This window comes from Kitasatospora sp. NPDC091207 (genome assembly GCF_044768625.1).
GTDB lineage: Bacteria > Actinomycetota > Actinomycetes > Streptomycetales > Streptomycetaceae > Kitasatospora.
On the sequence record NZ_JBIVVS010000025.1, the window covers coordinates 1 to 40,974 of the forward strand.

The following is a 40,974-nucleotide window of genomic DNA, read 5'->3' on the forward strand; positions in this document are numbered from 1 at the left end:
CGACATCTCGAAGCGTGGAGAACGGCCGCCTCCGCCGTCCCGGGAAGAACCGCAGATCAGCAGGTCGGGTGACGTGCGAGGTTAAACGAAAAGCTGAGAACGGGAGCAGAATGCGAACATGACAGAGAGTCCGATTCCCGAGGCCGGCCGGCCCGCCCCGCACGACGACGCCACCGCCCCGGGTGGCCCCACCGTGCACGAGGGCCCCACCGCGCACGACGGCCCCACCGCGCACGCCTGGGCCGCCCTGGGCGGGCCCGCCGAGCTGCTGGAGCGGGTCTCCTTCCACGGGCCCGACGGCGTCCTGCCCGCCCGGCTGCCGGTCCGGCAGCTGGCCCGCGCCACCGTCGCCGCCTGTTCGCTGGCTGCCGGGGAGCTGTCCGCGCTGCGGGCCGGGGGCCCGGTGCCGGAGGTCCGGGTCGACCAGGGCGCGGTGGCCACCGCCTTCGTCAGCGAGCGCCACCTCCGGATCGACGGCCGCACCCCCGTCAGCTTCGCCCCGCTCTCCGGTTTCTGGCCGAGCGCCGACGGGTGGGTCCGCACCCACGCCAACTACCCGCACCACCGGGCCCGGCTGCTCGCCGCCCTCGGACTGCCCGCCGACACCGGCCCCGAGCGGCTGGCCGGGACGCTGCGCGAGCACCCGGGCGAGTGGATCCAGGAGCGCGCCTACGAGGCGGGGGCGCTCGCGGTGGCGGTCGCGCCGGTGACCGGCACCACCCACCCCCTGGTCGAGACCCGGGTGGTCGGCGCGGCCGCCGCCCGTCCGCTCGGCTCCGGTGCCCTGCCCGCCGAGGGCGTCCGCGTCCTCGACCTCACCCGGGTGATCGCCGGGCCCGTCGCGACCCGCTCCCTCGCCCTGCTCGGCGCCGACGTCCTGCGGGTCGACCCGACCCGGCTGCCCGAGGCCGAGGACGCCCACGCCGACACCGGCTTCGGCAAGCGCTCCACCCGGCTGGACCTCGCCGCCCCCGGCGACCGCGCGGTCTTCGAGGAGCTGCTGGCCACCGCCGACGTCGTCGTCACCGGCTACCGCCCCGGGGTCCTGGACGCCTTCGGCCTGGCGCCCGCCGACCTGCTCGAACGCCGTCCCGCCCTGGTGGTCGCCCAGCTCTGCGCCTGGGGCTGGACCGGTCCCTGGTCCGGGCGCCGGGGCTTCGACAGCCTGGTCCAGGCCGGTGTCGGCATCGCCGCCACCGAGGCCGGTGCCGACGGGCGCCCCGGCGTGCTGCCCGCCCAGGCACTCGACCACGGGACGGGCTACCTGATCGCCGCCGGCGTCCTGCGCGCCCTCACCGATCAGCGCACCGACCGCCCCGGCGGCCGCCACCTGCGCTTCTCGCTGGCCGGCACCGCCTCCTGGCTGCAGCACGGCATCGCGCCCGCCGCCCCCGGCCCGGCGCTCGCGGAGCCGTACGACCCGCAGCGGTGGGTGGTCGGGACGGACTCCCCGTACGGCCGGCTGCGGTACGCGCTGCCGCCGCTCGCCTACGAGGGCGGCCCCACGGACTGGTCGCGCCCGCCGGGCCGCTGGGGCACGGACGCGCCGGTCTGGAGCTGACCCGCCGCCGGCACCGGGCGCGGGGAGCCGCCGGACCCGGGTGTGGGCGCGGCGGGGAGTTGTCGCAGGCGGGTGGCAGGATCTCCGGCATGACCGCACACGCGAGCGACTACGCCTGGCTCGAAACCGAGGAGTTCGCCCCGATCCTGGAGGCGTACTGCCTGACCATGGTCGAAGCGACGTCCGGGGGTGAGCTGCTCCGCCGGTTCGGGGCCGCCCCCGGCCGGCCGGTCACCGGTGTCGAGCAGGTCCTGGCCGCCTGGGAGCGGTACGAGGACGGCGACGACGGGGACGGCGACGATGAGGACGGGGACGGCGACGACGGGGACGAGGCGCTCCGCGGGCGCGAGGACGAGGAGCTGATGGTCGTCGCGGTCGCCGAACTCGACGGCTGGGCGGTGGCGCTGGAGGTCAACGGCTACCTCGGGAGCATGTGGGGGCTGCTGCCCGGCCTCGCCGAGGGCACCCGGCTGGTCTCGCACTTCCGCAACGTCAACGCGGTGGACCACTTCCACTGGCAGGAGGGCGAGCGGAACCGGCTGCACTTCGAGCCGCTCTTCCCGGCGGAGCGGGACGGCAGTGACGCGGACGCGGTGGCGGAGCTGCTGGCGGGGGTCGGCTTCGACCTCGGCACGGCCGAGGACCGGGCGATCGACCGGACCACCACCGCGGCCTTCGCCCTCGGCGAGGAGCTCACCGGCCTCCGGCTGACCCCCGAGTGGTTGCGGACGGCGGAGTTCGTGATCGGCTACGCCCCCCAGCCGTAGCCCCAGCCGTAGTCGCAGCGGAAGCGGAAGCCGCGGTTCAGACGCCGGACGGGATCTGCTTGGCCCGGCCGCGGACCTGGAAGGCCGTCACGATCTCGATCAGGCCGAGGATCAGCAGCCAGCACCCGGCGAGGACGGTCAGGGCGGTGATCGAACCGACCGGCCAGACCATCAGCAGCACACCGGCCACGGTGTTGGCCACACCGGCGAAGGCCTGCCAGCCGCGGGCGGGCATGTCGTCGTCCGAGATCGCGGCGACGAGCTGGGTGATGCCCCGGAACAGCCAGCCGATGCCGATCCAGATCGCCAGCAGCAGGAGCGACTGCACCGCGCTGCGGAAGCAGAGCAGGCCGAGCAGGACGCAGATCGCTCCGCTGATGAAGGCCAGCACCCGCATCGCGGTGGTGGCGTGGGTGCCGAAGGCGGCGACCAGCTGCACGATGCCGATGACCAGCAGGTAGAGGCCGAACAGCACGCCCACCACCATCAGGGTCTGCTTCGGCCAGGCGAAGACGATGACGCCGAGGGCGAGCGAGACCAGCCCGGCGACCAGCAGCACCTGCCAGGCGGCCTTGGCGAGCAGCCCGAGCGGGCCTTGGACCGGGGAACCGTTGGGGGTGATGATCGGGGAGACCACGGCGGCGTACTCCTGGCGGCTTGTGACGGGCAGAGGACACTCCTGACGATCGTCCCGGGAGTCGCCCGCCGCCTGTCGGGTTCGCCCGTTCGGGGGATGGAACTGATGGCCCCTCGGACACCGGAACGACATCCCCCGATCACTCGCCGTCGATATGATCCGGCGATATGACTTCTGAAGGGTGGGGGACCCCTCCGGTCGAGCCGATCAGCCAGCACTACATCGTGTGCGGCGGCAACGCGCTCGCCCACCGGCTGGCCGTCGAGCTCGTCGAACACTATGAAGTGCCCGTGGTGGTGCTGGTCCCGGACCGGACCCGCGACCACGCGCCGCAGATCGAGCAGCTGCCCGGGGTGGCCGCCGTGGTCGAGTACAGCAGTGTCACCGAGGAGGCGCTGCGGGCCGTCCGGGTCGAGACCGCGCGCGGGATCGCCCTGGTCGACGGCAGCGACCAGGAGAACATCCACACCGCGCTCAGCGCCCAGGACCACAACCCCGGTATCCGGATCGTGCTGCGGATGTTCAACCAGCGGCTCGGCGACAACATCGAACGGCTGCTGAGGAACGGCACCGCGCTCTCCGGCTCGGCCACGGCCGCGCCCGCCTTCGCCGCGGCCGCACTGTCCCGGCCCAACTCCGTCCAGGTCGGCGACCGCTTCCTGCACATCGCCTACGACGAGGACATCGACTCCAGCCGGATCTGCGTCGTCGCCGACCGGATCGACCGGCAGGACCTCAGCCGGATCCGGCTGCTGCCCGAGCAGGAGGGGGACTCGGCGCCCTTCGTCCGGCTGGCCAGCGCGTTCGGTGACGACGGTCCGGTACGCCGGATCCGCGCCGGCGCGCCGGTCGCCGGCCCCGACACCGGCAGCGACGCCGGCGACCCCGGCACCACCGGCGCCGGCGACCCCGAGGGCGCCGGGCGCGAGCCGGGCAGGTCGGCCGCGTCGGTGCAGGAACCGCCCGCGCGGCCGGAGCGGCAGCCGGAGCCGGCCCCGGCCCGCGCCACGGAGCAGGAGCACGAGCAGGAGCAGCGGCCGGCGCAGGAGCCCGGCGGGGTGGCCGCCCTGCAGGCGCTGCCGAGCGAGCCGCCGATCCGGATCGGCTGGTCGCGCCGGCTGCGCTGGCGGCTGCTCGACACCCTGCGCTACTTCACCAGCGCCCGGCTCCGGCTGGTGCTGATCACCGCGCTGGCGGCGGTGCTGATGGCCTTCGGCCTGCTCTGGTACCTCAACCGGGACTTCGGCTGGTCGCTCTACGTCTCCCTGCTCGACCTGGCCGGCGCGGCCCAGCCCGACCAGCACGCCGACGCGGCCGCCGGGACGGGCACCGGCGGGACGTGGCAGCGGGTCGCCCAGGTGGTGATCACCTTCTGCGGGATCACCTTCGCCCCGGTCGCCACCGCGATCATGGTCGAGGTGCTCGCTTCCGGACGCCGGGGCCAGCCCCGCAACCCCGGCGTCGGCACCCGGGACCACGTCATCGTGGCCGGGCTGGGCAACCTCGGCACCCGGGTCGTCGCCCAACTGCACGGCCTGGGCGTGCCGGTGGTCGGCCTGGAGCGCGATCCGCAGGCCCGTGGCATCTCCGCCGTCCGGGCCCTGGGCGTGCCGGTGGTGGTCGACGACGGCCCGCTGGAGGAGCAGTTGCGCCGGGCCCGGCTGAAGCACAGCCGCGCCGTGGTCGCGGTCAGCGGGGACGACGCCACCAATCTGGAGGCGGCCCTGGAGGCGCGGGCGGGCAAGCCGGACGTCCGGGTGGTGGTCCGGCTGTTCGACGACAACTTTGCCCGGCACGTGTACGCGACGCTGGACAACGCGGCGTCCCGCTCGGTCTCCTACCTGTCCGCGCCGGCCTTCGCCGCCGCCCTGATGGGGCGTGAGGTGCTGGGCACCCTCTCGGTGTTCCGGCACGTGCTGCTGATCGCGGAGCTGCGGGCGGAGGAGGGCGGTGCGCTGGTCGGCATGAACCGGCACGACCTGGAGGACCCGGGCGGCGTCCGGGTGCTCGCCGTCCGACTCGCCGAGCGGCCGCACCTGTACACCTGGAACTACGCCGACCGCACCCGCCGCCTCGGGGCGGGTGACCGGATCGTGGTGGCCGCCAGCCGCAGTGGGTTCGCCAGGCTCAACACCACGGCGGTGGCGGAGGACTGACGACCGGCCGGGAGGCCCGGAACCGACGGGCGGGGGCGCGGCCGGCGGGCCGCGCCCCCGCCCGGGCCGGGTCAGCGGTGGGTGAACTCCGGCGGGCGCTTCTCGGCGAAGGCCGCCATGCCCTCCTTCTGGTCGGCGGTGGCGAAGGCGGCGTGGAACAGCCGGCGCTCGAAGCGGACGCCCTCGGCCAGGGTGGTCTCGAACGCCCGGTTGACGCTCTCCTTGAGCATGACCGCGGCGGGGGTGGACATCTGGGCGACCTTCTCGGCGGTGGCCAGCGCCTCGGCGAGCAGCTCGTCGGCGGGGACGATCCGGGAGACCAGGCCGGCCCGTTCGGCCTCCTCGGCGCCCATCATGCGGCCGGTCAGACAGAGCTCCATCGCCTTGGCCTTGCCGACGGCGCGGGTCAGCCGCTGCGAGCCGCCGATCCCGGGGATGACGCCGAGCTTGATCTCCGGCTGCCCGAACTTCGCGGTGTCGGCGGCCAGCAGGATGTCGCAGAGCATCGCCAACTCGCAGCCCCCGCCGAGGGCGAAGCCGGCCACCGCCGCGATCACCGGCTTGCGCAGCTCACCGAGCCGGTCCCACGGGCCCAGCCAGTCGTCCAGGTAGACGTCGGGGAACCGGTTGCCCTGCATCTCCTTGATGTCGGCGCCGGCCGCGAAGGCCTTCTCCGAGCCGGTGATCACCAGGGCGCCGATCTCCGGGTCGCGGTCGAAGGCGGTGGCGGCCGCGACGACCTCGTTCATCAGTCGCGTGTTGAGCGCGTTCAGCGCCTTCGGCCGGTTGAGCGTGATCAGCCCGACCCGGCCCTTGCGCTCGACCAGGATCGTCTCGTAGGTCTCGGTCATCGCCGTTGACTCCCATTCCGCTGCTCGGCACCACACCGGGTGCGCCCTGACGACCCCACGATCTCCGACGTGCCCCGTCCCGCGCCAGTCTTGCCATGCGAGACGGTCGTCACGAGTCCGCCGGGGCGGCGCCGACGGTACCGGGACCGCAGGCCGGACCGCTCGGCCGCCGGACCGGGGCGGACCGCGCCGGTCCGGCCAGGCCGAGTTCGTCGCCCTCGCGCGGGGCGAAGAACCGTTCGACGTCCGCCTCGGTGACGCCGGCCGGGTCCGCCGGGGACCAGCGCGGGCTGCGGTCCTTGTCGACCACCTGGGCGCGGATGCCCTCGACCAGGTCCGGCGTGGTCAGGGCGTGGCAGGAGACGCGGTACTCCTGGTCGAGCACCGCCTCCAGCGAGGGCAGGGCGCGGGCCCGGCGCAGCGCGGCCAGGGTGACCTTGACGGCGGTCGGCGCGTTGCCGAGCAGCTGCTCGGCCGCCTCCTTGGCCTCCGGGAGCCCGTGGGCGAACAGCCGCTCGACGATCTCCTCGACGGTGCCGGCCGCGTAGCAGGCGTCGATCCACTCCCGCTGGGCGGCCAGCGCGGCGGGCGGTGCGGTCGCGGCGTGCCCGGCCACGGCGGCGGTGACACCGGCGGCGGTGAGGTCGGTGTCCCGGGTCAGGGCGTCGAGCAGCCCGGGGATCTGCGCCGAGGGCACGAAGTGGTCGGCGAAGCCGCAGAACAGCGCGTCGCCGGGGCCCATCGAGCCCGAGGTGAGCCCGAGATGGGTGCCGGTCTCGCCCGGGGCGCGGGCCAGCAGCCGGCTGCCGCCGACGTCCGGGACGAGGCCGATCCTGGTCTCCGGCATCGCCACGACGGAGCGCTCGGTGACGATCCGCACGCTGCCGTGGGCGGAGAGGCCGACGCCGCCGCCCATGGTGATGCCGTCCATCACCGCGAGGTAGGGCTTGGGGTAGCGGGCGATCAGCGCGTTCAGCCCGTACTCGGCGCGGAAGAACGCCCGGGCGCCGGCGCCGCCCGCCTTGGCGTCGTCGTGCAGGGCCCGGATGTCCGCCCCCGCGCAGAGACCGCGCTCGCCGGTGCCGGTCAGCACCACGGCGCGCACGGCGTCGTCCGCGGCCCAGCCCTCCAGTGCGGCCCGGACGGCCGTGATCATGTCGTGGGTCAGGGAGTTGATCGCCCTCGGCCGGTCGAGCACGATCCGCCCGACACCGCCGTCCCGGTAGGCCTGCACCTCTGCGCTCATCGGGCCCGCTCCCGTTCGTCGTCGCTGTCCGTCGTGAAGATCCCACCGTCACCGTACCCGTGGCGCGGGTCCGCCGCGGCGGGTGCCCGGGTGCCGGCCGGGACGGGCCGGAGGCGGCGCCGGGCACCCGGCGCCGCCTCCGTGACGGACTCCTGCGCGCCGGTGCTACGGCACGACCCGGCCGGTCACCTCGCCGAAGCCGACCACGGCACCGTCGCGGCCCGGCGCGGTGGCGGTGATGACCACCTCGTCACCGTCCTCCAGGAAGGTGCGGGTGGTGCCGTCCGGGAGCTTGAGCGGCTGCTCGCCGTTCCAGGTCAGTTCGATCAGGGCGCCGCGGGTTTGCGGCTCGGGGCCGCTGACGGTGCCCGAGGCGAAGAGGTCCCCGGTGCGCAGCGAGGCGCCGTTGGCCGTCAGGTGGGCGAGCTGCTGCGCCGCCGTCCAGTACATCGAGGCGAACGGCGGGCGGGAGACCTGGTGCCCGTTCAGCCGGACCTCCAGCGCGAGGTCCAGGCCCCAGGGCTCACCGCCGCGGTCGTCCAGGTAGGGCAGTGGCTCGACGTCCCGCGCCGGCGGCGTGACCCGGGCCGCCTCCAGGGCGTCCAGCGGCACGATCCACGGGGAGACCGAGGTGCTGAAGGACTTGCCCAGGAACGGGCCGAGCGGCACGTATTCCCAGGCCTGGATGTCCCGCGCGGACCAGTCGTTGACCAGGCAGACGCCGAACACGTGCTCGCGGAAGCCGTCCAGCGTGACGGGCGTGCCGAGGGCGGACGGCGTGCCGACCACGAAGCCGACCTCCGCCTCGATGTCCAGCCGGCGGGTCGGGCCGAAGGACGGCGCCGGGTCGGCCGGGGCCTTGCGCTGCCCGTGCGGGCGGACCACCGCGGTGCCCGAGACCACCACCGTGCCGGCCCGGCCGTGGTAACCGATCGGCAGGTGCTTCCAGTTGGGGGTGAGCGGCTCCGAACCGGGGCGGAAGATCCGGCCCAGGTTGGTGGCGTGGTGCTCGGAGGCGTAGAAGTCGACGTAGTCGGCGACCTCGAACGGCAGGTGCAGCTCCACCTCGGCCACCGGCAGCAGCAGCGGCGAGAGCGCGTCCCGGTAGGACTCGTCGGTCAGCCAGCGCGTCAGCGCGGCGCGCACCTCCGTCCAGACCGGCCGGCCCGCGCCCAGCAGCGGGTTGAGGCTCTCGGCGTCCAGCAGCACGGACGGCGCCCCGGCGGCGCGGGCGGCGGCCCCGGCGTCGAGGACGAACTCCCCGACGCGTACGCCGATCCGCCGCCGGCCCGGCCGGCCGGCGGCGGTGAAGACGCCGTACGGCAGGTTGTGCACGCCGAACGGCGAGTCCTGGGCGCTGGCGAGCCAGCTGCGGGGGGTGCTCAACGGTCCTCCTGGGGCATGGGGCTGGGCGACAGCAGGCCGAGCGCGGCCAGGTCGTCCAGGGGCTCGGCGACGCTGCAGGTGCCGAACGCGGTGAACGAGTTCCTGATCACCGTAACCTGACGGTCGGTCAGGGCGCTGGCCGCCTTGGCCAGGACGGCGCCCGAGCGCTCCGCCAGCACCTCGGCGGCGGCCGTCCGGTCGGTCTCCTGGGCGGCCAGCAGGACGTTCAGGAAGCCGTGGTGCTCGAAGCCGGTGGCCGGGTCGGTGTGCCGGACGGCGTGGTGCAGCCCGGCGGTGCACTTGTACGGCAGGCCGCGCCGCGCGCAGCCGGTGAGGAAGCCGGCCAGCTCCTCCTCGTCGGGGAAGGCGCCTGCCACCACCCCGCCGGTGCGGAACTTCGCCCGGTACGGGCTGTCGACCAGGATGTCCAGGGCCTCGTCCAGGCCGTCGCCGCGCAGCAGTTCGCGCGGCAGCTCGACGGCGGCCGGGACGTCCGGCGGCAGCAGCAGGTCGAGCGCGGTGACCGCCTCGCCGGCGTCCCGGGTGGCCAGCTCGACGCCGGCCACCTCGAACGGCGCGGCGGCGGCGAGGGCCGGGCCGAGCTCCGCACTGCCCCCCGGCAGTACGAGCCCGACCCGCAGCGGCCCGGCGGACCGGGCCGGATCCGGCACGGCCGCCAACTCGCCCAGCCGGCCCGCCCCGCACAGCAGCGGGCCGACCGCGGCGGCGTACCACGCGAGCCGGTGCGCCCGGTGGGCCGGCACCGCCTCGGCGAGCGGCAGGTTCCCGGGCGGGAACACGGCCGCGTCGTCGAACAGGCCCTGGAACAGCTCGGGGATCGCGCTCATCGCGCCGGCCCCCGGCCCGCCCAGGTCCAGGCGTAGTTGCCGTCTTCGCCGGCCCGGCCGCCCTCGCCCAGCTCCAGCGGCCGGAAGGTGTCCACCATCACCGCGAGTTCGTCGAAGAACTCCGCGCCGATGCTGCGCTCGTACGCCCCCGGCTGCGGGCCGTGGGTGTGGCCGCCGGGGTGCAGCGAGATCGAGCCCTGGGCGATGCCCGACCCCTTGCGGGCCGCGTAGTCGCCGCCGCAGTAGAACATGACCTCGTCGCTGTCCACGTTGGAGTGGTAGTAGGGGACGGGGATCGAGAGCGGGTGGTAGTCCACCTTGCGGGGCACGAAGTTGCAGATCACGAAGCCGTTGCCCTCGAACACCTGGTGCGCGGGCGGCGGCTGGTGGATCCGGCCGGTGATCGGCTCGTAGTCCCGGATGTTGAGGACGTAGGGGTACAGGCAGCCGTCCCAGCCGACCACGTCGAACGGGTGGTGCGGCACGGTGTACCGGGTGCCCGCGACGCCGTTCGGGCCGCGGTGCTTGACCAGCACGTCGACGTCCGTGCCCTCGACGAGCAGCGGGCCCGCCGGGCCGCGCAGGTCCCGCTCGCAGTACGGCGCGTGCTCCAGCAGCTGGCCGTACTTGGAGAGGTAGCGCTTCACCGGGGAGATGTGGCTGTTCGCCTCGACGCAGTAGGCGCGCAGCGGTTCGCCGCCGGTGGGCACCCAGCGGTGCGTGGTGGCCCGGGGGATGATCACGTAGTCGCCCTGGCCGACCTCCAGCGTGCCGAAGACCGTCTCGACCGTGCCGGTGCCCGCCTCCACGTACACGCACTCGTCACCGAGCGCGTTGCGGTACAGCTCGCTGGGAGCCCCGGCGGCGACGTACGAGATCCGCACGTCGCCGTTGCCGAGGACGAGCCGGCGGCTGCCCACGACGTCGGCGGACTTCCACTCCTCGCCCGTGAACAGCTCGTGCAGCTTGAGGTGCCGGGGGAGCAGGGGGTGATTGGCCACCGTCGACTGGTCCGGCAGCTCCCACGGCACGGCGTCCACGACGGCCGAGGGGATGCCCCGGTGGTAGAGCAGCGAGGAGTCCGAGGAGAACCCCTCCTCGCCCATCAACTCCTCGTAGTACAGCCCGCCTTCGGGAGTGCGGTGCTGGGTGTGCCGCTTGGGCGGGATGCTGCCCAGCTGCCGGTAGTACGCCATCGTCCTGCTCCTCCTGGCCCGTTCGCCGACTGGCCCGTTCGCCGTGCGTGCTCCGATCGGGGGTGCTGATCAGAGGTTGCCGCGGCGGTCCTGCTCGCGCTCCAGGGATTCGAAGAGCGCCTTGAAGTTGCCCTTCCCGAAGCCGAGCGAGCCATGCCGCTCGATGAACTCGAAGAACACGGTCGGCCGGTCGCCCTGCGGCTTGGTGAAGATCTGCAGCAGGTAGCCGTCCTCGTCGCGGTCGACCAGGATGCCGCGCTTCTTCAGCTCCTCGACCTCGACCCGGACGTTGCCGATCCGGGCGCGCAGCTCCGGGTCGTCGTAGTACGAGTCGGGGGTGGCGAGGAACTCCACGCCGTTGGCGCGCAGGATGTCGACGGTGGAGAGGATGTCGTTGGTGGCGAGCGCCAGGTGCTGGCAGCCCGGGCCGCCGTAGAACTCCAGGTACTCGTCGATCTGGGACTTCTTCTTGGCGATGGCCGGCTCGTTGAGCGGGAACTTCACCCGGTGGTTGCCGCTGGCCACCACCTTGGACATCAGCGCCGAGTACTCGGTGGCGATGTCGTCGCCGACGAACTCGGCCATGTTCACGAAGCCCATGACGCGGTTGTAGAACCCGACCCACTCGTCCATCCGGCCGAGCTCGACGTTGCCGACCGCGTGGTCCAGCGCCTGGAACAGCCGCTTCGGGTGCCCGGCGGCGCGGGTCACCCGGGTCTGGGCGGCCACGAAGCCCGGCAGGTAGGGGCCGTGGTAGCGGGAGCGGTCGATCAGGGTGTGCCGGGTCTCGCCGTAGGTGGCGATGGCGGCGCGGCGCACGGTGCCGTTCTCGTCGGAGACGTCGTTCGGCTCCTCCAGCACGGTGGCGCCCTGGGCGCGGGCGTGCGCGATGCACTTGTCGACGTCCGGCACCTCCAGGGCCAGGTCGACGACGCCGTCGCCGTGCCGGCGGTGGTGGTCCAGCAGCGGGCTCTCGGGGGAGACGCCGCCCTTGATCACGAAGCGGCAGGAGCCGGAGCGCAGCACGAAGGCCTTGCGGTCGCGGCGGCCGTTCTCCGGGCCGGAGTAGGCGACCAGCTCCATGCCGAAGACGGCCTGGTAGAAGTGGGCCGTCTGGGTGGCGTTGCCCACCACGAACACGATGGCGTCCTGCGCGATGACAGGGAACGGGTCCGTGGCGGGGTCGTGCTCGACGAGGCCGACGAGGCGGCGGAGCTGCTCGGCGTCGAGACCGGCCTCGCGTTCCTCGGGGGTCAGCTCAAGGGCGTGGGACTGCGGGGTCATCGGTCGTTCCTCCACATTGAGGCCTCGGCATTGAGGCATCCGCTTGAGGCGGCCACGCCGCTGGGTGGGCGGTGCGGCTGAGCGCAGAGCTTGCTCCTGTCGGGGTGGTTGGGCAACAGGTCGGGATTTCACTGTTCAATGTGTACAAGCTGGTCAGGAAATGGCGGGTTCTGCTGCACAAAATGCATGCCAGTTCGGGGTGGTTCGCGGGAGCTCTGTACGGCGGGTCCGGGCCGGTTCGGCGGGGCCGGCGGGTCGGTCGCGGGGGCGGTCGGAAGCGGGTGGTGAGGGGGCCGGTGGTCAGGGGGCCGGTGGTCGGCGAGCGGCCGGCGAGCCGGGCGGCAGGTACCGCAGGAACCAGTCGCGGGCCAGCTCGGCGACCCGGTCCAGCGTGCCCGGCTCCTCGAAGAGATGGCCCGCGTGCGGCACCACCGCCAGTTCACTCTCGCAGCGCAGCCGGGCCCGCGCCTGCCGGTTCAGGTCGATCACCCGGCCGTCCAGGCCGCCGACGATCAGCAGGGTCGGCGCGCTGACCTCGGCGAGCTCGGCGGGATCGGTGAGATCGGGCCGCCCGCCCCGGGAGACCACGGCCCGCACGCCCCCGCCCAGCCGGGCGGCCGTCCGGAGCGCGGCGGCCGCGCCGGTGCTGGCACCGAACAGCCCGAGCGGGAGCCGCCGCCCCCGGCTCGGCGGCAGCTCCGGGAGCAGCCGGGCCACGGCGGTCAGCCGGGCCCCGAGCAGGTCGACGTCGAACACCTTCCGTCGGTCCGGCTCCTCGTCCGCCGTGAGCAGGTCGAACAGCAGGGTGGCCAGGCCCGCCCGGTTGAGGGCCGCGGCCACCCGGCGGTTGCGGGGGCTGTGCCGGCCGCTCCCGCTGCCGTGGGCGAACACCACCACGCCCGCCGCGTCCGCCGGGACGGTCAGCCGGCCCGCCAGCCGGACGCCGGCGACCGGCAGGCTCAGCTCGTGGTCCACCCCGGCGTCGTCCGGTGGGGCCTCGGCGCGGGCGTCGGCGAGGTGGCGCAGCACCTCCTCGTCGCCGGTCTGCGAGAAGTCGTCGTAGAACTCGCCGATCGCGTAGAACGGGGACGGCGTGCGGACGCAGACCAGCTCGTCGGCGACCCCGGCCAGGCGGTCGGTCCACTCCTCGGGTGCCACCGGAACGGCCAGCACCACCCGGGCCGCCCCCCGGGCCCGGACGATCCGGCAGGCCGCGCGGGCCGTCGAGCCGGTGGCGATGCCGTCGTCCACCACGACCACGGTGCGTCCGCGCAGATCGGCGGGCGGGCGTCCACCCCGGTAACGGCGGGCGCGGCGCTCCAGCTCCGCGCGCTCGCGCACCTCGACCTCGGCGAGCTGCCCGGGGGTGACACCGGCCAGCCGGATCACCTGGTCGTTGAGCACCCGGACGCCGTCCTCGCCGATCGCGCCCATGCCCAGCTCGGGCTGGCGGGGCACACCGAGTTTGCGGATCACGCAGATGTCCAGCGGGGCGCCGAGCGCGGCCGCGACCTCGGCGGCCACCGGGACCCCGCCGCGCGGGAGGGCGACGACGACGGTGCCGGGGCCGCCCAGGTGACCGAGCAGCGCGGCCAGCCGGCGGCCCGCGTCGGTGCGGTCGGTGAAGTGGACTCCGGTGACGTGCATGGCGCGGCCTCCGAGTTCCACGGTACGTCGGCGGGCCGGGCGTCGGCCCGCCCCGCACCTGTCACACCCTGCTCCGTCCAGCGGCCTCGTCCCCTGCTCCGTCCAGCGGCGCGGCAGGTCCCGCTCGGTCCCGTGCCGCGCCCCGCGCGGGCCGGGACGGGCGGGGCGGACCGGGAGGGGCAGGGCGGCTCAGGTGCCCGGGGCGTCGGGCGGCCCATCGTCGAAGTCGGAGACGGAGTGGGAGGACGGAGTGGGAGGTGGACGGCGATGGGCAGCACCACCGCATTCGACCGTCGGATCCAGGCCGGGCCGGCGAACGTCCCGCTGGCGGTCCGCGACGGCGACGACTCCTGGGCGGAACTCGCCGAGCGGGCAGCCGGGTGGGAGGCGGACCGGGTGCTGCTCGTGACCGACGGCGCGGCGCCCGCCGAGTACCTCACCCGCGTCCGGTCGGTGGCCGCCGCCACCGCTCCGTGCACCGCGCTCGACCTGCGGTCCGCGCCGGCCCCCGGCCGGCCGCCGGCCGACCCGAGGGCCCCGGCCGGCCGGACCGTCGTGGTCGCCGTCGGCGGCGAGCAGGCCTGCGCCGTCGCCGCCGACCTGCGGCTGCCGACCACCCTGGCGGCCGCCGTCGGGCCCGCGCTCGCGCTGCGCCGACCGCCGCCGGACGCCCGCGCGCTGCCCGCCCGGACGGCGCCGGCGCTGGTCTGGGTCCGCAGCGACCTGCTGGCCGACCGGCCCGCCCCGGAGACCCGGGCCGGCCTGATCGGCGTGATCCGCCACGTCCTCGCCGTCTGCCCGGCCCGGTACGAGGCGCTCGCCGGGGCCCTCGACCCCGAGGCCCGGTACTCCGCGAGCACCGTCGCCGCGTTCCTCGCCGTCTGCGCGGACGCCCGGGCCGCGCTGGTCTGCTTCGACCCGTACGAGACCGGCCCGGCCCTCGCGCTGGCGTACGGGCGGCGGCTCGCCGCGCCGGTGCGAAGCGCCGCCGGACACCCGCTCCCACCCGGCGACGCCGAGGCCCTGGGGCTGCTGCTCGCCGCCCGGATCGCGGTCCGGCTCGGTCTGCTGGACGCGGCCGGAGCCTGGGCACACCGTGAACTGGTCGCCCGCAACGGCTCGGCGACCGGACTGCCCGGCGGTACGGACACGGAGGTTCTCGCCGACGCCGTCGCCGCGGCCCTCGCCGACGCCGTCGCCGCGGCCCTCGCCGACGGGTCCGGCCTGCTTCTGCTCGCGGGCCTCGGCCGGCCGTACTGCGCGGGCGGTCGGCTGCTCACTCCGGTCGGTGCGCCGTTGCTGCGGGCCGCCGCGGAGAGCTTGGGCCCGGTCGCCGTCCCGCACTGTCGCCGCCCGGTGCGTGCGCTCGTGACCGGGTGAGCCCGGGCCGGGCCGGGGCGCCGGACGGGAGCAGGACGGGACCCGGTCCCCGTGCGACCGGGACGGCGGGAGCCAGACCGTGGAGTGGCAGGGCGGACCGGAACGGACCGCCGCCGACCAGACAAGGAGTCATCGTCATGACGGGCACCGTCATCACCGACCTCCGCCGACGCGGCGCCGTCGACCCCAGCCGAGTGCTGACCGGGCCGCTGCGCGCGGTCGGACTGCGGTGGCTCGACCCGGGCCGCCGCACCGAGGTCGCCGCCGAAGGCGTCGAGCACGCCCTCTACGTCACCGCCGGCTCGGGCACGGCCACCGGCCCGGGGGCCGGGGCGCGGGAGACGCCCGACACCGGGATCCCGCTGGTCGAGGGCACCGCGCTGACGCTGCCGCTCGGCACGCGGACCGTACTCACCGCCGGCACGGCGGGGCTGGAGTTCTTCCAGGCCGTCCTCGCCGTCGGTGGGCACCCCGCCGGCTCCGAGGCCTCCGGCCGGTCCGACGACCGGCGGGGCACGGACGGCCACCCCGGGCACCGCCGCGACGCCCGTCCGGGCGCGGCGGACCCCGAGCGGTCCGAGCGCCCCCGGCGCGCCGGGGAGCCTGAGGAACGCGCGGAACCCGAGGAGCCCGAGCGTTCCGAAGGCCCTGAGAGCTCCGAGCACGCCGAACACTCCGAGGGCACCGCGAACCCCGCCGACCCCGAAGGCTCCGACAGCTCCGACAGCTCGGAGGAGCCCCAGAACCCCGACTGTCCGAAGGGAGGCGAGTCACGATGATCGTCACCACCGCCGCAGGCTCCGCCACCGTCCTGCTCGGTCCGAACGGCGAACGGATCCGTCTGCGCTGCCTGGCCCGGCGGTCCATGCTCGCCGCGGCCTGCGAGTCCTTCGACCACCTGCGGCTGAGTCCCGGCGCCCACCACACGCTGCCGGGGCGGGCCGGGGCCGAGATCGTCCTGCACGTGCTGCGCGGCTCCTTCCTCGTGGGCCGGGCCGTCGGTGAACCCGACCACCTGGCGGTCGACGGGGACCTCCTGTTGGCCCGCCGGGGCAGCCCGCTCCACCTGGAGGCCGGTCCGCTGGGCGCCGAGCTGCTCTGTCTCACCCTCGCCGTACCCCGCCGGGCCGCCGCCGCCCGGGAGGCCCTGGCCCGGCGGCGCACCGAACGACGCACCCGGCCGTGAAACCGGTCCGACCCCGCCACCACGACTCCGCCGCTCGACTCACGGTCGGGCAGCGGAGTCGTGGTGGGACCGGAACGGGACGGCGGTCCCATGCGCCCGGGGCGGGGGCCCGCGCAGGGTGGAGGAAGAGCGGCCGATCGGCTCGAACCGCTCGGAAGACGAAGAATCCGGAGCACCACCCATGGCAACGAACACGGCAACGAAGACGCTCTGCGTCGCGTCCGTACTCGTCGGCTTCGCCGCGGCGACCGTCGTGTGCAGGACCGCCGCCGACAGCGCGACGGCCAAGTCCGTCCCGGCGCCCGAAGCCGGCGGGACGGGCAAGCGGTGCAAGCCCGGGGAGAGGGACTGCAAGCGCTGAGCCCGCGGTCCTCCCGTCCGTCCCCGTCCCTGACGCCGACCCCCCGTCCCCGTCCCCCGCATATCCGCTTCCGCCCCCGGTGCTGTCGGCACCGGGGGGCGGAGACCGTCCCGGCGGCGCGCTGCCGCCCCGTCCGCCCCCGCTGTTCCTCCGCCCCCGCCGTCCGTCAGGCCGCGCCGGGCCGGTCGCCCGCCGGGACGTGGGGGAGTACCGCCGTCACCCGCGTCCCGTGCTCCGACGCCGGCGGTCCGATCGTGCAGCGGCCGCCGACCTCCGCCGCCCGGTCGGCCATCGAGCGGATCCCGACCCCGCCCCCTTCGCCGCCGGCGGGCGCCCGGGCGGGGTCGCCGGTGTCCGCCCGCCGGTAGCCGACCCCGTCGTCCTGCACGGTCAGCGTCAGCGTCCCCTCGTCCACCCGGACCACCACCTCGGCGCGACCGGCACGGGCATGGCGCAGCACGTTGGTCAGTGCCTCGGCGGTGATCCGGTAGACCGCCACCTCGACGGCGGCGGGCAGGGTCGGCAGCGGGTCCGGGGTCAGGGTGGCGGTGACGGCGAGTCCGGCGCCGCTGAAGGTGAGCGCGAGCTGCTGGATCGCCCGTGCCAGCCCGAACTCGCCGAGCGGGGCGGGCCCGAGCCGGTCGGTGATCCGCCGGACCTCCTTGATCGCCAGCGCGAGGTCCGCCGAGATCCCGACCAGTGCCTGCGTGACGCCCCCGCCACCGCCCTGTCCGGGCCGGCCTGCCGGGTCGCAGGCCCTCGCGGTCGGGCCGGCCTCGGGCGGCCCGGGGACGGTGGCGGGACGCACCGGGGCCGCGCCGGGACCACCCGCCGCCCACGAGGCGGCCGCCGACGCGGCGTTGTCCACCCGCAGGCGCAGTCCCGCCAGTGCGGGGCCGAGGCCGTCGTGGATGTCCCGGCGCAGCCGGCGCCGTTCCTCCTCCCGGGCCGTGACGATCTGCTCCCGGCTCGCCTGCAGGTCCTCCTGCAGGCGCAGCGACGCGACGGCGGGCGAGACCTGGTCGGCCAGCGAGCGCAGGATGTCGATGTCGCCGGCCGCCAGCCGCTCCTCGCCCGCGCGCAGCCCGACCGTCAACTCCCCGATCGTCGTGCCGTGGTGGACCAGCGCGAAGGACCGGCCGGGGCCGTCCGTGCGGCCCACGGCGGCGAGCGGGCGCCGCCCGGCCCGGGTGGTGACGCTCAGCGCGACCCCGGGCAGCCGCAGTTCCTCCGCGACGGTGCCGCACAGCACGGCCGGCAGCCGCTCGGGGTCCACGACCTGCCGGACCCGTCCGGCCAGGGTGCGCAGGACGTGGTACGGCTGGGCGCGGTCGCCGTAGTAGAGCCGGTCGACCACCCCGACGGCCCACCGGGCGGCCCGGGGCAGGGCGGTGCCGAGCCCGAACACCAGGGCGATCAGCGTCAGCCCGGCCGCGCCCCGGCCCGGGACCAGCCAGCCGGAGAGCACGGCGGCCGTCACCACGAACAGCGTGGTCAGCCCGGTGGCCAGGAGCAGCCCGGTCAGGACCGACCGGGCCGCCCGGTCGAGCCGCCAGCCGCCGTCCCGGATCACCAGACGGGCGACGGCGACCGCCCAGACCGCGCCGGCGGCGGCGAACAGCGAGTAGCTGAGCCAGTAGTCGTCCCGGAAACTGCGGGCGTAGTAGTCCTGCAGGCCGGCCCAGAGCAGGTAGGCGCCGAGCATGCCCGCCACGTGCGCCCGGTGGGCCGGGTGCGGCGGCCGGGGCGCGCCGTCGAGCCCCCGCTCCGGGCGGGGGGAGGGGCGGAGCAGCCGGGACAGCAGCACGGCGGCCGCGACGGCGACCAGCAGGTAGTTCACCGGGTCGTAGAGGCCGTCCAGGTGGTCCGCGATCGACCCGAGGAGGTGGGCGGGCGCGCTGTCGGCGAGCGGGTTCGGCCGGCCGTAGGCGCTCGGGTGGCTCAGGAACGACATGCCGTCCGGGATCTCCCAGAGCGCCACGGCGCCGATGTAGAGCCACCACCGCCGGTCGGTGAGCCGCCCGTACGGGAGCCAGAGCGGCAGGACGTAGAACAGGGTCTGGCTGACGGTGTCGCACACCGACCGCAGCACCGCGACGGCCCCGACGATGCCCGGGTCGGAGACCTCCACCCAGACGGGTGCCCCGGCGGCGCTGGGCAGCATCGAGGTCAGCGCGTAGACCAGCATCACCCAGCCGAGCGGACTGCCCGGGCGGTGGGCGTGCAGCAGCATGCCGGCGGCGGCGGTCGGCAGCGCGTAGAGCAGGATGGCGAGTTGGTCCCGGGGGTCGGCCACGCCGGGCGCACCCAGGTGGACGAGTACGTAGCAGGTCCACAGGGTGGCCACGGCCAGGCAGAGGGCCGTGCAGACCGCGGCGCCGGTGAGCTGCCGCCGGGCGGGCGTCCGGCGGGCGGTGGATCCGGGCGTCCGGGGTCGGGGAGGGATCACCGTGGTCATGGCACCGCCTCGGGAACGGGCTGGGTGTGTGGTCCGCCGACAGCCGCTCGTCGGGCACCACCTCAGTCTCGGCCGCCCGTCGTCCCGGGCACATGAGGCAGCGGTCTCGTCCCGTGCGCGACCGGCCGCCACCGGCGGTGCGGCGATCCGCGCATGTCACGGAAAGTCACGGACCCATCGCTGGTAGTGTCGGCCAGGTGGACCAACAGCACCCCGCCGCACCACCCGCCCCGCAGCCGGACGACCGGCCCCGGGCCGCTCCGCCGGGCGCGGGCGGCCCAGGCGGCCCAGGCGCTTCGGACGGCTCCGGCGGTCCCGACGGCTCCGGCGGTGCCGTGCACGCCGACGCCCCCGTGCTCGCCGGCGTTCCGGACGAGGAGCGGGACGCCGCCCCGGTCCGGGTGCTGATCGTCGACGACCATCCGCTGTTCCGGGAGGGCCTCAGGGCCGCGCTGGAGAGCGCGGAGGGGATCGTCGTGGTGGCCGAGGCGGAGCGGGTCGGCGAGGTCTCGGCCGCTGTCAACCGGAGCCGCCCGGACGTGGTCGTGATGGACCTCTCCCTGCCGGACGGCTCCGGGCTGGAGGCCGCGCGCCGGCTCTCCGAGCAGCAGCCGTCCCCGCCGGTGCTGATGCTGACCATGGCCGACGACGACGGCAGCCTGCTCGCCGCGCTCCAGGCGGGCGCGCGCGGCTACCTGGTGAAGGGCGCCGGCCGGGAGGAGGTGCTGCACGCGGTGCGGACGGTCGCGGCGGGCGGGGCGGTGTTCGGCGCGGACGTCGCCGGCCGGATCACCGTCCTGCTGGCGGGGGCCCGGTTGCGCGAGGCGGGGCAGCTGTTCCCCGCGCTCACCGCCCGCGAGGCGGAGGTCCTCGACCTGGTGGCGCGCGGGCTGGACAACCGGCGGATCGCCCGGGAGCTGGTGGTGGCGGAGAAGACGGTCCGCAACCACGTGACGCACATCTTCGAGAAGCTGCACGTCGTGACCCGCGCCGAGGCGGTGGCCCGGGCCCGTGACATGGGCCTCGGCGACAGCTGAGGCCGTCGGGCGCCCCGCCCGGGCCGGTACGTCCCGTCCGGAAGGGACGCGGGCGCGGGTACCGGCGTCCGGACGGGACGCGGGCGCGGACCGGTCCGGGATCGGGGGCGGGGGCCCGACCGGCCCCCCGCGCGCCCGGGGCGCCGGGAAGCCCAGGACGCGGGGGAGGAGGCCCAGATGAGCGAACCGGTTCCGGTCACCGGCGTCCGGCGGACCGGCCCGACCCGGGCGTACGGGGTCTGCGCCGCGACGCTGCTCTGCGGCCTCGGCTGGGTGCTGTTGGCCCTCGTCCACCAGGACGCCCCGTGGGCGGAGCCGTTCCTGCTCCACGACGGCGAGACGGTGCTGCTCGGCTTCGGTTTCGCGCTCTCCGGGCTGCTCGTCCTCGCCCACCGGGCCGGGCCCGACGCGCCCCCGCCGGACCTCGGCGACCCCGGCGACCCCGGCCACGCCCTGGGTACCCGCCCCCGCCGGTCCGCCGGCGCCGCCGCCGGTCACGCCGCCGGTCCTCCCGGGCTCGGCCTCGGGCTGGTCCTGCTGGCCGCCGGCCTCGGCGGCTGCCTCTCCCGCTTCGTGCTGTTCGCCGCCGCGGCGGTCGGCGCCGGTCCGGTGGCGGAGGCCGTCGGCGCGGCCCTGCTGCTCGCCTCCGTCACCCTGTTCGTCTTCCTGGCCGTCGCCCTGCCGCTCTGGCTCCCCGGGGGCCGGCTGCCCGGCGGCCTCGCGGGCCGGGGCTATGTGCTCGTGGTGGCGCTCTGGAGCGCCTGTCACGCGTGCGTGGTCCGGCTCGGGGTGCCGCTGCCGTACTTCGGCGACGTCCTGGTGCCCCGGGGGGAGGGGCTGCCGCTGGACGAGTGGCGGGTCACCCTGGTCTCCTGGGCGCTCGTCGTGGTCAGCCTGACGGTGGCCGCGGTGCGCTGGCACCACGCGGACCGCCCGCACCGGACGGTCGCGGTGGTGCTCGTCCCCTACCTGATCTGGCTGGTCACCACCAATGTCGCGCTCAGGCTGGGCCACGCGGAGAGCATCGCGGCGGTCGCCTACTTCACCGGTTCGGCGCTGTGGATGCTCGGCGCGGTCGGCTACGCCTTCACCCGGGACCGCTCGCGCTACCTGGACCGGGCGACCCGGCGGATGCTCAGCGTCCTCGCCCTCATCGCGGTGCTGATCGCCGGCTACCTCGGCATCGCGCTGCTGCTGCGCCACACGTTGCCCCAGGCCAGTACCGCCGGTGCCCAACTGCTCGCGGCCGGGGCGCTCGCGATCGGCGGGCTGCTCGGCCCGACCACCCGCTGGGTGGTCCGCGCCGTCGACCGGTTCTACTACGGCGACCGGGCCCGCCCCTACCAGGTGGTGCGCGCGCTCGCCGAGCGCCTCAGCCGGGCCGTCAGCCCCGCCGACGCGCCGCCGCTGCTCTGCGACACCGTGGTCGGCGCGCTCGGCCTGCCCGGCGCCAGGGTGGTCCTGCGCACCAGCGGAGGTCCGCACGAACTCGCCTCGGTGGGCGCCATCGGTCCCGACAGCCAGGTGTTCCCGCTCAGTTACGAGGGCGCGGTGATCGGCGACCTGTACGCGCCGCCGCGCGCCGGGCAGTCCGTGCTGGATGCCCAGGACCACGAGGTGCTGCGCTTCCTCGCCGACCAGGCCGCGCCGGCCATCGCCTCGCTGCGGATGTACGAGGAGGTGCAGTCCGGGCGGCGGCAGATCGTGCTGGCCCGGGAGGAGGAGCGGCGCCGGCTGCGGCACGACCTGCACGACGGGCTCGGGCCGACGCTGTCCGGGCTGCGGCTCGGTGTCGACACGGCGCGGGCCACCGTCCCGGCGGACTCGCCGGCCGCCCGCTCGCTGCGCGCGGTGTCGGCCGGGATCGGGCAGGCGATCGTCGAACTGCGCCGGATCACCGAGGGGTTGGCGCCCGCCGCGCTGTCCGGCGAGGGCCTGGCGGAGGCGCTGCGCCGCCTGGTCGCCGGGCTGGACGGGGAGCGCGTCAGGCTGAGCCTGGAGCTCGACCCGGACCCGCCGCCCGCGCTGCCGGCCGCCGTCGAGGTGGCGGTGCTGCGGATCGGCGGCGAGGCGCTGCACAACGTCCTGCGCCACTCGGGGGCCACCGAGGCCCGGTTGACGCTGCGGGTCCGCCCGCACGAGGTGGTGATCGAGGCCCGGGACGACGGCCGGGGCTTCGGGGGACTCCCCGGCTTCCAGGGGTTCCCGGGCGCCGGGGGTGGCGCCGGTCGCGGGGGCGGCGACGGCGCCGGCCGGGCCGGCTCGGGGCTCGGCCTGCGCTCGATGGCCGAGCGCGCCGAGGAGTTGGGCGGCGGGTTCACGGCGGTGAACCACCCCGGCGGCGCCCTCGTCCGGGCGGTCCTGCCCCGGACGCCGGTCGTGTCCGAAGCGACGGCCCCGACCACGGACGGAGCCGACCGCCCCTGGCGGGCCCCTTGACGGACGCCGGGGTTGGCCCAATCATCATGGTCGCGTCAACTTCGCGGCTGTGCCCCCGCTGTCACCGCATTCCGGCCGGGCTGTCCCGGTCGGCCCCGTTCCCGGCCGGACCCCAATCCGGCCGCCCCTTCGACCCGACGGCCAACCGCGAGGCTGTGCGCTTCCGTTCTGCCCCACCAGAATCTGGAGCCTCCATTGACCGAGCGCGCCTCGCGGCGATCCCGCCTGCGCCGATCCGCCCTGTCGGCCGGGGCGGTCGTCACACTCGCCGCCGCCCTGTTCGCCCCCGCCGCCGTCGCGGCCCCCGCCACCCCGGTGGCCCCCGCGGCCCCCCGGGCGGTTGCCGCCGCCCCCGACATCCCGGTCGCCAACGTCAAGGCGCACCTGGCCCAGCTGCAGTCGATAGCCACCGCCAACGGCGGCAACCGCGCCCACGGCCGTACCGGCTACAAGGCGTCGATCGACTACGTGAAGGGCAAGTTGGACGCGGCGGGCTTCACCACCTCGCTGAAGACCTTCACCTACAACGGTTCGACCGGCTACAACCTCATCGCCGACTGGCCGGGCGGTGACACCTCGCACGTCGTGATGGCCGGCGCCCACCTGGACTCGGTGACCGGCGGTCCGGGGATCAACGACAACGGCTCCGGCTCGGCCGGCATCCTGGAGACCGCGCTGGCCGTCTCCCGCGCCGGACTCCAGCCCGCCAAGCACCTGCGGTTCGGCTGGTGGGGCGCCGAGGAGTACGGCATGGTCGGCTCCAAGAACTACGTCAACAGCCTGCCCGCCGCCGAGCGTTCGAAGATCGAGACGTATCTGAACTTCGACATGATCGGCTCCCCGAACCCGGGCTACTTCACCTACCGCTACGACACCGCCCTGGACGCGCTGTTCCGCGACTACTTCGCGGGCATCGGCATCAGCACCGAGCAGGACTTCGAGGGCGACGGCCGCTCCGACCACGCCCCGTTCCAGGACGCGGGCATCCGGGTCGGCGGCCTGTTCAGCGGCGCGGACTACACCAAGACCAGCGCCCAGGCGGCGAAGTGGGGCGGCACGGCGGGCCAGGCGTTCGACCGCTGCTACCACTCCTCCTGCGACACCAGCGCCAACATCAACGACACCGCGCTGGACCGGATGAGCGACGCCATCGCGTACGCGATCTGGACGCTCTCGGCCGGCAGCACCACGCCGCCCACCGGTACCGTCTTCGAGAGCACCACCGACGTCCAGATCCCGGACAACGGCGCGGCGGTGACCTCCGACCTCGCCGTGACCGGCCGGACCGGCAACGCGCCCGCCGCCCTCCAGGTCGCGGTGGACATCAAACACACCTACCGCGGTGACCTGGTGATCGACCTGGTCGCGCCGAACGGCACCGCCTTCCGCCTGAAGGGCTCCAGCGGCAGCGACTCGGCGCCCAACGTGCAGACCACCTACACCGTCAACGCCTCCGCGGTGCCCGCCAACGGCACCTGGAAGCTCAAGGTCCAGGACGTGGGACCGCAGGACACCGGTTACGTCGACAGCTGGAAGCTCACCTTCTGACCCGGGTGACCGCACGGAACAGGGGGTGCCGGCCGCCGCCGGCACCCCCTGTTCCGCGGGCCCGCCCCGAGCGGCCGCTACGGCCGCATCTCGTACGCGCCCGACAGCGCCTCGACCAGGGTCCACACCTTCGCGGCCCGCTCGCCGTCCGCGACCGGGCGGCGGACGTTGGCCAGCGCCCACGCGGCCTGCGCCTCGGTGGTGGAGGCCTTCCCGTGCAGCTCGGTGGCGTGCTTGGAGAAGTCCCGCACCAGCGCGTCGAAGATCTGGTCCAGCAGGTCCGCGTCCAGGCCGGTCAGCTCGGCCTGCTCCAGCACCAGCTGGCCGTAGACGATGAGCGCGAAGAGCTGGCCGATCTCCAGCAGGAAGTCCAGGTCGGCCTGCTGCCGCTCGCTCGGCGCGTCGGTCAGCAGCAGCGCGCAGAACCCGTCGGCCTGCTCGCGGAAGCGGGCCACGTTCGGCAGGTGCGCGAAGGTGTCGTACGCGGTGCGCCAGTCGTGGAAGCGGATCGCGCCGAGGCCGCGGGCCGGGCCCTGGCGGAACAGGAACGCGTCGTCGGCGGCGTCCAGCCGGGTGGGCACCGGCGCGTAGTCGGCCGGGTCGAACAGGTAGTTGCCCATGAACTTGAGGATCAGCGCCAGGTTGACGTGGACGGTGCCCTCCAGCTTCGGCAGGCCGCGGATGTCCTTCGCCGCCTTGTCGAAGTAGGTGTCCGCCTCGAAGCCCTTGGCCGCGATGACGTCCCACATCAGGTCGATGACCTTCTCGCCCTCGGTGGTGACCTTCATCTTGGTCATCGGGTTGAAGAGCAGGTAGCGCCGGTCCTCGGGCGAGGCGCTGCGGAAGTAGTCCACCGCGCGGTCGGAGAACAGCTTCATCGCCACCAGGCGGGCGTACGCGTCGGTCAACTCGCGCCGCACGTGCGGGAAGTCGGTGACGTTCTTGCCGTACAGCACCCGGTTGCGGGCGTGCGTGACGGCCTCGTACATCGCGTGCTCGCAGATGCCGACCGAGGCCGCGCAGAGGTTGAACTTGCCGACGTTGACGGTGTTCAGCGCGGCGTCGAAGGCGGCCTTGCCGGTGTGCAGCACGTCCTCCGCCCGCACCGGGTAGTCCTCCAGGCGGAACTCGCTGACGTACATCTGCGCGTTCACGACGTTCTTGACCAGGTGGTACGCCTCGTGGCGGCTGTCGGCGGCGAAGAAGACGTAGCCCTCCGGGCCCTCGACGTCCGAGCGGCGGCCGAACACCGAGACCAGGCCGGCGACGTTGCCGTTGCCGATGTAGTACTTGGCTCCGGTGGCGGTGAAGCCGCCCTCGCCGTCCGGGGTGAGGATCATGTCGGTGGAGTAGATGTCGGCGCCGTGGCTGCGCTCGGAGAGCCCGAACGCCATCACGTGGCCCTCCGCCAGCAGCTGGGCGGCGCGGGCCCGGACGGCCTCGTTCTCGCTCTGCCAGACCGGGCCGAGACCGAGGACGGTGACCTGCCAGGTGTACCAGTAGCCCAGTCCGTAGAAGCCGAGGATCTCGTTCAGCTCGGCGATCCGGGCGGTGTCCCAGCGCTTGCCCGGGTCGGCCGAGGAGGGCGTCAGGAACTCCGCGAACAGCCCCTCCTTCGCGGCGAACTCCAGGAAGTCGGCGTACCAGGTGCGGTCGACGTAGGTGTCGATCAGCGCCTTCTTGCCGCGGGACTCGAACCAGTCCACGGTCGCGCGCAGCAGTCGGCGGGTCGGCTCGTCGAACTGGGCGGGGTCGTACGTACGCGGGTTGAAGAGCATCACGGGCTCCCGGGGGTCGAGGGTGGCGTATCGGGTGGGGCGTCGGGCGGCGGCCGGCCCGCGGGGCGGGGTCAGGCCCCGGTCGGGCCGGCGGCCAGGCGGTGCAGGGTGGCGAGCACGTCGTCCAGCCAGGCGAGGGTCATCCGCTCGTACTCGATGCCGCCGCGCAGCACCACGTGCTGCAACTGCTGCCGGGCGTCGAGGGCGGCCGGGTCGGGGAAGTCCCGCTGCTCGCCGTGCAGGTAGCGGGCGAGCAGGGCGGCATGGCTCTCACGGTGCCGCTCGACCTCGGAGAGCAGGGCGGCCGGGTCGTCGAAGGCCGCCGCGCGGATCTTGACCGCCAGCTCGTGCCGGACGGTCTCGGGTTCGACCGGCTCGCGCAGCCAGCCGGCCAGCGCCGCCCGTCCGGGGTCGGCCGCGGAGTAGACCTTCTTGTCCGGCCGGCCGTCCTGGGCGACCTCCTCGGCCGAGATCCAGCCGTCCGCCTCCATCCGCCGCAGCACCCGGTAGATCTGCTGGTGGGTGGCGGTCCAGAAGCGTCCGATGGAGCGGTCGAAGCGTCGGGCCAGTTCGTAGCCGGAGCCGGGCTGCTCCAGCAGCGAGACGAGGATCGCGTGCTCCAGTGCCATGAGCGGCATCCTGCTATGCAACGAGTTGCATAGGCAAGGGCACCCCGCGAGGGTGAGACACAGCTCACCGCGCGGCGGGGCGGGGGTGCGGGCGGGGTGGGGGCGGGGTGCGGCGAGGCGGCGCCGGTGTCCCGGCGGGGGCGGGACGGGCGCGGGACGGACGCGGCGGGGAAGGGCGCCGCGGGTGAGGCAGGGTAACGTCCGGGCAGAAATGGTGCAAAACGGCAGATCGGCGCCAAAATAGAACATGGCTGGCACCTTCCATGTGCCAGGCCGAGGAGGTGGTATCGGTGTCTACCCAGATTCCGATGGGCATGGAGCACCATCCGGACATCGTCGAACTACGTGAGCACTACGAGCGGGTCACCCTGACCCCGCGGGCCCAGGCCGTCGAGGCCCTGGCCGTTCTCGCCGGTCTGTTCCTGGCGGCCTCGCCATGGATCGTCGGCTTCACCGCATTCAGCACGCTGACCGTCACCTGCCTGATCGTCGGTCTCGCCTACTGCGTGCTGATGGCCGGGTACGGCTCGGCGTACGAGCGCACCCACGCGCGGGCCTGGGCGGCGACGCTGCTCGGTGCCTGGACGATGCTCTCCCCCTGGGTGGTGTCCGGAGAGGTCGACCGCGGCAAGAACATCGTCGTCTGCCTGATCACGGGCGCCGTGATGTTCCTGCTGGGGCTCGCCGCGATCTCGATGGCCACCATGACGTCGAACGGCGCGTCCATGCGACGCGGCCGGGCCGGCCGGTCCAGGGGCTGACGGAGCAGCCCCCCGAGCCGGGGCGCGGAGCGGCGAGGCCGCCGTCCGCGCCCCGGCGCACGTCGCGGGACCGGGGCGGGGAGCGGCCGGGGAGCGGTCCACGGCCGGGGGCCGGTCAGGGGTGGGCGCCGGTCATGACCGGGGGCCGGTCACGGGCGGGTCATCCGCAGCACGTCGAGGGCCTCGTCCAACTGCTCGCGGGTGAGCTTGCCCCGCTCCAGGTAGCCGCGCTCCAGCACCACCTGGCGGATCGTCTTGCGTTCGGCCAGTGCCTGCTTGGCGACCTTGGCGGCCTCCTCGTAGCCGATGTACCGGTTCAGCGGGGTGACCACCGAGGGCGAGGACTCGGCGTACTCGCGGGCCCGCTCGACGTTGGCGGTGATGCCGTCCACCGTCCGGTCGGCCAGCAGCCGGGCGCTGTTGGCGAGCAGCCGGATCGACTCCAGGACGTTGCGGGCGATCACCGGGAGCATCACGTTCAGCTCGAAGTTGCCGCTCGCGCCGGCCACCGTCACGGTGGCGTCGTTGCCGATCACCTGGGCCGAGACCATCAGCACCACCTCGGGCAGCACCGGATTGACCTTGCCGGGCATGATCGACGAGCCCGGCTGGAGGTCCGGCAGGTTGATCTCCCCGAGGCCGGTGCGCGGGCCCGAGCCCATCCACCGCAGATCGTTGGCGATCTTGGTGAAGCCGACCGCGACGGTACGGAGCTGGCCGCTCAGCTCGACCAGGCCGTCCCGCGCGCCCTGCGCCTCGAAGTGGTCGCGGGCCTCGGTCAGCGGCAGGTCGGTGGCCCGGGCCACCTCCTCGATCACGGCGGCGGCGAACCCGGGCGGGGTGTTGATCCCGGTGCCCACCGCCGTGCCGCCGAGCGGGAGTTCGGCGACCCGGGGGAGCGTCGCCAGCAGCCGCTCCCGCCCGTGCCGCACCTGCGCCGCGTACCCGGCGAACTCCTGGCCGAGGGTGACGGGGGTGGCGTCCATCAGATGGGTGCGGCCGGACTTCACCACCTGGGAGAACTCCGCCGCCTTCCGCTCCAGGGCCTCCGCCAGGTGCTCCAGGGCCGGGATCAGATCGTGGGTGACGGCGGCGGTGGCCGCGATGTGGATCGAGGACGGGAACACGTCGTTGGAGGACTGGCTGGCGTTGACGTGGTCGTTGGGGTGGACGGGCCGGCCCAGCCGCTCGCCGGCCAGCGTCGCGATCACCTCGTTGGTGTTCATGTTGGACGAGGTGCCGGAGCCGGTCTGGAACACGTCCACCGGGAACTCCTCGTCCCAGTGCCCCTGGGCGACCTCCTCGGCCGCGGCCGCGACGGCCTCCGCCGTCTCCTCGTCCAGGACGCCGAGCCGGGCGTTCACCCGGGCCGCGGCGGCCTTGATCCGGGCCAGCGCCGCGATGTGGGCCCGCTCCAGCCGCTGGCCCGACACCGGGAAGTTCTCCACCGCCCGCTGCGTCTGCGCCTGCCACTTGGCGGCGGCCGGGACGCGGACCTCGCCCATCGAGTCGTGCTCGGTCCGGAACTCCTGCTGCTCACCCATCGCGCGCTGCACCTCCTGGTCGGCCCCCGGCCGGGTCTGCTCCCCGGTCCGGCGGCGGTCTGCGCAACAGGACAGCCGCGCGTGGGCTCCCGGTATTTCCGCGCTGGGCGGGCGAACCGGGCAACCTTCACTCGAAAGAGTGAAGATCACGACGTGCCCGTCCGCTCGCGCCCGCCCGCTTCGTACGCTCGTGCACGCACCGGGGGAGACGATCACCGAGCAGGGGGCGGACATGGCGGCAGGACGACGCGACGGGGACGGTCTGAGCAGGCGGGAGGTGCTCGGCGCCTCGGCGGCCCTCGGCACGGCCGCCTGGCTGCTGCGCGGCACGATCGGGCCGGACAGCGCCCGGGCCGCCACCCCGGTGCCGCCCGCCCTGCCCACCGGCACCGAGCTGTACCAGCGGGTGTACCAGAACTGGTCCGGCGAGGTCCGCACCGACCAGCTCTGGACCTGCGCCCCGCGCACGCCCGAGGAGGTCCCGCTGCTCGCCGACTGGGCGCACGCCAACGGCTGGCGGCTGCGCGCCCAGGGGTACCGGCACACCTGGGCGCCGCTCACCGTCGCCGACGCCACCCCCGAGTCCGCCCGCGTCCTGCTGCTGGACACCACCCGCCACCTCACCGCCGTCACCGCCGACTCGCCGACCACCGTGCGGGCGCAGACCGGCGCCACCATGGAGAGCCTGCTCGCCCACCTGGCCGACCGCGGCCTCGGCGTCGCCAACTGCCCCGCGCCCGGCGAGCTCACCGTCGGCGGCGTGCTCGCCATCGGCGGCCACGGCACCGCCGTCCCGGCGGCCGGCGAGTCGCGCCCCGACGGCCACGGCTACGGCTCGGTCAGCAACCAGGTCACCCGGCTCACCGCCGTCGTCCACGACCCGGCCACCGGCCGCTACACCCTGCGCACCTTCGAGCGCTCCGAGGCCGACAGCGCCGCGTTCCTGGTCCACCTCGGCCGGGCCTTCGTCACCGAGGTGGTGCTCCGGGCCGGCCCCGACGTGCCGCTGCGCTGCGTCAGCCGGCTCGACATCCCGGCGAGCGAACTCTTCGCCCGCCCGGGCAGCCCGGGCGGCATCCTCGGCCGCCCGCGCACCTTCGCCGACTTCGTCGACCGCGAGGGACGGGCCGAGGCGATCTGGTTCGCCTACACCGACCGTCCCTGGCTGAAGACCTGGAGCGTCACCGCACAGCGCCCGCTCGGCTCCCGCGCCGTCGACGAGCCCTACAACTACCCCTTCTCCGACAGCATCCCGGAGCCGGTCGCCCGGCTCGCCGGCCAACTCGTCGCCGGCACCTGGGGATCGGCCCCGATCTTCGGCCAACTCCAGTACCTGATCGCCAAGGTGGCCCTCACCGGGGACATCACCGACGTGCTGCTCTCCGGCGGCCTGCTCCGTGAGCTGCTCTCCGGCGACCTGCTCGCCCACCTGCTCGCCGGCGGCCTGCGCTCCGACCTCTGGGGCCCCTCCCGCACCCTGCTGCAGTACGTCCGGCCCACCACCCTGCGGGTCACCGCCAACGGCTACGCCGTGCTCGCCCGGCGCGCCGACCTCCAGTGGGTCGTCTCCGAGTTCGCCGCGTACTACCGGCAGTTGCTCGCCGAGTACCAGGCGCGCGGCGAGTTCCCGGTCAACGGCGCGGTGGAGATCCGGGTCACCGGCCTGGACGATCCGGCCTTCAGCGGCGTCCCCGGCGCGCGGCCGCCGCTGCTCTCCGCGCTGCGCCCGCGCCCCGACCGCCCCGAGTGGGACAGCGCCGTCTGGCTCGACGTGCTCAGCCTCCCCGGCACGCCCGGCCTGCACCGCTTCGCCCGCGACCTCGAACAGTTCCTGCTGCGCACCTTCGACGGCACCCGCGCCGGCCTGCGCGTCGAGTGGTCCAAGGGCTGGGCGTACACCGCGGACGCCGCCTGGGCGGACCCGGACATGCTGGGCCGGGCCATCCCCGCGAGCCTGCGCGACGGCGGCGGCCCCGGCTGGGACGAGGCGGTCGCCGTGCTGGACCGCCACGACCCGCACCGGGTCTTCGGAAACCCCTTCCTGGACGGGCTGTTGACGTCCTGAGCCGGGGCCGGCCCGCAGGCCGGCCGGGCCGCCTGCCCCGGGCCTACACGTGCTCCATCACCATGACCGCCACGGTGTCCGGGGCGAGGGCGCGGAAGATGTGCGGGGCGTCGCCGGGGTAGCTGACGTAGTCGCCCGGGTGGAGTTCGACCGGCTCGGCCGGCGGCCCCACCAGGGCGCGGCCGGTGCTGAGCACCACGTGCTCCACCGTGCCCGGCATGTGCGGGTCGGAGGCCCGGGTCTCGCCCGGCTGCGCCTCGATCCGGTAGATGTCGCGGCGCGCGTTCGGCGGGCAGGAGGCCAGCAGGGTGGCGGCGTAGTCGGCCCGCTCGGAGTGGGTGACCGGCCCCTCGCCGGCCCGGATCACCCGCACCACCGGCCGCGGCGGGTCGACCAGCCGGCTGAACGGCACGTCCAGCGCGACGCCGAGGGCCCAGAGCGTCTCGACGCTCGGATTGCCCGCGCCCGACTCCAGTTGGGAGAGCGTGGACTTGGCGATCCCGGCCCGGCGGGCCAGCTCGGCCATGGACAGGCCGGCGCGCTCGCGTTCGCGCCGGATGGTCGCGGCGATCAGCCCGATCAGCTCCGAGCCGGAGGTGCCCCGGCCGCCGCCGGGGTTGCCGGTGGGGTCGTCGGTGGCGTTGGCGCCGGGGTCGGTGCCGGTGTTCGCACTCATTCGCGTTCGCTCCACAGGTCCAGGCGTTCGCCTTGACGAACGACACCCATCGGGTTCACTCTACTGGACATGCGTTCGCTCCTCCGAACACTCGACCGTGCCACCCTGCGGGACATCGCCCTGGTCTGTGTCGCCGACGCCCTGGTCGGCGCCTCCTTCGGCGCCATCAGCGTCTCCGGCGGCCTGCCGCTCTGGCTGCCGATCGCCATGTCGGTGCTCGTCTTCGCCGGCGGCGCCCAGTTCGCGGCCGTCGGGGTCGTCCTCTCCGGCGGCGGGGTGCTCGCCGCCGTCGCGACCGGACTGGTGCTCAACGCCCGCCTGCTGCCCTTCGGTTTCACCGTCGCCGACGTGCTCGACGGCCCGTGGTGGCGGCGGCTGCTCGGCGCCCAGCTGATGACCGACGAATCGGTCGCCTTCGCCCTGCTCCAGCCCGACCGGCGCCGCCGCCGGGCCGCGTTCTGGCTCTGCGGCCTGGCCCTGTTCGTGGTCTGGAACGCCGCCGTCGTGCTCGGCGCGGCGGCCGGCGGCCTCCTCGGCGACACCGACGCCCTCGGGCTCGACGCCGCCTTCCCGGCCGTGCTGCTCGCCCTCGTCCTGCCCTCGCTCACCGACCGGCGCACCCGGGCCGCCGCCCTGGCCGGCGCCGTCGTCGCGGTCGCCGCCACGCCGTACCTGCCGGCCGGCCTGCCCGTGCTGCTCGCCCTCCTCGGCCTGCTGCTCGCCGGCCGCGGCCCGAGCGGCCCCGGCGGCCGGGAGCCGGCCGAGCCCGGTGCCGCCGCACCGGGCCCCGCCCCCGCCGTCGAGGGAGTCCGCTGATGCCGCTGCTCGCCGTCCTCCTGCTGGCCGCCGGCACCTACGCGTTCCGCCTCGCCGGCCCGGCCCTCGGCCACCGCCTCACCCTCTCCGGCCGGCTGCGCCACCTGCTCGCGGTGGCCGCCGCCGTGCTGCTGGTCGCGCTCGTCGCCACCGGCGCCCTCACCCAGGGCCACGGCTTCGCCGGCTGGGCCCGGCCGGCCGGCGTCCTGGTCGCCGGGCTGCTCGCGCTGCGCCGCGCGCCGTTCCCGGTCGTCGTGGTGGCGGGGGCCGCGACCACCGCCCTCCTGCGGCTCTGCGGAGTCGCCTGAGCCGCTCCGGCCACCACTGACGGTGCGTCATGGTGGCGGCCGGGCTTGACGTCAAGCGGACTTCAGCTTCTAGCGTGACGGCATCGCCCGAGCCCGCTCACCGGAGGTCCACCCGCCATGACCGTTCACCTGCGCGACTACCCCGAGGCCCGTCTCGCCGCCCAGCCGATCGGCTACTGGGCCGATGCCACCGCCCGGCTCGTCCTCGCCCGGATCCGGGGCGAACTCGCCGAGGAGCGGCTCACCCAGCCCCAGTGGTGGTGCCTCAACCACATCGCCGGCGCACCCGGCGGCTGGCAGCGCGCCGCACTGGCCGACAAGCTGCGCCCGTACACCGTCGGCATCGTCCCCGCCGTCGACTTCGACCTGGTCCTCGACGACCTGCTGGACCGGGGCCGGCTCACCGAGGACGCGAACGGTCTCACCCTCACCGAGGCCGGCGAGGCCGGCCGGCAGCGGGCCCACCACCGCCTCGCCGCCGCCCACGAGCAGATCCACGACGGCATCACGCCCGCCGAATGGGCCGCCGCGCTCAATGTGCTGCGCCGCATGGTCGCCAACCTCGGCGGCTACGCCGACCTGCCCTCCTGACCCGCCCCGCCGGCCGGCGGGACGGGTCGGCCCCGGTCGGTGCTGCCGAGGCGCTCCTGCTGGATCTCGGGCCGCTCGCTGTCCCAGAGCAACTCCCAGACCCGGAACACGCAGTGGTAGTCCCGCATGCTCCCCTTGGAGATCAGCAGATAGGTGTCGCCGTCCCGGAGCAGCGTGCGCCGGCGGCTGTTGAACGGGTGCTGCGGGGTGTACGCCGGGACGAGCCGACGGAGCTCGGCGAGCGCCTCCTCGCGGCTGCCCTCGATCTCGGCCAGCACGTTGGTGCCCCAGATCCGGTCGTTGCCGACACCCTCGGTCTCCTCGGCGACCAGTGCCCAGCGCGTCATGCTCCACCCCTCGTTCGGATTCCCGTGCGGACTGCCGAAACGATCACCCTAGTGCCGGCGCGGTGTCAGCCGGGGCCGGGAGGGTCTTGAAGAAGAGGGTGGTCGGGTGGGACACGCCCGCCGGGTCGGTCGCGTAGTCGGGTACGGTGCCCACCCTGGTCCAGCCCGCCGACTCGTACATCCGCTCGGCGGGGCTCCCCGTCTCGGTGTCCAGTACCAGCAGCCGCAGGCCATGTCCGGCGCCCGCCGCTTCGAGTGCCGCCAGCAGCCGGCCGGCCAGCCGCTGCCCCCGGTCCGCCCGGTGGACCATCAGTTTGGCCACCTCGCCCCGGTGCCGGCCGTTGGCGCTCGCCGCCGGGCGCAGCTGGACCGTCCCGGCGATCCGGCCGTCGGCCTCCGCGCGGGCCGCCCACAGCAGCAGCCGCCCCGCCGCCACGTCCGGGGCCAGCGACCGCCACCAGGCGGTCGCCTCGGCGGGGTCGAGCGGCGCGAGGAAGCCCAGCGAGGCGCCGGCCCCCACGGTGTCCACCAGCAGTCCGGCCAGTTGTTCCGCCGAGTCCGTCAGCGCGTCCGCCGTCAGCCGCTCAATTGTGTACATGCTCACTCCCTCGCTCCCGTCCGGAGGCCGGCTCCGTGCGGAATACTCGCCGGTACCGCCGCGGCCGCTACCCGTACCGGCCCGGCCCGGTGCCCGCCGAGACTACAAGGAGCTTCCATGGCGAAGCCGACCCGGATCGACCCGGCCGACCTGCTCGCCGTCGGTGACCTGCTGACCGACGAGGAGCGGCTGATCCGCGACACCGTGCGGAAGTTCGCCGACGAGCGGATCCGCCCGCACATCGGCGACTGGTTCGAACGCGGTGTCTTCCCGGCCCGCGAGCTGGCCCCCGAACTGGGTGCCCTCGGTGTGCTCGGCATGCACCTCGACGGCTACGGCTGCACCGGCTCCACGGCCGTCGCCTACGGGGTCGCCTGCATGGAGCTGGAGGCCGCCGACTCCGGGCTGCGCAGCTTCGTCTCCGTCCAGGGCTCGCTCGCGATGCGCTCGATCCACGCCTACGGCTCGGAGGAGCAGAAGCGGCGCTGGCTGCCGGGCATGGCCGCCGGTGAGCTGATCGGCTGCTTCGGCCTCACCGAACCGGACTTCGGCTCCGACCCGGCCAACATGCGGACCAGGGCCCGGCGCAGGGGCGGCGACTGGGTGCTCTCCGGCTCCAAGATGTGGATCACCAACGGCAGTGTCTCGGACGTCGCCGTCGTCTGGGCGCAGACCGAGGACGGCGTCCGGGGCTTCCTGGTCGAGCCCGGCACCCCCGGCTTCACCGCCACCGACGTGCACGGCAAACTGTCGCTGCGCGCCTCGGTCACCAGCGAACTGGTCTTCGACGAGGTCGTACTGCCCGCCGACGCCGTACTGCCCGGCGTCACCGGTCTGCGCGGGCCGCTGTCCTCGCTGGGCGAGGCCCGCTACGGGATCCTCTGGGGCACCGTCGGCGCCGCCCGCGACTGCTACACCACCGCCCTCGACTACGCCGGCAGCCGGGTCCAGTTCGACCGGCCGATCGCCGGCTTCCAGCTCACCCAGCAGAAGCTGGTCGAGATGATGCTGGAGGTGGAGAAGGCCTACCTGGTCGCGCTGCGGATCGGCCGCCTCAAGGACGAGGGCGCCGCCCGCCCGGCGCACATCAGCTTCGGCAAGCTCAACAACGTGCGCGCCGCGCTGGAGATCGCCCGCAGCGCCCGCACGGTCCTCGGTGCCAACGGCATCACCACCGAGTACCCGGTCCTGCGGCACGCCAACAACCTGGAGTCGGTGCTCACCTACGAGGGGACGAGCGAGATCCACACCCTGGTCCTCGGCGAGGCCATCACCGGCGAGTCGGCCTACCGCTGACCGCAGCCGGCGGCCCGGCCGGCCCCGAAACCCGGCGGACCGGCACCTCCGTCCTTCTCACCCAGGCCGCTGCCGCGCGCGGCAGCGGCCTGGCGACCGCCGAGTTCGCCCGGCCCGGCCGTCCGCGACGGCCTCGCCGGGCGGCCCGTCCACGGCCGGGCACGGTCGGAGCGGCCCCGGCGGTCCGGCGGGGAGGTCCGGCAGGCGTCCGACACTGCCCGGACACCCGTCGTTCCACTCGGCGACACCGTTCGGTACGGCGGGCCGTGCAGCATGACGCGACCGGTGGCGCCCGTGCGGGCACGGCCGGGACGCACCGCGAAAGGAACCGCCTCACCATGCCCACAGCTCCGCCGCCCCGGCCGAGGGTCCTCGTCGTCGGGATCGACGGTGTCCGGTACGACCTGCTGGACGAGGTCCCGCTGCCCCGGCTCGCGGAGGTGGCCGGGGCCGGGTTCCTGGCGCCCGTCACGGTGGCGGAGTCCACGCCCACCATGTCCGGCCCCTGCTGGGCCACCATCGTCACCGGTGTCGAGCCCGCCAAGCACGGTGTCTGGGGCAACCACCTGGGCGGCAACCGGCTCGACGTCTTCCCCGACTTCGCCACCCGCCTCGCCCGGGGCGACCGCCGCCGCACCTTCGTGGCCGCCGGCTGGGACCCGCTGGTGATCAACGAGTCGGGCGGCCCGCTGTTCCGCGCTCCCGGCCGGCTCTGCTACGTCGCCCCCGCCGAGGACACCCCCGAGGCCTGGGAGGCCGTCGACGAGGAGGTCACCCGGGAGGCCGTGCACGTCCTCGCGACCGCCGACCCGGAGGCCTCCTTCGTCTACCTCGGCGCCGTCGACGAGACCGCCCACTTCCTCGGCTGCGGCGCCGAGTACCGAGCCGCGATGCGCGCCGCCGACGAGCGCCTCGGCCGGCTGCTCGACGCGGTGCGCGACCGGTCCGGCCACGCCGACGAGGCGTGGACGGTCATCGTCGTCACCGACCACGGCCATGTCGACGCCGGCGGGCACGGCGGCCGCACCCCCGAGGAGCGCACCGCCTGGGTGGCCTGCGCCGGCCCCGGCATCCCCGCCGCCCCTCCCGCGGGGGAGATCCGCCACCCGGACGTCGCCGCCCAGGTGTACGCCTCGCTCGGTCGGCCGATCGACCCGCACTGGACTCTGGACGGCCGGCCGTTCCCGGTCGCCGTCCCCGTTCCGGCGGGTCACTGACCCCGCCGCGGGCCCGCGAACGGGCCGCACACGGGGCCCCGGAGGGGGAGAACCCCGAGACGCCGACGCCGCGTGTACCCCTGAAGGTGGAGACCGTACCCCCAAGGTCGCAGGTGCGGTCGCGACCTCGTGGTGACGCCGCGGCAGGCCACGGCGGGTCAGGATGGAGTGACCCCGGTGGACCGGGCACCGGACGCGCGACGCCGGGCACCGGGGACGGGACCGAACAGGGAGAGGGCAGGGCGGGCATGAACGGCATCGTGAGCAAGGTCGTACTCGGAGTCGCGGGCACGGGCATGGCCGTCGCCGTCGCGGCCGTGGCGGTCGGCCCGCGGGTCTCCGACTGGTACGACGGACGCCACCAGGAGCAGGCCAGCTACACCACCGGCAGCGCGGCCAAGGCCGACCACCACCCGGTACCGGCCTGGCTGCCCGACAACGCGTCCGCCATCCAGTACCTGAGGTCGACCACCGGCGACGACCGCCTGCTGCGGGCCACCCTGCCGGACGGGCGGCTGCCCGCCGGCTGCGTCACCGCCCAGCCGGGCAAGACCGCCCACCCGGTACCGGCCGCGCTGAAGGCCGGCTGGTTCCCGGCGGGCGTCTCCGCGAAGACCACCGGCGCGTGCGGGCACTACAACGTCACCCTGACGGGCAACCAGCTCTACGCCTGGCAGGACGGGGCCGCCGTCCAGGCCGCCCTGCGCGCCCAGCCGCCCGCCAAGCACTGAGCCACCGGGCACCGGCCCGGGCGTCGAGCGGCCCGAGGCCGGGCCGCCGGGCACCGGCCCGAGTGGGCCGCGCGGCCCACCCCGGGTATCGCCGGGCCGGGCCGCTGGGGTAGGACGGAGCGTGGACAAACCCAGCGCCCGCCCCGTGAGGAGCCCCATGCCCGGTCCGACCGCCGGTCCCGCCGGCGAGACGCCGACCGCTCCGGCCACCCAGGCCGCCGCCTCCGGCCGGACCGCCGCCGCCCCGGGCCGCGCCACCGTCGCCGTGCTCGGCGGTCTGGTCGCCCTCGGTCCGCTCACCACCGACCTCTACCTGCCCGGCCTGCCGGTGATCGCCGACGACTTCGCCGCCGAACCGGCCGCGGTCCAGCTCACCCTGACCTTCTCGATGTTCGGCGTCGCCGCCGGCCAGCTGATCTTCGGACCGCTCAGCGACCGCTTCGGCCGCCGCCCGCCGCTGCTCGTCGGCCTGGTCGTCTACACCCTGGCGAGCATCCTGTGCGTGCTCGCCCCCACCCTGCCGGTCCTGATCGCGGCCCGCTTCGTGCAGGGCGCCGCCGGCGCGGCCGGCCTGGTCATCGGCCGCGCCGTCGCGCGGGACCGCTTCGAGGGCGTCGCGATGCTCCGCTTCCTGGCCTCGATCAGCCTGATATCCGGCCTCGCCCCGATCCTGGCCCCGGTCGTCGGCGCCCAACTGCTGCGCGTCACCTCCTGGCGCGGCACCTTCGGCGCCCTCACCGCGCTCGGCCTGCTGCTCACCCTGATCGCCTTCGCGGGCCTGCGCGAGACCCTGCCGCCGGCGGCCCGCCACGGTGGCGGGCTCGTCGCCACGCTGCGCACCATGAAGGGGCTCCTGCGGGACCTGCCGTTCCTCGGTCTCGTCCTGACCAGCACCTTCGCGTTCGGCGCGCTGTTCGGCTACATCAGCGGCTCGTCGGTGGTGCTCCAGCACGTCTACCACGTCTCGCCGCAGACCTACAGTCTGCTGTTCGGCCTCAACTCGTTCGCCATCGTGGGCGTCACCCAGCTGAACGGACGGGTGCTCGCCCGCCGGTTCACGGCCCGCGCGCTGATGCTGGCCGGTCTCGGTACGGCGGTCGCCGCGGGGGTGGCGCTGGTCCTGCTCACGGCGGTCTGGGATCTCGGCCTGGCCGGGGTCTGCCCGGCACTCTTCGTCCTGATGGGCAGCCTCGGAGTGATCCTCCCGAACTCCGCCGCCCAGGCGCTCAGCCTGGTCGCCCCGCAGGCCGCCGGCTCCGCCTCCGCCCTCATCGGGACCGGTACGTTCCTTTGCGGCGCCCTGGTCGCACCGCTCAGCAGCCTCGGCGGCAGCCCGTCCGCGGTCCTCCTCGCGGTGGTCGTCCTGGCCTGCGCCGTCCTGTCCGCGGCCGCCTACCTGGCCCTCTGCCGCCCCGCGCGCCCCGTCGCGGTCGGCCGGGCCGCCTGAGGCTGCCCACCGCCGCCGGGGGCTTCCTCGTACAGTTCCGCGGTGGGCCCGCCCCGGACCAGCTGCTGGCACATGTGGACCGCGTCGACGCGGCTGCCGCGTGGGCGGAGGAACACCGCCCCGCATGGTTCGGCTGTGATCCCCTGCCGCTCCACGCCTTCGACTGCAGCGGGGAGCTGCCGACCTACACCCGGCACGGCGTCCCGGTCTCCCCCCTGCGGCTGTCCGACGCGCCGGCCGTCATCGCGGACGTCGCGGCCCTGGTCGAGCTGAACAGGGCGGTGGGAGAGACCTGGACGATCCACCTCGACGAGGGATGGGTGTGGGCGGGAAGCAGGGGCGCGTCGCCGATCGCGTCGCTGTCAGACGCCGACGGCGGCCTGGCCGCGGGCGAGCAGGCGGGCACGGGCGTAGGCGGCGAGCTCGGGACCGGCGGCCGTCGCGGCGGCGTCCTGGGTGGTGCCGCCGGGGCGGTAGGTGCCCGACACCGTGTAGTAGCCGTAGCGGCCGATCGTCGTATGGGTGTTGGCGCAGCCGGCCGACACGCACCAGGCGATGCCGCCGGGCGTGGTCAGGCCCTGGACCTGGCCCTTGTGGGCCTGGCCGGCGGCGTCCGCCTGCGGTTTGTGGTCGAAGACGGCCACCCCGACGGTGACGGCGCTGTCGCCGGAGGTGTACGTCGCGCGCAGCAGCTTGCGGCAGGCCTGGCCGCTGATCACGTCGCCCAGGCCGCCGGTGGTGGCCTGCCAGCAGGTGTCCGTGCTGCCGGTGGCGACGCGGGTCCAGGTGCGGCCGCCGACGGAGAGGCTCGGGGCGGCGAACAGGGCGCCCGGGTCGAGCGGAGCGGTGTCGGTCGCGGCCTCGGAGATGACCGTCGGCGGATCGCGCGGCGCGCTGCTGGTCGGCGCGGGTGCGGCGGCGGGCGGTGCGGCCGGCGGCGCGGCGGGCGGGGGAGCGCCCTGGGTGGCGCTCGCGGCGGGTTTGCCGGGGGTGGTGGCGGCGCCGCTCGGTCGGCCGCCGGACTTGCCGGGGGAGGGGGCCGTGGACGGACTGCCGGGGGCGGAGGCGCCGGGGGAGGGCGTTCCGGTCGGCGCGGTGGTGGGCGTGGGCGTCCCGTCGGCGGCGGGGCCGGCGGGTGCGGTGGCCGGGTCGGTGGTGGGGCCGGGCTGGAGGGTGACGGTGCCGGTGGGGCGGTCGTCCCGGCCGCTGCCGGACACCTTGATGGCCGTCGCCGTCATCCCGCCGATCAGGGCGGTCGCGAGCACGCTGGCGCCGATCACCCGCAGGCGCTTCCTGCGTCGGATCTCCTCGTCGTGCTGCTCGGCCAGGGCGGCCCAGTCGGGCGTGTGCGGGGAGGCGGGCCCGGTGAGGTAGGGCGAGCCGCCGGTGTACTGCGCGTGGGCGGTCGGGCCGGCAGGCGGCGGGGCCGGCGCTGTCCCGGCCGGTGGGGGGACGGCTGCCCCGCCGGGTGTTCGCGTGCTGTCCGTGGTCCCCGCCCCGTCCGTCATGGTCGGTGATCCTATGACATGACCGATGGGACGGGAGCGGTCACGGTGACGCTCCCGCCCCACCCCGGGTGAACGGCCGCCGGGGGCGGCGCGACGGGGAGGTCGCGCCGCCCCCGGCGGGACGGTGGGGTGTCAGGGGAGGGGTCAGGCGATGCCGAAGTCGTCGCCGTAGACGTTGCCCTGGCCGTACCAGCCGTGCAGGTACACCGTCACGGTGCCGGAGGCGCCGGTGGTGAACGGGACGGTCAGCTTGGTCCAGCCGGCGGCGTTCGTCCAGGTGCTGGCGGTGGCGCCGCCGCTCACGCCGAGGTAGGCGTAGTTGCCCTGGACCCAGCCGCTCAGCGTGTACGAGGTGTTGGGCGACAGCGTCACGGTTTGCGCGCACTGGCCGGTCTGGCCGCCGGTCGCCGCGGCCTGCAGGGCGTACGAGCCCGAGTGGGCCGGGGTGGAGACCACCGCGCCGCCGCTCTGGCAGGTCCACGGGGCGAGGCTGCCCGTCTCCAGGCCGCCGTTCACCAGGCCGCCGGGCGGGGTGACCCCGGTGACCGTCAGGTTGTAGCTGCCGGTGTGGGTGCCCGAGGCCCCGCTGCCGGTGATGGTGAGCGGGTACGTGCCCGCTGCGGCCGAGGCGGAGGTGGTGATGTTCAGGGTGGCGGTGCCGCCGGCGGTGACGC

The 40,974-nt window shown here is 75.1% G+C and carries 36 protein-coding genes; 19 read left to right on the top strand and 17 right to left on the bottom strand.

The annotated features are described in order from the left end of the window. Positions 1-118: 118 nt before the first annotated feature. Together ACIQTO_RS30615 and ACIQTO_RS30620 are read left to right on the top strand one after the other, a co-directional pair. On the top strand, positions 119-1,561 hold the full coding sequence (locus ACIQTO_RS30615; RefSeq protein WP_402394788.1) for a CoA transferase: 1,443 nt from the start codon (positions 119-121) through the stop codon (positions 1,559-1,561). An 89-nt stretch (positions 1,562-1,650) separates the two neighbouring features. Continuing rightward, positions 1,651-2,328, top strand: coding sequence for a DUF6461 domain-containing protein (locus ACIQTO_RS30620; RefSeq protein WP_402394791.1), 678 nt, complete (start codon positions 1,651-1,653; stop codon positions 2,326-2,328). A gap of 37 nt (positions 2,329-2,365) precedes the next feature. On the opposite strand, the gene ACIQTO_RS30625 is transcribed toward ACIQTO_RS30620, so the two are convergent. Beyond that, entirely contained in the window at positions 2,366-2,965 is a 600-nt protein-coding gene (locus ACIQTO_RS30625; RefSeq protein WP_402394793.1) for an HdeD family acid-resistance protein, read from the bottom strand. Between the two features lie 167 nt (positions 2,966-3,132). Between ACIQTO_RS30625 and ACIQTO_RS30630 the strand changes: the two genes are divergently transcribed. After that, positions 3,133-5,121 carry an NAD-binding protein gene (locus ACIQTO_RS30630; RefSeq protein WP_402394796.1) on the top strand — a complete coding sequence of 663 codons (1,989 nt, stop codon included), beginning with the start codon at positions 3,133-3,135 and terminating at the stop codon, positions 5,119-5,121. Positions 5,122-5,192: 71 nt separating this feature from the next. Here the strand turns inward: ACIQTO_RS30630 and ACIQTO_RS30635 are convergent, their stop codons facing one another. The 7 genes from ACIQTO_RS30635 to ACIQTO_RS30665 all read right to left on the bottom strand — a co-directional run bounded on the left by ACIQTO_RS30635 (position 5,193) and on the right by ACIQTO_RS30665 (position 13,579). After that, positions 5,193-5,972 (bottom strand): enoyl-CoA hydratase, encoded by a 780-nt coding sequence (locus ACIQTO_RS30635; RefSeq protein ID WP_402394799.1) that lies wholly within the window; start codon positions 5,970-5,972, stop codon positions 5,193-5,195. A 109-nt stretch (positions 5,973-6,081) separates the two neighbouring features. Then, on the bottom strand, positions 6,082-7,218 hold the full coding sequence (locus ACIQTO_RS30640; RefSeq protein WP_402394801.1) for an enoyl-CoA hydratase/isomerase family protein: 1,137 nt from the start codon (positions 7,216-7,218) through the stop codon (positions 6,082-6,084). Between the two features lie 165 nt (positions 7,219-7,383). Next, on the bottom strand, positions 7,384-8,604 hold the full coding sequence (fahA, locus tag ACIQTO_RS30645) for a fumarylacetoacetase (RefSeq protein ID WP_402394803.1): 1,221 nt from the start codon (positions 8,602-8,604) through the stop codon (positions 7,384-7,386). Further along, entirely contained in the window at positions 8,601-9,452 is an 852-nt protein-coding gene (locus ACIQTO_RS30650; protein WP_402394806.1) for a hypothetical protein, read from the bottom strand. The genes fahA and ACIQTO_RS30650 overlap by 4 nt, the downstream gene beginning before the upstream one ends. Next, positions 9,449-10,648: a homogentisate 1,2-dioxygenase gene (locus ACIQTO_RS30655; RefSeq protein WP_402394808.1), complete on the bottom strand. Its 1,200-nt coding sequence runs from the start codon at positions 10,646-10,648 to the stop codon at positions 9,449-9,451. Before ACIQTO_RS30655 ends, ACIQTO_RS30650 begins: the two co-directional genes overlap by 4 nt. Before the next feature lie 69 nt (positions 10,649-10,717). Beyond that, positions 10,718-11,932, bottom strand: coding sequence for a 4-hydroxyphenylpyruvate dioxygenase (gene hppD, locus ACIQTO_RS30660; protein WP_402394811.1), 1,215 nt, complete (start codon positions 11,930-11,932; stop codon positions 10,718-10,720). A 300-nt stretch (positions 11,933-12,232) separates the two neighbouring features. Beyond that, a complete protein-coding gene (locus ACIQTO_RS30665; RefSeq protein ID WP_402394813.1) occupies positions 12,233-13,579 on the bottom strand; it encodes a phosphoribosyltransferase family protein in 1,347 nt (448 codons plus the stop codon). Positions 13,580-13,846: 267 nt separating this feature from the next. On the opposite strand from ACIQTO_RS30665, the gene ACIQTO_RS30670 reads away from it, so the two are divergent. From ACIQTO_RS30670 to ACIQTO_RS30685, 4 genes are all read left to right on the top strand, one after another. Beyond that, positions 13,847-14,959 carry a hypothetical protein gene (locus ACIQTO_RS30670; protein WP_402394816.1) on the top strand — a complete coding sequence of 371 codons (1,113 nt, stop codon included), beginning with the start codon at positions 13,847-13,849 and terminating at the stop codon, positions 14,957-14,959. A 137-nt stretch (positions 14,960-15,096) separates the two neighbouring features. Then, positions 15,097-15,738 carry a hypothetical protein gene (locus tag ACIQTO_RS30675; RefSeq protein WP_402394818.1) on the top strand — a complete coding sequence of 214 codons (642 nt, stop codon included), beginning with the start codon at positions 15,097-15,099 and terminating at the stop codon, positions 15,736-15,738. After that, positions 15,735-16,145, top strand: coding sequence for a hypothetical protein (locus tag ACIQTO_RS30680; protein ID WP_402394820.1), 411 nt, complete (start codon positions 15,735-15,737; stop codon positions 16,143-16,145). The genes ACIQTO_RS30675 and ACIQTO_RS30680 overlap by 4 nt, the downstream gene beginning before the upstream one ends. A gap of 181 nt (positions 16,146-16,326) precedes the next feature. Then, positions 16,327-16,506, top strand: coding sequence for a hypothetical protein (locus ACIQTO_RS30685; protein WP_402394823.1), 180 nt, complete (start codon positions 16,327-16,329; stop codon positions 16,504-16,506). A 166-nt stretch (positions 16,507-16,672) separates the two neighbouring features. On the opposite strand, the gene ACIQTO_RS30690 is transcribed toward ACIQTO_RS30685, so the two are convergent. Next, a complete protein-coding gene (locus ACIQTO_RS30690) occupies positions 16,673-18,964 on the bottom strand; it encodes a sensor histidine kinase (RefSeq protein WP_402394825.1) in 2,292 nt (763 codons plus the stop codon). Positions 18,965-19,317: 353 nt separating this feature from the next. Between ACIQTO_RS30690 and ACIQTO_RS30695 the strand changes: the two genes are divergently transcribed. The 3 genes from ACIQTO_RS30695 (at position 19,318) to ACIQTO_RS30705 (ending at position 23,988) form a co-directional block, all read left to right on the top strand. Next, complete coding sequence (locus ACIQTO_RS30695; protein WP_402395051.1) at positions 19,318-20,001, top strand: response regulator; 684 nt, start codon at positions 19,318-19,320, stop codon at positions 19,999-20,001. Positions 20,002-20,178: 177 nt separating this feature from the next. Beyond that, on the top strand, positions 20,179-22,440 hold the full coding sequence (locus ACIQTO_RS30700; RefSeq protein ID WP_402394828.1) for a sensor histidine kinase: 2,262 nt from the start codon (positions 20,179-20,181) through the stop codon (positions 22,438-22,440). Positions 22,441-22,716: 276 nt separating this feature from the next. Next, on the top strand, positions 22,717-23,988 hold the full coding sequence (locus ACIQTO_RS30705; protein ID WP_402395054.1) for a M28 family metallopeptidase: 1,272 nt from the start codon (positions 22,717-22,719) through the stop codon (positions 23,986-23,988). A gap of 77 nt (positions 23,989-24,065) precedes the next feature. On the opposite strand, the gene ACIQTO_RS30710 is transcribed toward ACIQTO_RS30705, so the two are convergent. Beyond that, on the bottom strand, positions 24,066-25,766 hold the full coding sequence (locus ACIQTO_RS30710) for an acyl-CoA dehydrogenase family protein (RefSeq protein WP_402394831.1): 1,701 nt from the start codon (positions 25,764-25,766) through the stop codon (positions 24,066-24,068). A gap of 71 nt (positions 25,767-25,837) precedes the next feature. Further along, positions 25,838-26,395, bottom strand: coding sequence for a PadR family transcriptional regulator (locus ACIQTO_RS30715; protein WP_402394834.1), 558 nt, complete (start codon positions 26,393-26,395; stop codon positions 25,838-25,840). Between the two features lie 290 nt (positions 26,396-26,685). Between ACIQTO_RS30715 and ACIQTO_RS30720 the strand changes: the two genes are divergently transcribed. Further along, on the top strand, positions 26,686-27,156 hold the full coding sequence (locus ACIQTO_RS30720; protein WP_402394837.1) for an SPW repeat protein: 471 nt from the start codon (positions 26,686-26,688) through the stop codon (positions 27,154-27,156). Positions 27,157-27,305: 149 nt separating this feature from the next. Here the strand turns inward: ACIQTO_RS30720 and ACIQTO_RS30725 are convergent, their stop codons facing one another. After that, positions 27,306-28,700: a class II fumarate hydratase gene (locus ACIQTO_RS30725; RefSeq protein ID WP_402394839.1), complete on the bottom strand. Its 1,395-nt coding sequence runs from the start codon at positions 28,698-28,700 to the stop codon at positions 27,306-27,308. A 232-nt stretch (positions 28,701-28,932) separates the two neighbouring features. On the opposite strand from ACIQTO_RS30725, the gene ACIQTO_RS30730 reads away from it, so the two are divergent. Continuing rightward, complete coding sequence (locus tag ACIQTO_RS30730) at positions 28,933-30,765, top strand: cholesterol oxidase substrate-binding domain-containing protein (protein WP_402394842.1); 1,833 nt, start codon at positions 28,933-28,935, stop codon at positions 30,763-30,765. 43 nt (positions 30,766-30,808) lie between these two features. Here the strand turns inward: ACIQTO_RS30730 and ACIQTO_RS30735 are convergent, their stop codons facing one another. Then, a complete protein-coding gene (locus ACIQTO_RS30735; protein WP_402395057.1) occupies positions 30,809-31,291 on the bottom strand; it encodes a helix-turn-helix domain-containing protein in 483 nt (160 codons plus the stop codon). Positions 31,292-31,510: 219 nt separating this feature from the next. Between ACIQTO_RS30735 and ACIQTO_RS30740 the strand changes: the two genes are divergently transcribed. The 3 genes from ACIQTO_RS30740 to ACIQTO_RS30750 all read left to right on the top strand — a co-directional run bounded on the left by ACIQTO_RS30740 (position 31,511) and on the right by ACIQTO_RS30750 (position 33,156). After that, positions 31,511-32,257 carry an AzlC family ABC transporter permease gene (locus tag ACIQTO_RS30740; RefSeq protein WP_402394845.1) on the top strand — a complete coding sequence of 249 codons (747 nt, stop codon included), beginning with the start codon at positions 31,511-31,513 and terminating at the stop codon, positions 32,255-32,257. Further along, on the top strand, positions 32,257-32,565 hold the full coding sequence (locus tag ACIQTO_RS30745; RefSeq protein WP_402394848.1) for an AzlD domain-containing protein: 309 nt from the start codon (positions 32,257-32,259) through the stop codon (positions 32,563-32,565). The genes ACIQTO_RS30740 and ACIQTO_RS30745 overlap by 1 nt, the downstream gene beginning before the upstream one ends. Positions 32,566-32,682: 117 nt before the next feature. Next, positions 32,683-33,156, top strand: coding sequence for a MarR family transcriptional regulator (locus ACIQTO_RS30750; RefSeq protein WP_402394850.1), 474 nt, complete (start codon positions 32,683-32,685; stop codon positions 33,154-33,156). On the opposite strand, the gene ACIQTO_RS30755 is transcribed toward ACIQTO_RS30750, so the two are convergent. Together ACIQTO_RS30755 and ACIQTO_RS30760 are read right to left on the bottom strand one after the other, a co-directional pair. Beyond that, positions 33,135-33,503: a hypothetical protein gene (locus tag ACIQTO_RS30755; RefSeq protein WP_402394852.1), complete on the bottom strand. Its 369-nt coding sequence runs from the start codon at positions 33,501-33,503 to the stop codon at positions 33,135-33,137. The two genes, ACIQTO_RS30750 and ACIQTO_RS30755, sit on opposite strands and share 22 nt — an antisense overlap. 43 nt (positions 33,504-33,546) lie before the next feature. Then, the gene (locus ACIQTO_RS30760; RefSeq protein WP_402394855.1) at positions 33,547-34,101 is read right to left on the bottom strand and encodes a GNAT family N-acetyltransferase; all 555 of its coding nucleotides are present in this window, start codon (positions 34,099-34,101) and stop codon (positions 33,547-33,549) included. Between the two features lie 117 nt (positions 34,102-34,218). Between ACIQTO_RS30760 and ACIQTO_RS30765 the strand changes: the two genes are divergently transcribed. The 4 genes from ACIQTO_RS30765 (at position 34,219) to ACIQTO_RS30780 (ending at position 38,792) form a co-directional block, all read left to right on the top strand. Beyond that, entirely contained in the window at positions 34,219-35,397 is a 1,179-nt protein-coding gene (locus ACIQTO_RS30765; protein ID WP_402394857.1) for an acyl-CoA dehydrogenase family protein, read from the top strand. 338 nt (positions 35,398-35,735) lie between these two features. Continuing rightward, positions 35,736-36,614 (top strand): alkaline phosphatase family protein, encoded by an 879-nt coding sequence (locus ACIQTO_RS30770; RefSeq protein ID WP_402394860.1) that lies wholly within the window; start codon positions 35,736-35,738, stop codon positions 36,612-36,614. Positions 36,615-36,874: 260 nt separating this feature from the next. Further along, positions 36,875-37,345, top strand: a complete 471-nt coding sequence (locus ACIQTO_RS30775) for a hypothetical protein (protein WP_402394861.1) — start codon at positions 36,875-36,877, stop codon at positions 37,343-37,345. Positions 37,346-37,502: 157 nt separating this feature from the next. Continuing rightward, positions 37,503-38,792 carry a multidrug effflux MFS transporter gene (locus ACIQTO_RS30780; RefSeq protein WP_402394863.1) on the top strand — a complete coding sequence of 430 codons (1,290 nt, stop codon included), beginning with the start codon at positions 37,503-37,505 and terminating at the stop codon, positions 38,790-38,792. Positions 38,793-39,154: 362 nt separating this feature from the next. On the opposite strand, the gene ACIQTO_RS30785 is transcribed toward ACIQTO_RS30780, so the two are convergent. Together ACIQTO_RS30785 and ACIQTO_RS30790 are read right to left on the bottom strand one after the other, a co-directional pair. After that, the gene (locus tag ACIQTO_RS30785) at positions 39,155-40,300 is read right to left on the bottom strand and encodes a hypothetical protein (protein ID WP_402394866.1); all 1,146 of its coding nucleotides are present in this window, start codon (positions 40,298-40,300) and stop codon (positions 39,155-39,157) included. 144 nt (positions 40,301-40,444) lie between these two features. After that, the coding region (locus tag ACIQTO_RS30790) for a carbohydrate binding domain-containing protein (RefSeq protein ID WP_402394869.1) at positions 40,445-40,974 on the bottom strand (530 nt) is incomplete at its 5' end.

What these genes read in the sequence shown, in the direction of transcription:
- ACIQTO_RS30615 (WP_402394788.1), top strand. Translation starts at nt 119, where the DNA reads ATGACAGAGAGTCCGATTCCCGAGGCCGGCCGGCCCGCCCCGCACGAC.
- ACIQTO_RS30620 (WP_402394791.1), top strand. Translation starts at nt 1,651, where the DNA reads ATGACCGCACACGCGAGCGACTACGCCTGGCTCGAAACCGAGGAGTTC.
- ACIQTO_RS30630 (WP_402394796.1), top strand. Translation starts at nt 3,133, where the DNA reads ATGACTTCTGAAGGGTGGGGGACCCCTCCGGTCGAGCCGATCAGCCAG.
- ACIQTO_RS30635 (WP_402394799.1), bottom strand. Translation starts at nt 5,972, where the DNA reads ATGACCGAGACCTACGAGACGATCCTGGTCGAGCGCAAGGGCCGGGTC.
- ACIQTO_RS30640 (WP_402394801.1), bottom strand. Translation starts at nt 7,218, where the DNA reads ATGAGCGCAGAGGTGCAGGCCTACCGGGACGGCGGTGTCGGGCGGATC.
- ACIQTO_RS30650 (WP_402394806.1), bottom strand. Translation starts at nt 9,452, where the DNA reads ATGAGCGCGATCCCCGAGCTGTTCCAGGGCCTGTTCGACGACGCGGCC.
- ACIQTO_RS30655 (WP_402394808.1), bottom strand. Translation starts at nt 10,648, where the DNA reads ATGGCGTACTACCGGCAGCTGGGCAGCATCCCGCCCAAGCGGCACACC.
- hppD (WP_402394811.1), bottom strand. Translation starts at nt 11,932, where the DNA reads ATGACCCCGCAGTCCCACGCCCTTGAGCTGACCCCCGAGGAACGCGAG.
- ACIQTO_RS30665 (WP_402394813.1), bottom strand. Translation starts at nt 13,579, where the DNA reads ATGCACGTCACCGGAGTCCACTTCACCGACCGCACCGACGCGGGCCGC.
- ACIQTO_RS30670 (WP_402394816.1), top strand. Translation starts at nt 13,847, where the DNA reads ATGGGCAGCACCACCGCATTCGACCGTCGGATCCAGGCCGGGCCGGCG.
- ACIQTO_RS30675 (WP_402394818.1), top strand. Translation starts at nt 15,097, where the DNA reads ATGACGGGCACCGTCATCACCGACCTCCGCCGACGCGGCGCCGTCGAC.
- ACIQTO_RS30680 (WP_402394820.1), top strand. Translation starts at nt 15,735, where the DNA reads ATGATCGTCACCACCGCCGCAGGCTCCGCCACCGTCCTGCTCGGTCCG.
- ACIQTO_RS30685 (WP_402394823.1), top strand. Translation starts at nt 16,327, where the DNA reads ATGGCAACGAACACGGCAACGAAGACGCTCTGCGTCGCGTCCGTACTC.
- ACIQTO_RS30690 (WP_402394825.1), bottom strand. Translation starts at nt 18,964, where the DNA reads ATGACCACGGTGATCCCTCCCCGACCCCGGACGCCCGGATCCACCGCC.
- ACIQTO_RS30700 (WP_402394828.1), top strand. Translation starts at nt 20,179, where the DNA reads ATGAGCGAACCGGTTCCGGTCACCGGCGTCCGGCGGACCGGCCCGACC.
- ACIQTO_RS30710 (WP_402394831.1), bottom strand. Translation starts at nt 25,766, where the DNA reads ATGCTCTTCAACCCGCGTACGTACGACCCCGCCCAGTTCGACGAGCCG.
- ACIQTO_RS30715 (WP_402394834.1), bottom strand. Translation starts at nt 26,395, where the DNA reads ATGGCACTGGAGCACGCGATCCTCGTCTCGCTGCTGGAGCAGCCCGGC.
- ACIQTO_RS30725 (WP_402394839.1), bottom strand. Translation starts at nt 28,700, where the DNA reads ATGGGTGAGCAGCAGGAGTTCCGGACCGAGCACGACTCGATGGGCGAG.
- ACIQTO_RS30730 (WP_402394842.1), top strand. Translation starts at nt 28,933, where the DNA reads ATGGCGGCAGGACGACGCGACGGGGACGGTCTGAGCAGGCGGGAGGTG.
- ACIQTO_RS30735 (WP_402395057.1), bottom strand. Translation starts at nt 31,291, where the DNA reads ATGGCCGAGCTGGCCCGCCGGGCCGGGATCGCCAAGTCCACGCTCTCC.
- ACIQTO_RS30740 (WP_402394845.1), top strand. Translation starts at nt 31,511, where the DNA reads ATGCGTTCGCTCCTCCGAACACTCGACCGTGCCACCCTGCGGGACATC.
- ACIQTO_RS30745 (WP_402394848.1), top strand. Translation starts at nt 32,257, where the DNA reads ATGCCGCTGCTCGCCGTCCTCCTGCTGGCCGCCGGCACCTACGCGTTC.
- ACIQTO_RS30750 (WP_402394850.1), top strand. Translation starts at nt 32,683, where the DNA reads ATGACCGTTCACCTGCGCGACTACCCCGAGGCCCGTCTCGCCGCCCAG.
- ACIQTO_RS30755 (WP_402394852.1), bottom strand. Translation starts at nt 33,503, where the DNA reads ATGACGCGCTGGGCACTGGTCGCCGAGGAGACCGAGGGTGTCGGCAAC.
- ACIQTO_RS30760 (WP_402394855.1), bottom strand. Translation starts at nt 34,101, where the DNA reads ATGTACACAATTGAGCGGCTGACGGCGGACGCGCTGACGGACTCGGCG.
- ACIQTO_RS30765 (WP_402394857.1), top strand. Translation starts at nt 34,219, where the DNA reads ATGGCGAAGCCGACCCGGATCGACCCGGCCGACCTGCTCGCCGTCGGT.
- ACIQTO_RS30770 (WP_402394860.1), top strand. Translation starts at nt 35,736, where the DNA reads ATGCCCACAGCTCCGCCGCCCCGGCCGAGGGTCCTCGTCGTCGGGATC.
- ACIQTO_RS30780 (WP_402394863.1), top strand. Translation starts at nt 37,503, where the DNA reads ATGCCCGGTCCGACCGCCGGTCCCGCCGGCGAGACGCCGACCGCTCCG.
- ACIQTO_RS30785 (WP_402394866.1), bottom strand. Translation starts at nt 40,300, where the DNA reads ATGACGGACGGGGCGGGGACCACGGACAGCACGCGAACACCCGGCGGG.